This is a genomic window from Cupriavidus sp. IDO, assembly GCF_000812465.1.
In the GTDB taxonomy this organism is placed as follows: domain Bacteria; phylum Pseudomonadota; class Gammaproteobacteria; order Burkholderiales; family Burkholderiaceae; genus Cupriavidus.
On the sequence record NZ_JWMA01000035.1, the window covers coordinates 57,672 to 113,933 of the forward strand.

At 62.6% G+C, this 56,262-nt stretch carries 53 protein-coding genes and 5 pseudogenes (1 of these 58 cut by a window edge); 39 read left to right on the top strand and 19 right to left on the bottom strand.

Translation table 11 applies throughout. From position 1 onward, the window contains the following. Positions 1 to 38 precede the first annotated feature (38 nt). From RM96_RS11945 to RM96_RS11975, 7 genes and pseudogenes are all read left to right on the top strand, one after another. Positions 39 to 860, top strand: a complete 822-nt coding sequence (locus tag RM96_RS11945; RefSeq protein ID WP_039010729.1) for an alpha/beta fold hydrolase — start codon at positions 39 to 41, stop codon at positions 858 to 860. A gap of 4 nt (positions 861 to 864) precedes the next feature. Further along, positions 865 to 2,811 (top strand): amidohydrolase, encoded by a 1,947-nt coding sequence (locus RM96_RS11950; RefSeq protein WP_039010731.1) that lies wholly within the window; start codon positions 865 to 867, stop codon positions 2,809 to 2,811. A gap of 29 nt (positions 2,812 to 2,840) precedes the next feature. Next, positions 2,841 to 3,275, top strand: coding sequence for a DoxX family protein (locus RM96_RS11955; protein ID WP_039010733.1), 435 nt, complete (start codon positions 2,841 to 2,843; stop codon positions 3,273 to 3,275). After that, positions 3,272 to 3,433: pseudogene (locus tag RM96_RS11960) on the top strand (MFS transporter); the annotation flags it as partial. The gene RM96_RS11955 and the pseudogene RM96_RS11960, both read left to right, overlap by 4 nt. 65 nt (positions 3,434 to 3,498) lie before the next feature. Continuing rightward, positions 3,499 to 3,777, top strand: coding sequence for a XapX domain-containing protein (locus RM96_RS11965; protein WP_039010736.1), 279 nt, complete (start codon positions 3,499 to 3,501; stop codon positions 3,775 to 3,777). After that, a complete protein-coding gene (locus RM96_RS11970) occupies positions 3,764 to 4,864 on the top strand; it encodes a porin (RefSeq protein ID WP_152624099.1) in 1,101 nt (366 codons plus the stop codon). Before RM96_RS11965 ends, RM96_RS11970 begins: the two co-directional genes overlap by 14 nt. Before the next feature lie 145 nt (positions 4,865 to 5,009). Continuing rightward, on the top strand, positions 5,010 to 5,384 hold the full coding sequence (locus RM96_RS11975) for a response regulator transcription factor (RefSeq protein WP_082016521.1): 375 nt from the start codon (positions 5,010 to 5,012) through the stop codon (positions 5,382 to 5,384). A gap of 45 nt (positions 5,385 to 5,429) precedes the next feature. Here the strand turns inward: RM96_RS11975 and RM96_RS11980 are convergent, their stop codons facing one another. Further along, positions 5,430 to 7,226: an ATP-binding protein gene (locus tag RM96_RS11980; protein ID WP_082016522.1), complete on the bottom strand. Its 1,797-nt coding sequence runs from the start codon at positions 7,224 to 7,226 to the stop codon at positions 5,430 to 5,432. A 196-nt stretch (positions 7,227 to 7,422) separates the two neighbouring features. After that, a complete protein-coding gene (locus RM96_RS11985; RefSeq protein WP_338011411.1) occupies positions 7,423 to 8,265 on the bottom strand; it encodes an AraC family transcriptional regulator in 843 nt (280 codons plus the stop codon). 506 nt (positions 8,266 to 8,771) lie between these two features. On the opposite strand from RM96_RS11985, the gene RM96_RS11990 reads away from it, so the two are divergent. Further along, entirely contained in the window at positions 8,772 to 9,431 is a 660-nt protein-coding gene (locus RM96_RS11990) for a response regulator transcription factor (RefSeq protein ID WP_039010741.1), read from the top strand. Positions 9,432 to 9,565: 134 nt separating this feature from the next. Here the strand turns inward: RM96_RS11990 and RM96_RS11995 are convergent, their stop codons facing one another. Then, on the bottom strand, positions 9,566 to 9,910 hold the full coding sequence (locus RM96_RS11995; protein WP_039010742.1) for a hypothetical protein: 345 nt from the start codon (positions 9,908 to 9,910) through the stop codon (positions 9,566 to 9,568). A 497-nt stretch (positions 9,911 to 10,407) separates the two neighbouring features. Here RM96_RS11995 and RM96_RS12000 point away from each other — a divergent pair, with 497 nt between their 5' ends. The 7 genes from RM96_RS12000 (at position 10,408) to RM96_RS12030 (ending at position 16,757) form a co-directional block, all read left to right on the top strand. Continuing rightward, complete coding sequence (locus RM96_RS12000; RefSeq protein ID WP_039010744.1) at positions 10,408 to 11,343, top strand: dioxygenase family protein; 936 nt, start codon at positions 10,408 to 10,410, stop codon at positions 11,341 to 11,343. 55 nt (positions 11,344 to 11,398) lie between these two features. Continuing rightward, positions 11,399 to 12,148, top strand: coding sequence for an SDR family NAD(P)-dependent oxidoreductase (locus tag RM96_RS12005; RefSeq protein ID WP_039010745.1), 750 nt, complete (start codon positions 11,399 to 11,401; stop codon positions 12,146 to 12,148). A 63-nt stretch (positions 12,149 to 12,211) separates the two neighbouring features. Further along, complete coding sequence (locus RM96_RS12010) at positions 12,212 to 13,096, top strand: 3-keto-5-aminohexanoate cleavage protein (RefSeq protein ID WP_039010746.1); 885 nt, start codon at positions 12,212 to 12,214, stop codon at positions 13,094 to 13,096. A gap of 41 nt (positions 13,097 to 13,137) precedes the next feature. After that, the gene (locus RM96_RS12015) at positions 13,138 to 14,115 is read left to right on the top strand and encodes a quinone oxidoreductase family protein (protein WP_039010748.1); all 978 of its coding nucleotides are present in this window, start codon (positions 13,138 to 13,140) and stop codon (positions 14,113 to 14,115) included. Beyond that, positions 14,112 to 14,453, top strand: coding sequence for a cupin domain-containing protein (locus tag RM96_RS12020; RefSeq protein ID WP_039010750.1), 342 nt, complete (start codon positions 14,112 to 14,114; stop codon positions 14,451 to 14,453). Before RM96_RS12015 ends, RM96_RS12020 begins: the two co-directional genes overlap by 4 nt. 162 nt (positions 14,454 to 14,615) lie before the next feature. Continuing rightward, the gene (locus RM96_RS12025; RefSeq protein ID WP_039010752.1) at positions 14,616 to 15,599 is read left to right on the top strand and encodes a tripartite tricarboxylate transporter substrate binding protein; all 984 of its coding nucleotides are present in this window, start codon (positions 14,616 to 14,618) and stop codon (positions 15,597 to 15,599) included. A 123-nt stretch (positions 15,600 to 15,722) separates the two neighbouring features. Continuing rightward, positions 15,723 to 16,757, top strand: a complete 1,035-nt coding sequence (locus RM96_RS12030; protein ID WP_052279467.1) for a LacI family DNA-binding transcriptional regulator — start codon at positions 15,723 to 15,725, stop codon at positions 16,755 to 16,757. An 86-nt stretch (positions 16,758 to 16,843) separates the two neighbouring features. Here RM96_RS12030 and RM96_RS12035 read toward each other — a convergent pair whose 3' ends face one another. Both RM96_RS12035 and RM96_RS12040 read right to left on the bottom strand, forming a co-directional pair. Continuing rightward, on the bottom strand, positions 16,844 to 17,209 hold the full coding sequence (locus RM96_RS12035; RefSeq protein ID WP_039010755.1) for a nuclear transport factor 2 family protein: 366 nt from the start codon (positions 17,207 to 17,209) through the stop codon (positions 16,844 to 16,846). A 76-nt stretch (positions 17,210 to 17,285) separates the two neighbouring features. Next, positions 17,286 to 17,735, bottom strand: coding sequence for a DoxX family protein (locus tag RM96_RS12040; RefSeq protein ID WP_039010756.1), 450 nt, complete (start codon positions 17,733 to 17,735; stop codon positions 17,286 to 17,288). A 121-nt stretch (positions 17,736 to 17,856) separates the two neighbouring features. Between RM96_RS12040 and RM96_RS12045 the strand changes: the two genes are divergently transcribed. After that, entirely contained in the window at positions 17,857 to 18,810 is a 954-nt protein-coding gene (locus RM96_RS12045) for a LysR family transcriptional regulator (RefSeq protein WP_052279468.1), read from the top strand. A gap of 178 nt (positions 18,811 to 18,988) precedes the next feature. On the opposite strand, the gene RM96_RS12050 is transcribed toward RM96_RS12045, so the two are convergent. Next, positions 18,989 to 21,145, bottom strand: a complete 2,157-nt coding sequence (locus tag RM96_RS12050; protein ID WP_039010759.1) for an alpha/beta hydrolase fold domain-containing protein — start codon at positions 21,143 to 21,145, stop codon at positions 18,989 to 18,991. Between the two features lie 73 nt (positions 21,146 to 21,218). Here RM96_RS12050 and RM96_RS12055 point away from each other — a divergent pair, with 73 nt between their 5' ends. From RM96_RS12055 to RM96_RS12085, 7 genes are all read left to right on the top strand, one after another. Further along, positions 21,219 to 21,917, top strand: coding sequence for a TetR/AcrR family transcriptional regulator (locus RM96_RS12055; protein ID WP_193752437.1), 699 nt, complete (start codon positions 21,219 to 21,221; stop codon positions 21,915 to 21,917). A 249-nt stretch (positions 21,918 to 22,166) separates the two neighbouring features. Then, the gene (locus RM96_RS12060; protein ID WP_039010760.1) at positions 22,167 to 23,675 is read left to right on the top strand and encodes an aldehyde dehydrogenase family protein; all 1,509 of its coding nucleotides are present in this window, start codon (positions 22,167 to 22,169) and stop codon (positions 23,673 to 23,675) included. A 101-nt stretch (positions 23,676 to 23,776) separates the two neighbouring features. Continuing rightward, positions 23,777 to 25,222, top strand: coding sequence for an amidohydrolase family protein (locus RM96_RS12065; protein ID WP_039010761.1), 1,446 nt, complete (start codon positions 23,777 to 23,779; stop codon positions 25,220 to 25,222). 31 nt (positions 25,223 to 25,253) lie between these two features. Beyond that, positions 25,254 to 25,574, top strand: a complete 321-nt coding sequence (locus tag RM96_RS36285; RefSeq protein WP_152624094.1) for a DoxX family protein — start codon at positions 25,254 to 25,256, stop codon at positions 25,572 to 25,574. Positions 25,575 to 25,796: 222 nt separating this feature from the next. Beyond that, the gene (locus RM96_RS12075; protein ID WP_039010762.1) at positions 25,797 to 27,173 is read left to right on the top strand and encodes an MFS transporter; all 1,377 of its coding nucleotides are present in this window, start codon (positions 25,797 to 25,799) and stop codon (positions 27,171 to 27,173) included. 202 nt (positions 27,174 to 27,375) lie between these two features. Then, positions 27,376 to 28,464 (top strand): porin, encoded by a 1,089-nt coding sequence (locus RM96_RS12080; RefSeq protein WP_039010763.1) that lies wholly within the window; start codon positions 27,376 to 27,378, stop codon positions 28,462 to 28,464. Positions 28,465 to 28,587: 123 nt separating this feature from the next. Then, entirely contained in the window at positions 28,588 to 29,469 is an 882-nt protein-coding gene (locus RM96_RS12085) for an ABC transporter substrate-binding protein (RefSeq protein ID WP_193752438.1), read from the top strand. On the opposite strand, the gene RM96_RS12090 is transcribed toward RM96_RS12085, so the two are convergent. Continuing rightward, positions 29,466 to 30,476: a LacI family DNA-binding transcriptional regulator gene (locus RM96_RS12090; protein ID WP_039010764.1), complete on the bottom strand. Its 1,011-nt coding sequence runs from the start codon at positions 30,474 to 30,476 to the stop codon at positions 29,466 to 29,468. The two genes, RM96_RS12085 and RM96_RS12090, sit on opposite strands and share 4 nt — an antisense overlap. Positions 30,477 to 31,069: 593 nt before the next feature. Between RM96_RS12090 and RM96_RS12095 the strand changes: the two genes are divergently transcribed. The 4 genes and pseudogenes from RM96_RS12095 to RM96_RS12110 all read left to right on the top strand — a co-directional run. Continuing rightward, the gene (locus tag RM96_RS12095) at positions 31,070 to 31,849 is read left to right on the top strand and encodes an acetoacetate decarboxylase (protein ID WP_039010765.1); all 780 of its coding nucleotides are present in this window, start codon (positions 31,070 to 31,072) and stop codon (positions 31,847 to 31,849) included. 17 nt (positions 31,850 to 31,866) lie between these two features. Further along, positions 31,867 to 32,649, top strand: a complete 783-nt coding sequence (locus RM96_RS12100) for a 3-hydroxybutyrate dehydrogenase (RefSeq protein WP_039010767.1) — start codon at positions 31,867 to 31,869, stop codon at positions 32,647 to 32,649. 16 nt (positions 32,650 to 32,665) lie between these two features. After that, the gene (locus RM96_RS12105) at positions 32,666 to 33,955 is read left to right on the top strand and encodes a DUF3734 domain-containing protein (protein WP_052279472.1); all 1,290 of its coding nucleotides are present in this window, start codon (positions 32,666 to 32,668) and stop codon (positions 33,953 to 33,955) included. A 32-nt stretch (positions 33,956 to 33,987) separates the two neighbouring features. Further along, positions 33,988 to 34,224, top strand: a pseudogene (locus RM96_RS12110) (alpha/beta hydrolase); the annotation flags it as partial. Positions 34,225 to 34,381: 157 nt separating this feature from the next. Here the strand turns inward: RM96_RS12110 and RM96_RS12115 are convergent. From RM96_RS12115 to RM96_RS12125, 3 genes and pseudogenes are all read right to left on the bottom strand, one after another. Continuing rightward, entirely contained in the window at positions 34,382 to 34,591 is a 210-nt protein-coding gene (locus RM96_RS12115) for a hypothetical protein (RefSeq protein WP_039010770.1), read from the bottom strand. 145 nt (positions 34,592 to 34,736) lie between these two features. Beyond that, complete coding sequence (locus RM96_RS12120; protein WP_082016524.1) at positions 34,737 to 35,504, bottom strand: MATE family efflux transporter; 768 nt, start codon at positions 35,502 to 35,504, stop codon at positions 34,737 to 34,739. A gap of 193 nt (positions 35,505 to 35,697) precedes the next feature. Further along, a pseudogene (locus RM96_RS12125) lies at positions 35,698 to 36,078 on the bottom strand (amino acid synthesis family protein); the annotation flags it as partial. Positions 36,079 to 36,145: 67 nt separating this feature from the next. Between RM96_RS12125 and RM96_RS12130 the strand changes: the two are divergent. Continuing rightward, a complete protein-coding gene (locus RM96_RS12130; RefSeq protein ID WP_193752440.1) occupies positions 36,146 to 36,919 on the top strand; it encodes a tripartite tricarboxylate transporter substrate binding protein in 774 nt (257 codons plus the stop codon). A 60-nt stretch (positions 36,920 to 36,979) separates the two neighbouring features. After that, a pseudogene (locus RM96_RS12135) lies at positions 36,980 to 38,429 on the top strand (aldehyde dehydrogenase family protein). A gap of 168 nt (positions 38,430 to 38,597) precedes the next feature. On the opposite strand, the gene RM96_RS12140 reads toward RM96_RS12135, so the two are convergent. Together RM96_RS12140 and RM96_RS12145 are read right to left on the bottom strand one after the other, a co-directional pair. Then, positions 38,598 to 39,095, bottom strand: coding sequence for a bacteriohemerythrin (locus tag RM96_RS12140; protein WP_039010773.1), 498 nt, complete (start codon positions 39,093 to 39,095; stop codon positions 38,598 to 38,600). A gap of 38 nt (positions 39,096 to 39,133) precedes the next feature. Beyond that, positions 39,134 to 40,096 carry a PDR/VanB family oxidoreductase gene (locus RM96_RS12145; RefSeq protein WP_039010774.1) on the bottom strand — a complete coding sequence of 321 codons (963 nt, stop codon included), beginning with the start codon at positions 40,094 to 40,096 and terminating at the stop codon, positions 39,134 to 39,136. A 251-nt stretch (positions 40,097 to 40,347) separates the two neighbouring features. On the opposite strand from RM96_RS12145, the gene RM96_RS12150 reads away from it, so the two are divergent. From RM96_RS12150 to nadC, 4 genes are all read left to right on the top strand, one after another. Continuing rightward, entirely contained in the window at positions 40,348 to 41,694 is a 1,347-nt protein-coding gene (locus RM96_RS12150) for an MFS transporter (protein ID WP_039010777.1), read from the top strand. Positions 41,695 to 41,739: 45 nt separating this feature from the next. Further along, the gene (locus RM96_RS12155) at positions 41,740 to 42,732 is read left to right on the top strand and encodes an ABC transporter substrate-binding protein (protein WP_039010779.1); all 993 of its coding nucleotides are present in this window, start codon (positions 41,740 to 41,742) and stop codon (positions 42,730 to 42,732) included. A 199-nt stretch (positions 42,733 to 42,931) separates the two neighbouring features. Beyond that, positions 42,932 to 43,510 carry a MarR family winged helix-turn-helix transcriptional regulator gene (locus RM96_RS12160; protein WP_039010781.1) on the top strand — a complete coding sequence of 193 codons (579 nt, stop codon included), beginning with the start codon at positions 42,932 to 42,934 and terminating at the stop codon, positions 43,508 to 43,510. A gap of 139 nt (positions 43,511 to 43,649) precedes the next feature. After that, positions 43,650 to 44,495, top strand: a complete 846-nt coding sequence (gene nadC / locus RM96_RS12165) for a carboxylating nicotinate-nucleotide diphosphorylase (RefSeq protein ID WP_039010782.1) — start codon at positions 43,650 to 43,652, stop codon at positions 44,493 to 44,495. A 92-nt stretch (positions 44,496 to 44,587) separates the two neighbouring features. On the opposite strand, the gene RM96_RS12170 is transcribed toward nadC, so the two are convergent. From RM96_RS12170 to msrB, 5 genes and pseudogenes are all read right to left on the bottom strand, one after another. Beyond that, positions 44,588 to 45,763, bottom strand: a complete 1,176-nt coding sequence (locus tag RM96_RS12170; RefSeq protein ID WP_039010815.1) for a Gfo/Idh/MocA family protein — start codon at positions 45,761 to 45,763, stop codon at positions 44,588 to 44,590. A 15-nt stretch (positions 45,764 to 45,778) separates the two neighbouring features. Beyond that, positions 45,779 to 47,110 carry a Rieske 2Fe-2S domain-containing protein gene (locus RM96_RS12175; protein ID WP_039010783.1) on the bottom strand — a complete coding sequence of 444 codons (1,332 nt, stop codon included), beginning with the start codon at positions 47,108 to 47,110 and terminating at the stop codon, positions 45,779 to 45,781. A gap of 540 nt (positions 47,111 to 47,650) precedes the next feature. Continuing rightward, on the bottom strand, positions 47,651 to 48,382 hold the full coding sequence (gene msrA, locus RM96_RS12180) for a peptide-methionine (S)-S-oxide reductase MsrA (protein WP_039010784.1): 732 nt from the start codon (positions 48,380 to 48,382) through the stop codon (positions 47,651 to 47,653). Positions 48,383 to 48,409: 27 nt separating this feature from the next. Continuing rightward, a pseudogene (locus RM96_RS40845) lies at positions 48,410 to 48,487 on the bottom strand (hypothetical protein); the annotation flags it as partial. A gap of 83 nt (positions 48,488 to 48,570) precedes the next feature. Continuing rightward, positions 48,571 to 49,101: a peptide-methionine (R)-S-oxide reductase MsrB gene (gene msrB, locus RM96_RS12185; RefSeq protein ID WP_039010785.1), complete on the bottom strand. Its 531-nt coding sequence runs from the start codon at positions 49,099 to 49,101 to the stop codon at positions 48,571 to 48,573. Positions 49,102 to 49,243: 142 nt separating this feature from the next. Between msrB and RM96_RS12190 the strand changes: the two genes are divergently transcribed. Together RM96_RS12190 and RM96_RS12195 are read left to right on the top strand one after the other, a co-directional pair. Beyond that, complete coding sequence (locus tag RM96_RS12190; RefSeq protein WP_039010786.1) at positions 49,244 to 49,987, top strand: response regulator transcription factor; 744 nt, start codon at positions 49,244 to 49,246, stop codon at positions 49,985 to 49,987. Beyond that, complete coding sequence (locus RM96_RS12195) at positions 49,984 to 51,465, top strand: sensor histidine kinase (protein ID WP_039010788.1); 1,482 nt, start codon at positions 49,984 to 49,986, stop codon at positions 51,463 to 51,465. Before RM96_RS12190 ends, RM96_RS12195 begins: the two co-directional genes overlap by 4 nt. A gap of 138 nt (positions 51,466 to 51,603) precedes the next feature. On the opposite strand, the gene RM96_RS12200 is transcribed toward RM96_RS12195, so the two are convergent. Beyond that, on the bottom strand, positions 51,604 to 52,281 hold the full coding sequence (locus tag RM96_RS12200; protein ID WP_238587240.1) for an IclR family transcriptional regulator: 678 nt from the start codon (positions 52,279 to 52,281) through the stop codon (positions 51,604 to 51,606). Positions 52,282 to 52,475: 194 nt separating this feature from the next. On the opposite strand from RM96_RS12200, the gene RM96_RS12205 reads away from it, so the two are divergent. Both RM96_RS12205 and RM96_RS12210 read left to right on the top strand, forming a co-directional pair. Continuing rightward, on the top strand, positions 52,476 to 53,108 hold the full coding sequence (locus RM96_RS12205; RefSeq protein WP_052279474.1) for a hypothetical protein: 633 nt from the start codon (positions 52,476 to 52,478) through the stop codon (positions 53,106 to 53,108). Then, entirely contained in the window at positions 53,105 to 54,193 is a 1,089-nt protein-coding gene (locus RM96_RS12210; RefSeq protein ID WP_052279475.1) for a hypothetical protein, read from the top strand. Before RM96_RS12205 ends, RM96_RS12210 begins: the two co-directional genes overlap by 4 nt. Before the next feature lie 6 nt (positions 54,194 to 54,199). Here the strand turns inward: RM96_RS12210 and RM96_RS37040 are convergent. Further along, a protein-coding gene (locus RM96_RS37040; protein ID WP_152624095.1) for an IS5 family transposase occupies positions 54,200 to 55,011 on the bottom strand; the annotation gives its coding sequence in 2 pieces (ribosomal slippage) (positions 54,200 to 54,663 and positions 54,663 to 55,011; 813 coding nt in all). A 220-nt stretch (positions 55,012 to 55,231) separates the two neighbouring features. Here RM96_RS37040 and RM96_RS12225 point away from each other — a divergent pair. Next, positions 55,232 to 55,681: a hypothetical protein gene (locus RM96_RS12225; RefSeq protein WP_039010791.1), complete on the top strand. Its 450-nt coding sequence runs from the start codon at positions 55,232 to 55,234 to the stop codon at positions 55,679 to 55,681. Positions 55,682 to 55,732: 51 nt separating this feature from the next. Then, positions 55,733 to 56,262: the 5' portion of a DUF6710 family protein gene (locus tag RM96_RS38585; RefSeq protein ID WP_338011412.1), read on the top strand. Its footprint extends 55 nt past the window's final position; the window shows 530 of its 585 coding nt (coding positions 1-530); the start codon lies at positions 55,733 to 55,735; the stop codon falls past the right edge of the window.

The window sequence follows — 56,262 nt, forward strand, 5'->3', positions numbered from 1 at the left end:
ACGCGGGCACGCCTCGCCATTCCGGAGGATCAAAATACATGAACTACATCACCAGCAGGGACGGTACGCAGATCTTCTACAAGGACTGGGGCGCCGGCCCGCCGGTCGTGTTCTCGCACGGCTGGCCGCTCGATGCTGACGCGTGGGATGCCCAGATGCTGTTCCTGGCGGGGAAGGGCTTCCGCGTGATCGCGCACGATCGCCGCGGCCACGGCCGTTCGGGCCAGCCGGCGCAGGGCAACGACATGGACACGTACGCCGACGACCTGGCCGCGCTGCTGGACGCGCTCGACCTGCAGGGCGCCACGCTGGTCGGCCACTCCACCGGCGGCGGCGAGGTGGCGCACTATATCGGCCGCCATGGCACCAAGCGCGTGGCCAGGGCCGTGCTGATCGGCGCCGTGCCGCCGATCATGGCCAAGACCGCGGCCAATCCCAACGGCCTGCCGCTGGACGTGTTCGACGGCATCCGCAAGGGCGTGGCCGACAACCGGTCGCAGTTCTACAAGGACCTGGCCGTGCCGTTCTTCGGCTTCAACCGCCCGGGCGCCAAGGTTTCGCAGGGCACCATCGACACATTCTGGGCACAGGGCATGGCTGGCGGCATTCTGGGCCAGTACGCATGCATCAAGGAATTCTCGGAGGTGGATTACACCGAGGACCTGAAGAAGATCACCGTGCCCACGCTGATCCTGCATGGCGATGACGACCAGATCGTGCCCATCGACAATTCGGGGAGGCTGTCGGCAAAGATCGTCAAGAACGCTACGCTCAAGGTGTACCCGGGCGCGTCGCACGGCATGTGCGTGATCAACGCCGACCAGGTCAACGCCGACCTGCTGGCCTTCCTGAGCGCATAAACGCATGTCAGTCACCCGCCGGCAATTCATCGCCTCGGCTGCCGCCATCGGTGCGGCAGCCTCTCCGGAGCTTTTCGCCATGTCACCGACCCCGACTCCCGATCTCATCCTGATCAACGGCAAGTTCACCACGCTGGACCGCGCCAATCCGCAAGCCGATGCCGTCGCAATCCAGGGCGGCCGTTTCGTCAGCGTGGGCACGCGTCAGGAGATCATGAAACTCGCGGCGAAGCAGACCACGGTGATCGACCTGAATGGCCGGCGGGTCATTCCGGGGCTGATCGACAGCCATATGCACATCATCCGCGGCGGCCTGAACTACAACATGGAGCTGCGCTGGGACGGCGTGCGGTCCCTGGCCGATGCCATGCGCATGCTCAAGGCCCAGGTGGGTCGCACCCCCGCGCCGCAATGGGTGCGTGTTGTCGGCGGCTTTACCGAGCACCAGTTCGCCGAAAAGCGCCTGCCGACCATCGAGGAACTGAACGCGGTGGCGCCGGACACGCCGGTGTTCATCCTGCACCTGTACGACCGCGCGATCCTGAATGGCGCGGCACTGCGCGCGGTCGGCTACAACAAGGACACGCCCAACCCGCCGGGCGGCGAAATTGTGCGTGACGCCAGCGGCAATCCCACCGGCCTGCTGCTGGCCAGGCCCAACGCGACGATCCTGTACGCCACGCTGGCCAAGGGCCCGAAGCTGCCGACCGAGTACCAAAAGAACTCGACGCGCCATTTCATGCGCGAGGTGAATCGCCTTGGCGTCACCGGCGTGATCGATGCCGGCGGAGGCTACCAGAACTACCCCGAGGACTACAGCGTCATCGAGGAACTGCACAAGGAAGGCCACCTCACGGTGCGGCTCGCGTACAACCTGTTCACGCAGAAGCCCAAGGAGGAACTGAGTGACTTCAAGACGTGGACGTCGGCGGTCAAGCCGGGCCAGGGCGACGACATATACCGCCACAACGGCGCCGGGGAAATGCTCGTCTATACGGCCGCCGACTTCGAGGATTTTCGTGTCGAGCGACCGGATATGCCGCCGTCGATGGAAGCGGACCTGGAGCCGGTGATCCGCCTGCTGGCCGAGAAGCGCTGGCCGTGGCGGCTGCATGCCACCTATGACGAGACGATCACGCGCGCGCTCAATGTCTACGAGAAGGTGGCGCGCGATATCCCCTTCAGCGGCCTGAACTGGTTCTTCGATCACGCCGAGACGATCTCCGATCGCAATATCGACCGTATCGCCGCGCTCGGCGGCGGCATCGCCGTGCAGCACCGCATGGCTTACCAGGGCGAGTACTTTGTCGAGCGCTACGGAGCCAAGGCGGCGGAGGCCACGCCGCCGATCCGGAAGATGCTGGAGAAGGGCGTCAAGGTAGGCGCCGGCACCGATGCCACGCGCGTGGCGTCGTACAACCCATGGGTGTCGCTGTACTGGCTGACCACGGGCAAGACGGTGGGCGGGATGTCGATGTATCCACAGGCCAACCTGCTCGACCGCGAGACGGCGTTGCGCCTGTGGACCGAGTCCAATACGTGGTTCTCGTCCGAGGCGGGAAAGAAGGGGCAGATCAAGACGGGCCAGCTCGCCGACCTGGCCGTGCTGTCCGCCGACTACTTCGCGGTGCCCGGCGATGACATCCAGGACATCACGTCGGTGATGACCGTGCTCGGCGGCAAGGTCGTCTACGGCGACAGCGAGTTCGGCAAACACTCGCCCCAGATCCCGCCCGCGATGCCGGACTGGTCGCCTGCCCGCCACGGCAGCCAGTACCAGCCGCGCCCACAGGCCCAGGCCCGCGCTCTGGCGCTGAACACAGCCTGCGGTTGCGCCTCTTCGTGCGGCGTGCACGGCCATGCGCATGCGAAGGCGTGGACCTCGAACGTGCCGGCGTCGGACGAAGGCGCGTTCTGGGGCGCGCTGGGCTGCTCCTGCTGGGCATTCTGAACCCGCGCCAATCCGAACGGAGACAGGTCATGCAACCTTCGAGGTCCTCGCCGGCAACCGCCAGCGACACACCGCTGCACCTGCCGGGCTGGCTGCGCTGGATCGCACTGTTGTTGCTGTGCGCGGCCTACCTCCAGGGCGGCCTGGTCAAGCTGTTTGCCTTCTCCGGCGCGGTGGCCGAGATGCAGCACTTCGGCCTGTCACCGGCGGCGCCGCTGGCCGCGGCAACCATTGCGCTGGAGCTCGGCGCCTCAGCGATGATCCTGCTCGGCCGCTGGCGCTGGCTTGGCGCACTGGCGCTGGCCGCGTTCACGCTGGCGGCCACGTTCATGGCCAACAGCTTCTGGAACGCGCCGCCCGAAGCCCGGTTCATGATGGAAAATGCGTTCTTCGAGCACCTGGGTCTGGTTGGGGGCTTCCTGCTGGTGGCGTGGGACGACCTGCGCGCCCGGGGGCAACCGTGACGCAGCCCGCTGCTCCCACCCTGAGCCAGGCACCGGGCGGCACGTTCGCCCCGCTGGCCCGGCCAACGTTCGCCGTGCTGTGGGTCGCCACGATTCCCGGCAACATCGGCAGCTTTATGCGCGACGTCGCCAGCGCATGGCTGGCCACCGACCTGTCGGGGGTAAGACTGCCCCCGGACAGGCACTGAACCTCCTGTTCACGTTTCCACATTGCGAGGCCTGTATGAAGCTCTACCTTGTCTCCCTTGGCGCCGGCATCCTGGTCGGCATCATCTACGCGCTGATGCAGGTCCGCTCGCCCGCACCGCCGGCCGTGGCGCTGCTCGGCCTGCTCGGCATGCTGATCGGTGAACAGGTGGTGCCGCCGGTCAAGCGCATGATCGCCGGCGAGCCGGTCACCGTGGCATGGTTCCACAAGGAATGCGTGCCGAAGATCACCGGTGTGCCTGGACCGACTCTGACCGCTGAGAACAATAAAAATGGCGAGAATGCTGCGCATTAACCTGCGGTCTTGCATTTGCACGGTGCTTTTCCTGGTGAACACGTCAGCGTTCGGGCAAAGTACCGTGACCATCTATGGCCGCCTGAACACGGCGATCGAGTACTCGCGTGCCAGCACGGCCACCGATGGCACGTCGTTAGGCAGCGTCGTTCGGCAGACCAACTATCGTTCAGTGTGGGGCCTGCGCGGCGAGGAAGGGCTGGGCGGCTCCTTGAAGGCGGTCTGGCAGATCGAAAGCAACCTGTCCCTGGACACGGGTCAAGGCCAGATCGCCGGCCGCAATTCGCGCATCGGCCTGCAAGGCGACTATGGCCTTTTCTTTATGGGGCACTGGCACACGCCGTATACCGAGGCCACGATGGCTTACGACCCATACTACCCGACCACGGCCGGCTACATGGCGTTGATCGGGAACGGTTCCACGTCGAGCTCCGACAACGTGCAGGACACCAGCTCGTTCGACCGCCGCCAGAAAAACATCGTGCAGTACCGGTCACCACAGCTCGCGGGCGCCAGCCTTTGGCTGGGCGTGGGGATGCCAGAGGAAAAACTCACCGTACCACGCAATCCCGCGCTGTATTCAGCGGCGCTCGTCATGGACCGCGGTCCTCTCAATGCGACCGTGGCGTACGAAGTCCACCACAATTACCAGGCCGCCGGCCGCAACGACGATGCCCTGAAATTCGGCCTGGCCTATCAGATTTTCTCCGGCACGCGGATCGCTGCGGTCTACGAACACCTGCACTACCGAACCGACAGCGGCAGCCTGCAGCGCAATGCTTTCTATGCCTCACTGGTGCAGCAACTTGGTACCGGCAGTGCGCGCATCGGCTTCGCTTATGCGGCCAATGGCACCGGTACATCGACGCAGACAATCGGCAATTTCCGCAGCGGACCGGAAACAGGTGCCATTCAGTTCACGATAGGGTACGAATATCCGTTGTCAAAGCGCACGGCACTGTTCACGTACTACAGCCGGATCGAGAACAGAAAGAATGCGATCTATGACTTCGCTATCAATCAGCTGGGCATTCACGCCGGTGCCGATCCGCAGACTTTTGCGCTCGGCATGCGGCACAACTTCTAGGTACGTGGCGTGGGGCGTGGCAATACTTCAGTATTATTTTGCGCCGCGCCGGACGGCATTATGCTGTAAGCGAGCGGTGGACAGGGGCCCGGCGTTTCCCGTCACCGCAATGACCAAGTAAGGATTTTGTGTGACTGCCACTCCCGTGATCGCTATCGTTGACGATGATGCATCTGTCAGGGATGCCATGGGACGGCTGGTGCGCTCTTATGATTTCGCCGCGGAACTGTTCGGGAGCGGACTGGAACTGCTGCAGTTCGTCGCGCTCGACAGAATCGCATGTGTGATCACGGATGTGGTGATGCCCGGCATGAACGGCTTCGTACTCTACGAAACATTGCGCGCGCGCGGCTTCGACAGGCCGGTCATCTTCATGACCGGCTTTGCCGAGGAGGGCTCCGAACAGCGCGCCCTGGCGGCCGGCGCGGCCTGCTTTCTCAGGAAGCCGTTTCAGGATACGGACATCATCCGGTGTATTGAGCACGCCCTGCAGGCTCGCCGGGGCGAGCCGCCGCCTTAGATACGATGGAAGGGCTGGCCTGTTGTGGCAGATCCTCCAGTTCAGTTATTTGTGACAGGTCTGGTTCTGGTGGGGCGGCAGGGCGAACTGGAAGACGGCCCCGAAAGGTGCATTCGCGCTCGCCCACAGCCGGCCCCGGTGCGCCTCGACGATCGATCTGCAGATCGCGAGACCCATGCCCAGGCCTTCGGCCTTCGTTGTGTAGAACGCCTCGAACATCCGTTCCACAGCCTGCGGCTCCAGTCCAATGCCGGTATCCTGGATGGCGACCAGCGCGGCACCGGATGCGTCGCACCGTGACTGGATCAGCAATTCCCGGGGGTGCCCCGCCACCTCTTTCATCGCCTCGATGCCATTTAACATGAGGTTCAGCAGCACCTGCTGCAAATGCACTCGATCGCCCACCACCGACGGGAGGTCAGGCGCCAGATCGGTTCGCACCAGGATCTGATGGCGAATCACCTCCCCGTGGACGAGGGCCTTCGTGTCTTCGATGAGACAGTTCAGGTCCAGCAGCACAGTGACGGCGGTCGTCTTCCGGAACAGCGCGCGCATTCCCCCGATCACCGAGCCGGCCCGATGCCCGGCCTGGACGATGCTCCCCACCGCGTCGCGCACTTCGGCGAGATCGGGCGGCTGGCGGGCGAGCCAGCGCAGGGCCGAGTTGGCGTTGGTGACGATAGTGGCCAGCGGCTGGTTGACCTCGTGGGCGATGGAAGCAGTCAGCGCGCTCAGGGTCGTCACGCGCGTGACATGGGCGAGCTGGGCCTGCGCCTGATGCAGCGCCTCTTCGGCACGCCTGCGCTCGGTCAGGTTGAGCACGAAGGAAACACCCTGGTCCTCACCCTCTTCGAAACTTGCGGACCCGATCAGCACTGGTACGCGGCTGCCATCCTTATGGACGAATTCTTTCTCGAATGGTGAGACGGCCCCGTTCAGCCTGAATTCCTGCGCGAACCTTGCGTCGCGCTCGTGCCACTCCGGGGGCGTCAGGTCCGCCCAGCTCAGGCAAGCCGAGGCGGGATCCGCGCGGTCGTAGCCTAGCATTTGGAGGAATGCATCATTGGCCTCGAGAATGCGGCCATCGAGGCGCCAAATGAAGATCCCGATGAAGTTGGCCCTGACCAGGCGTTGGATCGTAGCCTCGCGTTGTTTCAGATCGCGGTACAGATAGGCATTTTCCAGCGCGATCGCCGCCTGTGAGGCGAGCAGCTTCAGCACCGCGGTCCGTTTCGGAGCGAAGACACGTGGCGCGAGGCTGTTCTCCAGGTAGAGCACCCCAATCAGCCTGGACCGGGTGAGCAATGGCAGGCAAAGCATCGATCCGGCGTGACGCTGCAGGATGTACGGATCGGCGGAAAACGGGCTCTGTGCCGTGGCATTGTCAAGATTGATGTTCTCGCGGGTGCGCAGGACATGGCGGAGCATCGATACCGGCAGCGCAGTCGTCGTCACGCTCTCGTCGCGCAGATGCACTGTGACAGCATCACCACAGGTCATCGCCTCGGCTACGATGCGCTGGTCGGTTCCCCGTGGCAGGATCAGCAACCCCCGCTCCGCGCCGGCCAGCTCAATCGCCGTGCGCATGAGTGTGTCGAGCAGCTTGTCCAGCACGACTTCGCCCGACACGGCCTGCGACACGGCAATCACGGTGGCGAGGTCCAGGTGGTCGACCGGCCCCCCGGTCGTTGTCGTCGGTACGGGCGCTTGCTCTTCCCTGCAACGGGGGGCGAGCGTGGGCCCCGGAGCTTCATCCGGACAGCGCCCGAATGGCTCCGCGTCGAAACCGGCATCGTTGCATGAGCCGAAGACCGGGGTCAGTCCGTGCAGGGTGGCAGTCACGGGAGGCCTTTACATGGGATTCGTCAAAGGCGCAAGTTGTACTGACTCCATGCCGGAATCATGCCGCGCCCGACACCAATGTACGTTCGATGTCAGCCCATTGGCTTGAACGCCTGTGCTCTCCTTTGCTCCATTGTGTGCAGCGCGGAAGCAGGCAATGGCTGACGCGCGAAGGCCAATGGGGAAGCCAGGAGGTCTAGTCCCGTCGCGTGCGCCTGCAGTCACCTGGCGTTAACCCAAGCTTCTTCGAGAAACTGCGCGTCAGATGACTCTGGTCCGCAAAGCCGCAGGAAACAGCAATCCCGGCGATCGGCAAATCCGTGGTGCGCAGCAACCCGACCGCGCGCTCAAGGCGACGCTCCAGCAGCCATTCATGTGGTGTTTTGCCGGTACTCTGCCGAAAGGCCCGCGAAAAATGACTTCGGGACAACTGGCACGCATCAGCGACCTCGGCAATCGACACGGTGCCGTCGTCCAGCCGCGCCGCCAGATAATCCTGCGCCCGCGCCAGTATGCGAGGGGGAAGCCGGCCCGTGCGGCGAATCCGGCCGGGATTGACGCCGCCATAGTGTTCGACCAGGTGCGTGCCGATCGCATGTCCGAGTTGATCGATAAACAGCCTGCTGGCGCTGTCAGGCCGCGCAAGGATCGGCAGTAGTGCCTGGGCGAGGTGGGCCAGCACGGGATCTCGTTGCGCCGCCGCATGGCGCAGCTCGAGACCTGGGGGGCAGCCCAGCTCCAGCGCGGTCCGCTCGATGAAGTGGGGTGGCAGTTCGATCAGTACGAAATCAAACGTGCCGGAGAGGTCGGCCTTGTAGTCATCCTGGAAGTTCCGCACATAGATGGAACCTGCCTCGAATTCATGGGTGTTGGCCTGGTTCGGATGGAAGATGCGGCGGCGATGACCTTCCACCAGAGACACGCCTGCCAGAAACCCTCTTACCGAGGCCGGCGTTACCACCTGACTCACCCGCTCAGTCGCGGAGCCTTTGCGGAAGAAGGACAGGTCGCCGGCGGCAAGCGCCTGGTCGTAGCGCAAGGCCTCCGACACGCAGCCCAATGAGTCGCGCGGCAAGGTCGGCCCGCCAGGCTTGTGGGCAGAAGTAGATGTGGGCAATTGCATGCGGTGGTCGAGGTCGTTGCGCCAAGGCCAGGCGTGACAGGGTGACTGACTTCACTGAAAATGCACTGCCGGCAGATCGAGACGTCGCCAGCCTTCCAGTGGTCAAGCGATGCGCCGGGAAAAATACTATCATCGCCAGGCGCGTCGAGCACTGCTGGTCATTCTAGGCGGTGCGGCACGAAGCTCAACAACGCTTGGTGCTGCGCGAATGGGGCTCGACCGCACAGCCTGACGGCGTAGTGCGGTTACCCAACGGTATAAGTGGCAAGCTGCGGAGGCCTGTGCTAGAAATTCGTGCAGGGAGGAAGAGTGCGGTTCGCCCCGGCGCGCTATTGAACAGTCAACTGCGCTGTATACAATCGCCAAGACACTAGTGAGCCTACGAACGAATCATGCCAGCAAGAGCAAGGGGAGAGCCAGCCGTGACTGCTGCCAGTGGGGAACCTGCCCGGACCAGCACGACCGATGAGCAGATGGTGCTGATCGTCGATGACGATGCCATGCTGCGCAACGGGCTGGGCAACTTGTTCCGTTCGGTGGGCATGCGGGTAGCGCTGTTCGGTTCGGCCGCCGAGCTGCTTGAATTCAAGTTGCCCGACGCACCGTGCTGCCTGGTGCTGGACGTACGGCTGCGTGGCCCGAGCGGGCTCGATTTGCAGACGCGGCTGGCACAGATGGGCATTCACATTCCCATCATCTTCATGACCGGATATGGCGACATCGCCATGAGCGTGGCAGCCATGAAGGCGGGTGCCGAGGATTTCATGGCCAAGCCGTTTCGCGATCAGGATCTGCTTGACGCCGTGTCCGCCGCGCTGGAGAAGGACCGCCTTCGTCGTCAGGCGGTGAGCAAGATCGATGATATTCGCGCCAGCTACGCCACGCTATCGCCGCGTGAATCCGAAGTCATGGGCATGGCGGTGTCCGGCCTGCTGAACAAGCAGATTGCCGGCGAGATCGGCATCAGTGAAGTCACCGTCAAGATCCACCGCGGCCAGGCCATGCGCAAGATGAAGGCGCGGACGTTTGCCGATCTGGTACTGATGGCGCAGCAACTCGGCATCTGCAAGGCCGGCCACTGACTGGCGCCAACTGTCGCGGCGCGGCGATCCAGGACACTTGTCGGGTCCTTCGCGCATATCACCCCTCTATTCCCATAGAACCCCCGGAGGCGCTACGGGCTACGTAGCGCCTTGCTCGCGAAGCGGGGCATCGGTCATGCGCGGGCACCGTCAAGATAGGGGTCGAACGAGCGGGCCGGCTCGGCGGACACGCCGACCTTGTCCAGGCCCGCTACCTTGCCGAAGCCTTCTGCGAGCGGGGCAGGGTTGCCGGCGCGCGCCCCGTCGGTGAAGGCATCGTAGGTGCGGAACTCGTAGCCGTACTTGTCTCCAGGCACGGTCGAACGGAACTGGTAGCCGTACTGATCCGCCGGCACGCCGCTGCGGAAGTCATAGCCGTACTTGTCGGCGGGCAAGGTGCCAGCCTGGGCGGCGCCAAGGGCAGCCAGCGACAGGGCGACGGCGGCAGCGATCTTCTTCAGGGGGGAAGTGTTGGTCATGATTTCTCTCCGCAAGATTGGCTTGATCATTGAGTGTATTTGAACGGTTATGGACACCTGTTTTGCTGCTTGCCCGTCGTCCATGTCCAGAACTATAAGATTGGCATCCGGCGAATGCGCAGAGCACTTCCGGATAAGTTATTCAATTTTTTTGATATTGCGTTCGCGCCGGGAATCCCGTCTGTCACCATCGCATCTGCGCGCGGAAATCCGCCTGCTCGAGCCCGCGGCGTCGGCAATGCGTCGAACACCGCCTGCGCGGCACTGCATGCCGCATGAAGCCTTGGTCACTTCCCGCCTCCGAACCGCGCCATCGCACGCGCTGGCGGCCACCTAGGGTTTCTCCCGAAGGGCCGCCGTATCCATCTGTTTTCATTGCGATTTGGCTCGCACCATGCCTCTTGCGGAGCGGTGCGGCCCAATTTCGGCCTTGACCCTTTCGCAGAAGCGTCGATAATTCGAGCGTTAATGCAAACGTTTGCAAAAGGAGTTGGAGCATGGAAACTTCCATCGAGCGAAAGACGTTGTCAGACCAGCGCCTTTCCCTGATCGAGGACGAGAATTCGGTGACACGCATCGTCGAAGCCGCCATGGCGAATACCGCCAATCCCCGGCTGCGCTTCGTCATGGATGCGCTGGTCCGGCATCTTCATGCCTTCCTGCGCGAGGCACGGCTGTCAGACGAGGAGTTTGAATTTGCCCTGTCGTTCATCGCCGGCCTCGGGCATGCCACCCATGCCAGCCACAACGAGGTTGTCCTGGCCGCCGACGTGCTTGGCTTGTCGACCCTGGTGACAGTGATGAACAACAGCACCAGGGACGGCCGCACCCCGGGCGCGCTGCTGGGGCCGTTCTATCGCGCCAACGCGCCGAAATATGCCTGCGGCGATTGCGTCGTGCAGGACGATGCGCCCGGCTTGCCGCTGTTCGTCAGCGGCACCGTGCGGGGGACCGATGGCACGCCGCTGTCCGGCGCGCTGGTCGAGGTATGGCAGGCGTCGCCGGTGGGGCTGTACGACAACCAGGATCCGACGCAGCCCGACCGCAACCTGCGCGGCTGCTTCCATGCCGATGAGGGCGGCAACTATCACTTCCGCACCGTGCGTCCCGCCGGCTACCCGGTGCCGACCGACGGCCCCGTAGGCGTGCTGCTGGCGGCGCAGAAGCGTCATCCGTACCGGCCGGCGCACATCCATTTCATTGTCGCGGCGCCGGGCTACCGCACGCTGGTCACGCAGGTATTTGCCGATGAGCCGGAACAGCTCGAGTCCGATGTCACGTTCGGCGTGCACCGGCAACTGGTGGGCGATCTCCGCCTGCACGAACACGGCCGCAGCCCATGGGGCGAGGTGCCGGCACCGTTCTACACGCTCGTGTTCGATTTCACGCTGGAGCCTGGCGAGCAGACCTTCCCGAAGCCGCCGATCGACTGATGGCGGGTTCGGCTTCCTGTTCGGCTTTTCTTTTACGCATTCCTATCTCGAAACCATGAGCACTACTTCCCTATCCGGCAAGGTTGCCGTGATCCTCGGCGGCACCGGCGGTATCGGCCTCGCGGCCGGCGCCACGCTGGCTCAGCTTGGCTCCAGCGTCGTGCTGACCGGGCGCGACGCGGACAAGGCGGCCAGTGCCGCCGCGGCGTTGCCGGCCGGCAACCACCTTGCCGCCGTGGCCGAAATCTCTGACAGCGCCTCGCTGCGCGCGCTGGCCGACGAGGTCAGCCACCACTACGGCCGCGTCGATATCCTGGTGAACACGGCCGGATTCACGCGGGCGGTCCCGCATGCCGATCTCGACGCGCTCGACGATGCCCTGATCGACGAACTGTTCGCCATCAACTGGCGCGGCCAGTTCGCCGCCATCCGCGCCTTCGCGCCGCACCTGCGCGCCACCGGCGACGGCCTGGTGGTCAACGTCGGCTCCATCGCCGGCCGGACGGGGCAGGGCAGCAACGTGGCGTACTGCGCGGCCAAGGCCGGGCTTGATGTCATGGCGATGTCCCTGGGGCGCGCGCTGGCACCGCATATCCGCGTGCTCAACGTTTCGCCCGGCGTGGTCGACACCGCCTTCGTACCTGGCCGCGACAGTGGCTTCAATGAACGCGCCGCGAAGACGACCCCGCTGAAACGCATCGGCCAGGCGCAGGACGTGGCCGATGCCATCGCCGCGTGCGCCACCTCGCTCCGCTTTGCCACCGGCACCACCATCGTCGTCGATGGCGGCCGGCAGCTTGGCTAGGCCAGACCCGGATCAGACCTTTTCCCGCGTTCCCAATTTCGCTCCTACTATCGGCTTTCCCTCATGCACGCACGCAAGACCATCATCACCTGCGCGGTGACCGGCAATATCGTCACGCCCGAACAGCATCCCGGCTTGCCGGTCACGCCGGCCCAGATCGCCGACGCGGCACTCGAAGCCGCCGAGGCCGGCGCGGCCGCCGCACATATCCATGTGCGCGATCCTGAAACGGGCCGCCCGTCGATGTCGCTCGACTACTACGCCGATGTCATCGATCGCATCCGCAAGCAAAACCGCTCGCTGATCATCAACCTCACCACCGGGCCCGGCGGCCGCTTCGTGCCGAGCGAGGACGAGCCGCGCGTGGCCGCGCCGGGCACCACGCTGCTGCATCCAGCGAAGCGCGTCGAACACATCGCGGCGCTGCGTCCCGACGTCTGCTCGCTCGACCTGAACACGATGAACTCCGGCGGCGACGTGGTCATCAACACGCCCGCCAACGTGCGCAAGATGGCCGGCGTGATCCGCGCGGCCGGCGTCATGCCCGAACTGGAGATCTTCGATTCCGGCGACCTCAACATGGCGCTCGACTTCATCCGCGAAGGCGTGCTGGACGGCCCCGGACTGTGGACCTTTGTGCTGGGCGTGAAGTACGGCTTTGCGCCGACGCCGGAAACCATCTTCTACGCGCGCAACATGCTGCCCGCCGGCGCCCACTGGTCGGCATTCGGCATCGGCCGCGCGGAATTCCCCATCGTCGCCCAGGCATGGCTCGCGGGCGGACATGTGCGCGTCGGCATGGAAGACAACATCTATCTGGAGAAGGGCGTGCTGGCACCAAGCAATGCGGCGCTGGTCGCCAAGGCGCGCGACATCGTCAGGTCGCTCGGCGGCGAGATTGCCTCGTCGGCCGACGCCCGGCGCACGCTCGGCCTGCGCGAGGCCTGATCCCGGCCATACAGAACGAAAGATTTCAGTAAGGAACCACTATGAACACCATTCGAGTCAGCGAGAAAGCCCCCAATATCGACGCCCTGCAGCTTGAACTGCTCGGCGCGCCACGCCCGGAAGCGGCGGAGGGTCAGGTCATCATCGAAGTGGCCAGTGCCGGCGTGAACCCGAGCGACGTGAAGGCAACGCTCGGCCTGATGCCGCATGCGGTCTGGCCGCGTACGCCGGGCCGCGACTATGCCGGCGTCGTCGTCGATGGACCCTCCGGCCTGCTGGGCCAGCAGGTCTGGGGCAGCGGCGGCGAGCTCGGCATCCGCCGCGATGGCACGCATGGCAAGTACCTGCGCATCCAGGCCAGCGCGGTGCGCGCCAAGCCGGCGTCGGTGTCGCTGCTGGAAGCCGGCGCCGTGGGTGTGCCGTTCATCACCGCTTATGAAGGGCTGCGCCGCGCGGGCATGCCGCAGGCCGGCAGCACCGTGCTGGTGTGCGGCGGCAACGGCAAGGTGGGGCAGGCAACGATCCAGATCGCCACGGCGCTCGGCGCGCGCGTGTTTGCGGTGGAGCGCTCCGCGGAAGCCTATCGCGGCCATGCCAGCGGCGATGTGCGCATGATCGATGCCAGCAGGGAATCCATCGCCGCGGTGGTGCGCGAAGAGACCGACGGACACGGCGCGGACATCGTCTACAACACGGTGGGGAGCCCATACTTCGAACAAGCCAACCAGGCCATGGCGATTGGCGCGGCGCAGATCTTCATCTCGACCATCGAGAAGCCGGTGCCGTTCGATATTTTCGCCTTCTACCGTGGCCAGCACACCTATGTAGGCGTCGACACCCTGGCGCTGGACAGCAACGCCTGCGCGGGCATCCTTGACCAGCTCGCACCGATGTTTGCCTCGGGCGCGCTGCGGCCGTTCCCGGTCCTTTCCGACTACACCTATTCGCTTGCCAATGCCAAGGAGGCTTACCGGGCGGTCCTTCAAGGCGCGACCGAACGCGTGGTGCTCAAGCCATGAACACGACCCGGTTCGCACAGGCGCCGGCCTACTTTCCGGCCAATCATGAAGGCATGCACTGCCTGCGCCTGCAAGGGCATGAAGCGGGACCGTCCGAAGCGTTGTGGATGGGCGTCTCGGTGCTGCTGCCGGGGGGCCATACGACGATGGATGCCTCACCGGTGGAAAAGCACTATGTGGTGCTGGAAGGCGAAGTCTGCATCAGCACGCCCGATGAATCCGTGATGCTGGGCCAGTTCGATTCGGTACGGCTTGCACCCGGCGAGGCGCGGCAGGTGTCGAACCCGCACAACCGGCCGGCGCTGCTGCTGTTGGCCATGCCGTATTCGAAGGCGTAACTTTTTTCTACGGCTTTTTGCAAACGTTTGCTTAGTGTGCCCGCAGGCGGTCCTGCGGCCCGTCCACGAGAAGACACATCACTCATCGGCGACGCGCGGTGCCCGTGGCTGCGCTCGTCCTCGCGTACTTGCGTACTCGTATTACGTAGTAAGGAGACACAGATGATCCGATCCATTCAAGGCACCGTGCTGGCCCTGGCGTCATCGTTGCTGCTGGCGGCGGCGCCCGCCGCCAACGCGCAACCGCAATACCCAAGCAAGCCGATCCGGCTGGTGGTGCCGTTCTCGGCAGGCAGCGCCACCGACATCCTGGCGCGCATCATTGGCAGCAAAATGGGCGAGGGTGGTACGTACCAGGTGATCGTGGACAACCGGCCCGGAGCCGGCGGCACCCTGGGTGCCACTGGCGTGGCCAAGGCGGCGCCGGACGGCTATACGCTGATCCTGGTTTCGGTCGGCCATGCGATCAATGCCACGCTGTACCCCAAGCTCTCTTATGACACGGTCAAGGATTTCGCGCCGGTCTCGCTGGTGGCAACGGTGCCCAATGTGTTGGTGGTCAATGCCGCCAGCAAGTACAAGTCGGTGCGGGACGTGGTCGCGGCTGCCAAGGCCACCCCGGGCGCGCTGAACTTCGACTCGGCGGGATCAGGCAGCTCCACGCACCTCAGCGGCGAGCTTTTCAAGATGCAGGCCGGCATCGACATCGTCCATATCCCATACAAGGGCACGGGTGAGGCGCTCACCGACGTCATGGCCGGCCGCGGCGACATGATGTTCGCGCCCACCGTCTCGGCGATGCCGTTCGTCAGGCAGGGCAAGCTGCGGGCGCTGGCGGTCACCACGGCAAAGCGCGCCAGCACGCTGCCGGACATTCCCACGGTGGCGGAGTCCGGCTTGCCTGGCTACGCCTTCGATTCCTGGTTCGGCGTGCTGGCGCCGGCGGGCACGCCCAAGCCCATCGTCGATGCGCTCAACGCAGAGATCGGCAAGGCACTGGCCGCGCCCGATGTCCGCGAGCGACTGGCGGCGCAGGGTGCGGAACCGAAGCGCTCGTCGCCGCAGGAATTCGCCGCCTATATCCAGGCAGAGATCGGCAAGCTTGCCCCGGTGGTCCGGCAATCCGGCGTGAAGGGTGGCCAGTAGGGCGGCCAGTAGCCGGGACACGGGCGGTGGCAGTGCAGGACAGGACGGGAAAAGGCGGAGCAACGCTGGCTTAGAATGCCGACTATTCCAACCCTCCGGGCTGCCGCCCCGCCAACCGCCGCCATGCCCGAGCGCAAGCGCCTTACCCTGAAAGACCTGGCTGCCGAGATCGACGTTCATTACTCGACCGTCTCGCGAGTGATGAACCCGGCCACGCGGCATCTCGTTGCGGACGAGGTGGCGGCACGCATCCTGCAACTGGCAGAGGCGCGCGGCTTCCGCCCCAACCGCATCGCGGCCGGGCTGCGCACCCAGCGCTCCGGCCTGGTGGGCGTCGTGCTGCCGGATATCGCCAACCCGGTGTTCCCACCCATCCTGGCCGGGATTGAATCCGTGCTGGCGCAGCAGGGCTACGTGCCGATCGTGGTCAACGCCGGTACTGACAAGAGCCGCCAGCGCTTTATCATCGACCAGATGATCGGGCGCCAGGTGGAAGGGCTGGTGCTCGCCACCGCGGAGCGGGAGGACCCGGTCCTCGACTACTGCCTCAAGCAGAATATCCCCGTGGTCACGGTCAACCGGGGCGAAGAAACCGGACGGGTTTCCTGCGTGGTGAGTGACAACCTGCTGGCGATGCGCCTGACGGTCGACCACCTGGTGGAGCTGGGCCACCGCTGCATCGGACATATCGCCGGACCGGCCTCGCTGTCCACCGGCTTCCTGCGGCGCGAGGGTTTCACCCAGGCGGTAAAGCGCCACCGCCTGCGGCGCGGTGAATGGCAGGTGATAGAGGCGGCCAGCTATTCGCGCGAAGCTGGCAGGCTGGCTTGCGAACAGCTCTTCGCGGCGTTCCCGCAGATGACGGCGATCGCCGCCGGCAACGACCTGGTGGCGATGGGTTGCTACGACTTCATGCGCGAGCGCGGGGTGCGCTGCCCCGACGACGTCTCGGTGGTGGGCCACAACGACATGCCTTTCGCCGACGCGCTGACGCCGCCGCTGACCACCGTGCGGATTGCCGTACACGAAATGGGCGAGGAGGCAGCCCGGCTTCTGCTCAGGAAGATCGACAAGCCTGCCTCCGATGCCGTCACGGTGCAGCTGACGCCGCAGCTGATCGTGCGGGGTTCCACGGCGGCGCCGCGCTCGAGCCCGTGAGGCCGGGCCCTGGGCATCCTTGCCACCTATCGACGGTCTCGTGCGCTCATGACGGTGGCCGCCGATCCTGCCATGCGGGAGGCCGGTTATGCGGGATCGGAGTCGAGGAAGACATAGAGCGCTGCGATCTTCTCGCCACGGACGATGATCACATCCAGGCCCGTATACTCGGGCGCTTCGCCGCGCGGGCCGGAAGCCCAGGCCAGACGGCCGGCGTTGTGGAGAGTCTGAGGCTCGCCGTGCGGCGTGTAGGCGAAGTGCGGGTGCGTCGCGCGAAGATCGCCTGCGAATTTGTCGAGAGCGTCGTGCCCAACCAATATACCCGGAGGCACGTAGAGCACGCAGTCCTCGGTATAGAGCTCCTCGATTGCCGCGCGGCGACGCGTTGCATCGCCTTCACCGAAGACCTCCTGGAGGTTGCGATACAGCAGTTGGTGGGTACGGTCATGCATAACACACTCCTTGATCAATGACTGGGGACCTTTGTGGCCGCCCCGGCTGGAGGGCTGTGCCACTCCAGCCGAGGTGTCAGGACCGGCGGCCATCGAGGCTTATACGACCGCCGCCGAATGCCATCACGTGCAGCAGACCGCCAGCCATCGCGATGTTCTTGAAGAAATGGATGAACTGATTCTGGTCGCCGAAATGGTTGTGAAAGAACACGGCGGTCGCAAGCGTGAACAGGAAGAGAACACCCGCGACGATTCGAGTGCGGTAGCCGAGCAGAAGTGCGATCCCGCCGACAACCTCGACAAGCGTGGCGATACCGAGCGCTACCGTCGGAAACGGCAATCCGACTGACTGGATGTAGCCGATCATCGTTGCCGGTGCGGCGAGCTTCGAAAGCCCGGAAAGGATGAAGATGGTGCTGATCATCGCGCGGCCCAAGGCCGGGACAATGGTGGTGACAGCGCTGGTGACAGCGCCGGAAGTTGCCGAGGGGGTGATCCCGGCTTTTGCATAGGTCTGGTTGCTCATGGGAATGTCCTTTGGGTGGATCGCCTGTCACGACGTTGGTGTGGTGCGACCAGACAAATTTATGACGGTGTGCTATTTTTCGAAATAGAAATGAATGCAAACCATTGTTGCAGGAATGTCGATGTCGAGGCTGCCGGATTTCGAAGGGCTCGCGATGTTCGCGAAGGTCGCCGAGGAAGGTTCGTTCGCCGCGGCGGCATCCACCATGGGTGTCTCGGTCGCCACAGTTTCCCGGGCCGTTACCCGCCTTGAAGAACGGCTCGGAGGCCGGCTGTTCAACCGTACCTCCCGACGGCTTGCGCTCACTGACTATGGCCACACGCTTGCCGAGCGAGCGGCGAGAATCTACGCGGAGGCCGAGGAGGCAGAGGATTTTGCACGTGAGACCTCAAGCCGGCCGCGCGGCCTGGTAAAGCTCGCGGCGCCGCTCTCCTTCGGCGCTCGCTGGGTGGCTCCGTTGTTGCCCGAGTTCTTTCAGACCTATCCGGACATTTCCGTCGATCTTCATCTCACGGACGCACATACCGATCTGATCGGCGATGGCTTTGACGCCGCCCTGCGCATCGCCATCATGGAAGACTCGTCACTTGTCGCACGTCTCATTGCACCCGTGCGTCGCTTTATCGTGGCATCTCCCGCCTATCTGTCTCGCCATGGCCGTCCTCGGCACCCGCGTGATCTTGGCGCCCACCAGTGTCTTTCCTACACCCACAGGAGTCAGCGCGACGTCTGGCGCTTTACCCATGACAGTGGCGAGGAATGCACCGTCAGGCCGAGCGGAGCGTTGCGAGGAACCAGCGTGGAGGCACTACTGCCCACGGTCCTCGCCGGGCTTGCCCTCACCGAGCTTCCCGAGTTTGTCGCGACGCAGTATTTCCGGGACCGGCAGCTCGAGCCGGTTTTGACCGATTGGCGCCTGCCTGAAGGTGGTTTGCACTTCGTCACGCCCACTGCCCGCGCACGGCCCGCAAAGGTCAGTGCGTTGGCCGATTTTTTCATCTCCAGACTCACCGCGGCGGAGTGGAGCGCAGAGACGCTGCTGGACTGGAAATCTTCTGGCCCTCGCAGAGGGTGATTCCCAACGTGAAATTTGGAACTGCCCGCACCACATTGGCCGCTCTGAATGATGCGTCAGCCTGGCGATAAGGCCTGAGTATGGAAGTCAAGACGCGCGTCCAGGGACATTTCTCTCCGGGGGCGCGCGTCTTCGCAGGCCAGTTGCGCTGGACTTGACTGTCGAAGGAGTCGGGCGTTTACGCCATGGCTACAAACTGTGCCGAGCGGCCGACGCGCTCGCGACTCCAATCGGCAAACTCGGCCAATGTCCGCCCGGTCTCGGGCAAGAACGGGAACAGCGTGAAGACATGCACCGAATCCTCGATTACGCGCAGGGTCGTGTCTACCCCACTGGCCCGCGCCTTGTCAGCCAACCGCATGGTATCGCTTTGGAGTACCTCGCCCTCTGTGGCGGCAAGGAAGACCGGCGGCAGACCACCAAGGTCCCCATATAGCGGGGATACGAGCGGATCGGTTGGCTCGTGACCCTGGAAATAGGACGCGCCAAGCAGGCTCAGCGAGTCCCGGTGCGCTGCCGGGTCCTCTCCGGAGCGGGCCCGGACCGTCGGATCGCTCAAAGTCAGGTCGGCAAAAGGACAGACCGCAAGGATTCCGGCAGGCGCTGGCAAGCCAGCGCTGCGGATCGCGAGGGCCAGGGCCAGGGCCAGTCCACCGCCAGACGATTCGCCACTGAGGAGGATCTGTCGGGAAGGCATTCCGGTAGCGAGGAGACCACGATAGGCGTCCAGGGCATCGTCGACAGCGGCAGGGTAGGGGTGCTCAGGGGCAAGCCGGTAATCGACCGTGTAGCAGGCGCCGCCAACGGCCGCGGAAAGGCGATGCGCATACTCCAGCGAACTGCGCGCCGAGCCGAGCACGTAGGCGCCGCCATGAAAATGCAGCACGACGGGGTTGTCCGCTGAAGCTTCAGCGGCGTCGACTCTGAGAGCCTGCACGCCGTGGAGTTCGACTTGCTCGATGGACACGTCGCGCGGCACCGGGAAGTGGTTCAGCAGCATACGGTCGTAAGCCTCGCGCATGCCATCGTGGCCGCGGGCCACGTCTTCTGGGGCGAAGGTATTTTTCCAGATGTCGAAGGCGCGCTGGCTCTCGGGCCGCTGCATGCGCTTGCCTTCTCTGGCATTGGCAATGCCCACCACTTCGTCGGGAGGTTGCCGGGCTGCCAGGCGTTCGTCGTGTCCCCATACAAAGGACCAGGAGGACTCGGCAAGCGGATCGATGCGAGCCATCCCTTTCCAGCGACCATTCCGTACGCGCACCCGCTCAGGGTCGGATTCGTGCACCATTTTCACAATGGCGCGGGCACCGGCCTGCACGCGGGTGGTGCGTGGTTGCCGGCGGCGCTCGTACTCGAGCAGTCGTTCGGCAACACTCGCGTTGCTCTCCCTTGCCAGGGTGACCGCCAGGGTCCAGGCGTCCTCGATGGACTGGCATGCGCCCTGCGCCAGGAACGGCACCATGGCGTGAGCCGCGTCGCCCAGCAGTGTGATGCGGCCGGTGCCCCACGTTTCGATCGGATCCCGGTAATACATGCCCGTGATGAAGCCGGTCTCCACCTGATCGAGCAATGCGGTGACCGTCGGCTCGGCGCCCTGGAATGAGCGTCGCAGTTCCTCGACGTCGCCGCTGGTGCTCCAGCTTTCGCGATGCACTTCTCCTGCCGGTACGGACGCGAGAATGCTGTACAGGTCCGGTCGCACCCAATACGAGATCACGGTGCGTCCCGGACCGAACCAGTTGTTGCCTCGCACGGGAAGCGGCAGGCCGGCAAGCTTGTGGGCAGGGATCAGCGCGCGCCACATCAGAATGTTGGCGAACTGCGTCTTTTCCGGCCCCCGGAGCGCTGCACGCACGGCCGAGTGAATGCCATCGGCACCCACCACCACGTCGGCCTCGAGCCGCTCCCCGCCGACAAGATCCACCCACGCCCGGTCGGCGTCCTGGCCGATCCAGGTGACCTTGGCACCGAGCCGGATAGCGCTCGCAGGCAGCCCACGTGCGAGGATATCGATCAGGTCGGCGCGATGAACGTTGTACATCGGCGCGCCATAGCGCCTGGCCGCTTCGGGGCCAAGTGGCGCAAAATACAGTCGGCGGCCGGGGACCAGGTCGCGGTAGTCAAAGCCATCAGGCTGCGTGGCAACGGCAGCAAGGTCTGCCTCGATGCCCAGTTCACGCAACACCAGTGCCCCATTGCTTGCTACCTGTATGCCGGCGCCAACCTCTGTCAGTTTTTCGGCTTGCTCCAGAACCACCGCGTCGATGCCGTGGTGCCGCAGCGCCAGCGCCGCACATAGTCCTCCGATGCCCGCCCCTACAATGATCACTCGCATGTCGCTACGCTCCTTGCCATAAGTAAGTGTTCCGTCTTAATTAATATAATTCGCTTAACTAGAGATGACATCAGTGAAAACCCTGCGGGCTGACGGTTTGGAGACGCGGGCTCGGCTCAAACAGGCGGCACAGCGGCTGTTTGCGCTGCGCGGCGTTGAAGGCGTGACAGTGCAGGAGATCGTGTCGGCCGCGGGCCAGCGGAACAATGCCGCGTTGCACTACCACTTCGGATCCAGGCGCGACCTGCTCAAGGAGCTGGTGCTCGACGGCGCGCGGCTCATCGATGCCCGGCGCCAGGCGATGCTTGACCAGATGGAGGCGGCACAAACGCTGTCGATGCGAGGTTTGCTCGAGGCGCTGGCGTACCCGCTGCTCGAACTTGGCCAGCAGACAGGGCAGTACACCTACATCCGCATGATCGCGAGTGTGCAGCTGACGGATCGCGAGCTGCTGAGGGAAGCGGTGGGCGACACGTGGAACAAGGGTTACCGGCGCTGCCTGGCGCACCTTGGGGAGTTGCTGCCCCATATTCCTCCAGCGATCCTGCACCAGCGCCTCACGCTGGTTGGCATCTATGGCAGTGCAGTCTGGGCGGCGTGGGAAGCCGCGGTGGACTCGCAGGTTGCCAATCGGTTCTGGGAGCCGGCTTTTAGCATATCCAGTGTGCTGGACACGCTGCAGGCCACGTTGGAGGTGACGCCTTCCGCGTCGACGCTCGAGCTGCTTGCGGCGTCACCTGATGGCAGCGCGCAGACGTACACGCCGAAGTAGGGCTGGCGCCATGCACGCGCGGACCGCAAGTGCCCGGTCCTCCTCCGGAGGCGACGTCAGCGGAAGTTAGATTGTCGTTACCGTGGTCGAACTTGCGAGTTCGCCTTGCCTTCTGCAATCGATTGCATTAAATTAAATCCCGAAGCGCCATCACCACCCGAACAACATAGAAGTTGTGCGGGATGACGAGTGATCGCTAATACATTTCCATTCGTTCATTTCTGCAATCGATTGCAAGGAGAGCGCCACATGGCCGAAGCAACGCAAGACCGATCGAACCTGAACCGCCCGTACTGGGGGGCAATCCTTGGTGGCCGGGTCGCCGAGGCGGGCAGTGACCAGGAGTTTTTCATTGTCGAGGAAGCCGCGACGGCGAAGCCAATGGGCCGCGTGGTGTCCGCAGACGAAGCGCTCGTAGGCCGCGTGGTCGCGGATTCGCGGCAAGCGTACGAGAATGACTGGCGCCAGAGATCCCCTCGCGAGCGCGCGCAGTTGCTGCATCAGGTTGCGGCGAAGATTCGCGAGCATGCCGACGAACTCGCCGAACTCGAGGCGCGCGAAGTCGGGAAACCGAAGCGCGATGCACTCCGCTTTGATGTCTCTTACTGTCACGCCTGTTTCGACTACTTCGCAGGCCTGGCCGATACGCTCCATGGCGAAATCCTTGACCAGGGTGCGATCGAGGCGCGTGTACTGTTTGAGCCGTATGGCGTGGTCGCGGCCATCCTGCCGTTCAACTGGCCGCCGATTCACTTTGCGAAGAAGTCCGCGCCGGCACTGGCCGCCGGCAATACCGTCATCGTCAAACCGGGTGAACAGGCGCCGCTCACCGTCCTGCGACTGGTCGAACTGGCCAATCAGATTCTTCCCCCGGGCGTTCTGAACGTCGTTCCCGGCATCAAGGCGGGCCCCGCCCTGGCATCGCATCCCAAGGTTGAACGCATCAGCTTCACGGGTGCAACCGCGACCGGCCGCCGCGTGCTGCAGAGCGCGGCGGAGAACATCACTTACGCAACCATGGAGCTTGGCGGCAAGAATGCTCTGCTCATTCTGGAAGATGCGGACATGGAGGTGGCCCTGAACGTCGCCCTGGAAGGCATGTTCTATAACCAGGGCGAAGCGTGCACGTCGACCGCACGCATTCTCGTACATGAATCCCGGTACGCCGAGTTCGAAACCAGATTTGCCCGCGCCACAGAGAAGCTTGTTGTCGGTAACGGCCTGGATCCGAAAACGGATATCGGTCCGATGGTCGACGGCAGGCAGCGCGACCGCGTGATGGGATACATCGACATTGCCCTGCGCGAAGGCGCACGGCTGGTGACGCAAGGCACGTTGCCGACCGACACGCAATACGAGCACGGCTACTGGGTTCCGCCCACCGTACTTGGCGATGTCGTGCCGACGATGACGGTTGCCCAGGAAGAGATCTTCGGGCCGGTAGCCTGCCTGATGCGTTTCAAGACCGAGGATGAAGCCGTCGAGATCGCAAATGGCACGGCCTATGGGCTGACCGCGGCGATTGTCACGACAGACGAGAATCGTGCGTGGAAGCTCGCCCCTCGCCTCGAAGCCGGGATGATCTTCGTGAACAACTACATGCGCAGGGCTTTCCTCGGCTCGCCGTTCGGCGGTGTCAAAGGCAGCGGGTTCGGTCGTGAAAACGCGACCGAAACGCTCAAGGAATTCGTACGCTCGAAGAATGTCCGCTTCCCATCCGGAAAGACGCCGATCCCGACTTGGCCGCCGAAAGACTAGGCAGTAGGCCATCGGAGTACTGCCAGTACGGAATGCCGGTGTCGTCCATGGAGACCAAGACGACTCCGGTGTTCAGGTCAATCCACCAAGGAACCCACACAATGAAGAAGACCCTCATCAAGAACGGTTATGTCGTCACCGTCAACGGAGCGCGCGACGTGTTCGAGCGCGGCGCCGTCGCGGTCGAAGGCAAGCGCATCACCGGCGTCTATGCGCATGAAGATACCCCGACCGATGGTTTTGACGAAACCATCGACGCCAGCGGCTGCCTGGTCATTCCCGGCCTGATCAATCTGCATCAGCATCCGTGGTATTCGATGTTCAAGGGCATCGCGGACGGCATGCTGCTCGAGGACTGGATCGACAACCTGGTCTTTCCTCTCGTCCGGCATCTGTCGAACGACGCGATGCGGCTCAGTGGCTATCAATGCGCCCTCGAGATGCTCGCAACCGGTACGACGACCTCGTTCAACCACTCCGTGTCGGTCAGCGACGAAGCGATCGTGAAATCGAGCGTCGAGTCTCAGGCCGAAGTGGGTATCCGTCAATTCTTCGGCAAAGAGCTGCGCTGCCGCAACAGCCGCTTCCTTGACCATCCGCTTTCCCTGGACGAGTCACTGGCAGCCGCCGAAGAGGATATCCGTCGCTGGGACGGAAAACAGGATGGCCTGATCCGCATGGGAATGGTCATCGAAGCCAACGCGCATTGGACTTCATCCGGCATGAGCACGGAAGCACTGATCATCCGGGGTACGGAACTGGCGCGCAAGCTCAATGTTCGCATCAGCAGCCACATCGCAGCGGGTACGTTCTCCACGGAAAGAGGGTTCCTGAGGCACCTCCGCGAGACCGGCCGCACGGACGTGCGGTATCTCATGCAGCTCGGCGTCCTGGATGAACAATGGATGCTGATCCATGGCATCCACTGCACTGAGCTGGATCTTGAACAGATGGCGCGCGTTGGTGCCGGCCTGGTGTACACGCCCACCAGCGAAGCCATGCGCGGTGGCGGTATCGCCCCCGCGGCAAATGCCCTGCGCACGGGCGTGCCGACGGCGCTCGGCACCGACGGCGCCATGGTCGACTACACCAACGACATGCTCGAGCAAGTCAAGGCATGCGTGCTGTTTCAACACCAACGCCATCTGGATCCGACACGCATGCCGTTCGAGCGGGCACTGGAAATGGCGACCATCAATGGCGCCCACGTTCTCGGCGTTGCCGACGAACTGGGTTCGCTTGAGGCAGGAAAGCTGGCCGATATCGCGGTCTTCGACATGCGAGGCCCTCATGTCGGGTCACTGCAACGACCGCTGTCCGCTTTCCTCGGCGCCGGCAAGGGAACGGATGCGAAATATGTCATGGTCAACGGCGATATCGTGTTCCGCGAAGGGGAGTTCACCAAGTTCAGGGAGCGCAAGCAAGTCCTCGGCAACGTTGAAAAGCTCGCGGCAGAGATCATTTCGAAGGCCGGACTTGCATCCAGGCTGGAGGTGACGTGGAAAGAGAAGTGTCCCCCGCTTTCCGTTCCGCGTGCCCCGGCTTGACCGGGTTCGTCATTTCAACCATTTCAGTGCCATGGCATACGTGAATCTCATCATCGCCTTCGCTTTTCTCTCGGCAGCCATCGTCAACCTCGCAGGTCCGCAGGTGATCCGCGCCGAGTTTGCAAAGTGGGGCTACCCCGACTGGCTCAGGGTGACCGTCTCAGCCGTCGAACTCGGTGGGGCGATTCTGTTGTGCATCGCCGGAACGCAATGGCTGGGGGCTCTGATGCTGCTGGTCGTCACGCTGGGAATCCTGGTGTCGTTCACCAGATCGAAGGAATGGATGCGAATGCAATATCCCTTCGTATTGTTCCTGCTTCTGGCGGCCATTCTCCGGCAGCCCCATGCTTGACGGCGTCGAATGCCATGGCGACCTCCCCGGGTCGTCATGGCGGCGCATGACCAGGTCCTTTTCCAGGTAACCGAAGGGTAGAGTCTCTGGCGTCCCTGTCATGGCGGCGCTGACGGTGGCTAACCCTCATTATCCAATACAATCGATTGCAGTCATATCATTCATCGGCTCCCCGGTAGATACATTGCTGCCTGAAACACGCCGCTGCGACAGGAATATACGATGCTTTCCCGCCCCATGAACGTCAGAACAATGATCAACGAGCGACCGATGTCGCGGTTTCAGATCCGGACACTAATTCTGTGTTTCCTCGTCCTGGTGACCGACGGATACGACACTGTCGTTCTCGGATTCATTGGCCCCTCACTTAAGTCCCACTTTGGCGCAAGTCCGGCGCAACTCGCCCCCTTGTTTGGCGCCGGCTTCTTTGGTCTGGCTGTCGGGTCATTCCTGTTCGGGCCCCTGGCCGACCGCTTCGGAAGAAAGACGGTGCTGATGATCACCGTCGTGTTGTTCGGGATTCTGAGCCTGGTCTCGGCGTGGGCGCCTTCGCTCGAGATTCTGATTGTCCTTCGATTCCTCACCGGGTTGGGACTCGGAGGCGCGATGCCCAACGCCTACACACTGGCCGTCGAGTATTGCCCCGACCGTCTTCGAGCGACGCTCGTGGCGCCATTGGGCTGTGGCATCTCGGCGGGCGGCGTTCTGGGTGGCCTGATTGCGCCGCATATGATCAGCACCTCTGGCTGGCAGTCCATGCTGGTCCTCGGCGGTGCATTGCCCATGCTCGTTGCCCTCATCCTGTGGTGGTGGTTGCCGGAATCCGTGCGTTATCTCGTCGCGAAAGGCCGCCAGGAAGAAGCCCGTTCAATTGTCAAACGTATCGATCCGGACTTTCCGAAAGAAGCGGCGCTCGCGCTCGACGAGGAGGCCGCCAGGGGTTTCCCGGTTTCCCTGCTGCTTCGACCTGGCCTTCGGGGCGGAACGCTATTGCTCTGGGTCACCGCGTTCATGGCATTGCTCGTTGTCTACTTCCTGGGCAACTGGATGACGATGCTCGTGCAGGAGACGGGTGTTCCGTTCAGTCAGGCGTCGCGGATGACCGCGCTTTATCTGACGGGCAACGCGCTTGGCGCCGTGCTGCTGGGCTTCCTGATGGACCGCATGAACCCGCAGTATGTTGTGGCAGGAGCGTTCCTGTGCGCCGCCATCAGCCTCGCTTCGCTCGGTCATCTGACCAGCGTGCCGGCAATTGCCGTGGTCGCGCTGCTTATCACCGGCATAGGCACCGGTGGCGCGATGACCGGCACCAGCATCCTGTCCGCGGGCTTTTATCCCACCGTGTCGCGAGCGACCGGCGTGGCGTGGACATTGGGCATGGGACGCGTCGGCTCGATTATTGGTTCGATGGTGGGTGGTGCAATGCTGGCAGCCCATTGGGCGCCAGCGGTCATGTTTGCTGTCGTGGCGATTCCGATTGCGGTGGCGGCACTGAGCGTATATTGCCTGGCGATTTTTCGTCGTCGCCATCGCCAGGAATCCATGCCGCTATCGCCGCGAGAGGTAGCTTCAGGCAGCAAGACGGCGTCCGGAGCTTGAGAACCCCGCTTCCGCCGCCTTTCCAGGACGTCACGTCGGGTGCCCGATCGGGCACGACCAACCCGCCTGTTGCAGTTCGATCGATAGGGCCGCCCCAGGATGCAAACGATTGCATTCAACAGGCAATCTTTTGTAGAAAGAGCTTTCAATACACCGAAGCAGGAGAACCATGCAGCCAATGAGCTGGTGGAGGAGAAATCAAATGCAAAATGGCAAATGGCTGGTCGGCGCGCTGGCGGCGGTCCCGGTCGTCGCGGCCGCGCAGTCGGTCACGCTGTACGGCGTGTTGGATACGGGCGTGGAATACGTCAATCGTATCGGCGCGGCTGGCCACGACGTCGTGCGCATGCCGAATCTGACTGCCACCGTACCGTCGCGCTGGGGCCTGCGCGGCACCGAGGACCTCGGTGGCGGACTAAAGAGTGTCTTCGTGCTCGAATCCGGCTTCGCACCCGATTCGGGTACTTCGGGGCAGGGTGGCCGTCTGTTTGGCCGCCAGGCATTCGTCGGCCTGAGCGATGATCGCTGGGGGCAGATCACCTTTGGTCGGCAATTTACGATGCAGTTCTGGTCGACCCTTGACTCCGATATCCTGACTTCCAACGTGTATGGCGGAAACGCGCTGGATAGCTTTCGCGCCAATCCGCGTGCTGACAACGCTATCGGCTACAAAGGGAAGTTCGGGGGCGTGACGATCGGCGGCACCTATAGCCTTGGCCGTGACTCAGTCAACGTGCCCGCCGGGGCCAACTGCGCCGGCGAAAATCCTGCCGACAAGTCCGCTTGCCGCGACTGGTCGGCGATGCTGGCATATGACACGAACTGGTGGGGGGTATCCACGGCCTACGAGTCGATGCGCGGCGGCGCAGGTGCCGCCGGCGGCCTGACCAGTAGCAGCAAGAAGGACGATCGCTGGATCTTTGGCGGCTACATGCAGCTGTCGAGCGTGAAGCTCGGTGTCGGCGGTACGCTTCGCAATAACGAAGGCAGTGCGACTCCACATAGCCAGCTTTACTACGGTGGTGTCTCCTACGACATCACGCCGGCCTTCAATCTGGCCGGAGAGGTGTATTACCTGCACTTCAATAACAGTCCCAACAAGGCATGGCTCGAGGCGATCCGCGGAACCTACTCATTCTCCAAGCGCACCGCGGTGTACGTGACGGCCGGCTTTATCGATAATCGTGGCAATCTCGCGTTGTCGGTCAGCAGTGGAGACACAACCAGTGCCGCGCCGAAGCCGGGAGGCAACCAGTTCGGCACGATGGTGGGCGTGAAACACACCTTCTGACGCGTTTGCTTCTTTACGCGCTCTGGAAACCTTGCCCGAGCGGGTAAAGCATGTCTCACGGAGCAAGAAATGCATGTTCTAACTGTCCTCGGTTTCGAAGGTGCCTTCAACCTTCCGATCTGGGTGGCTCAGCAGCAGCGGTTCTTCGAAAAGCACGAGCTGGACGTCGGCCTCGAGTACGTCAAGGGATCGGTCGACATGGTCAATCGCCTGACTTCCGGCACGGCGCAGATCGCGTTGACCAGCGTGGACAATGTCCTCGCGTACCGGAGCGGGCAGGGTGAGACGGCAAGCGGCAGCGCCCCGGACCTGGTGGCATTCATGGGAGGCGATCATGGCTTCCTGTCGCTGATGTCGCAGCCAGAGATCACCTCTGTTTCACAGCTGCGAGGCAAGACGCTTTCGGTCGACGCGCTGACCACCGGCTTTGCTTTCGTGCTGCGTGAAATCCTGATCGCGAACCGTATCGCGGTGGCGGATGTGGCATTTGATGCGGCGGGCGGCACGGGAAACCGGTATCGCGCGCTGATTGCCGGCAAGCACGATGGCACACTGGTGCGCTCACCCTTCGAGCGCCTGGCGGAACGCCAGGGATGTCACGTACTGGTGAGTGGCAAGTCCCTGTTTGCAGACTACCTGGGAACGGTGGGCGCGGTCATGCAGTCCTGGGCATCGCACAACCCGGCACAAGTGGTCGGATTCATTCTGGCGTACCGGGAGGCCTTGAACTGGATCTTCGATGCGAACAACATCGAAGCGATCGTCGAAATTCTGCGCGCTGAGTTCGCCCAGCTCATGTACGAGGATGCACGCGCCGTTCTCGAGGACCTGGTGGACCCGGCATACGGGCTCATTCGGGATATGGAAATCCCGGACGCGGGTCTGGAGCTGGTCTCGCGCATTCGTGACGTCCATGCGTCGGTGCCGACCAGTCGGCCGCTTGGGGATTGTGTGGACCGGCACTATCTCAGGCTGGCACAGGACTCGACCGGCTGGGCGCGCTAGCCGCCCTTGCGAGGAGAAGCGGTCGAGCCCCTTACGATCAGCTTGGGCGGGAGCACGATGTTGCGTACCGGTTGATCCCGAACGTCAATGGCCTGCTGAAGAAGATCGGCCACCTGGCGTCCCATCTCCTGATGACTGATACGGATGGTCGTCAGAGGCGGGGCGACCATGTCGACAAGCGGCATGTCGTTATGCCCAACCACCGACAAGTCGCGGGGGCATTGCAGTCCGAGTTCGTGCAACGCGTCGTACACGCCGAGCGCAAGCGAATCGTTGGCAGCAACGATCGCTGACACGTCCTTGTGTTTGCTCAACAACCGGGTCGTTGCTTCCTTCCCGTGTTCGCGCGAATAGGCCTGGGCCACCTCGTAAGGCGCACCCTTGCCATCCAGACCGTGCGACGCCAGTGCCTGCACGAAGCCTTTGCGCCTGAGAAACCCCGTTGAATAGTCCGGAGGACCGCCAATATGGCCGATCCTTGCATGACCCAATTCAACCAGATGGTCGACGGCCAGCTGGGCGCCAAGGATCTCGTCAGACACGACAGCCGACAATCTCGCGTCGTCTTCCGTTCGGTTGACCAGCACCGTGGGCACGCCCTTCTCGAGGCAAAACGATACCAGTGGATCGTGACGCGTCACCGTGGCGAGGATAAGTCCGTCGACTCGCCGTGCGATGAGGCCGTGTGCAAATTCCAGTTGTGCTTCGCAGTCAGTACCTACGTAGGCGACGATCGCGAAGTATCCGTGCGCGGCCAGGCGTTCGGTCGCTCCAGCCAGGATCGGGGTGAAAACACTGGTTGCGATCTGGGGAACCAGAATGCCGACAAGTTTCGAGCGCCCGGTCCGCAAACTTGCCGCTACCGGATCCAGCCGGTAACCGAGCTTGCTGGCGGCCTTCATGACTCTCGCCACGGCTTCGGGCAAGACAACAGAACGCGTGGCAGGATTCAATGCGCGCGAAACCGTCGACACATGGACGCCAGCGAGTTCGGCGACCTGTTTCATGGTGATTGCACGCTGACCGGCAGATTGAGCTGTTTTTCCCTTCACGACAGGCCTGCCCTGGTTCAGTTTGAAATATGGCCGGGCCATCCGATGCGTGGACAAACGACCGAAACGGGGGCGTGGCAGCGGCTATGGTCGTCGTGCGCATGCCCGGATAGGTCCCCCGACGTAGTGACAATCGATTGTATCAATCCGATCCGAAATCGCAAACACGCCGCGCTTCAGAGATGACGGAGGGCACCGGTCAGTATCGATACGGTTCGTCGGTCGGTGTTGGCAAGATGCAATCGGTTGCAGATCACGATGAATTGACTGTCCCTTCGGTGTTTCCCTGGCGCACACCACCTTTGTCCTCCAGGCGAAACAATCTATTTCGGGTTTGCCGGCTATTGCTGCCAAGGGAAAACCCGTAGGATAGTGCCGCTGATGCTGCGCTGCGACAAATCCGCCACATTCCTCAGGGCAATGTCGCCACGCACAGCCGGGCAAGGCATGCCAGCAAGCAACTCCTGACACAGGAATCGGTCTACGTCTTGCCCGAGGCACTCAAATCGTCGAATTGTGCTGATTTCACAACTCACAGGACCTCTGCCGTGAAGATAGATGACATTCGCAAGAACGCGTTCGCAATGCCGCTGCACAGCCCCTCGTATCCGCGTCCGCCTTTCCGCTTCCTCAATCGCGAATACTTCATCATTACCTACGAAACCGACCTGGATGCCCTGCGAGCTGTCGTTCCCGAGCCCCTGACGGTCGATTCGGCCCTGGTCCACTACGAGTTCATCCGCATGCCGGATTCATCCGGATTCGGTGACTACACCGAGAGCGGCCAGGTGATCTCCGTCATTGATGAATCGGGCCGGAAGGGCAACTACACGCATGCGATGTATCTGGATGATGAAGGACCGATCGCCGGCGGCCGTGAAATCTGGGGGTTTCCGAAGAAGCTCGCCTCGCCGCGCCTGGCCATTGATGGCAACGATACGTTGCTCGGCACCCTCGACTATGGGACGCAGCGGATCGCGACCGGCACGATGGGCTATAAATTCCGCCCGCTCGATATCGAGGCCGAACGCCGCAAGCTGGCGGATACGCCGAACTACCTGCTGAAGGTCATCCCGCACGTCGATGGCTCGCCGCGGATCTGCGAGCTGGTCCGCTTCTATCTGCAGGATGTGTCCGTGCTCGGCGCCTGGGAAGGACCCGCCGCGCTGGAACTCCATCCGCACGCGCTGGCGCCCGTTGCCGAGCTGCCGGTCAGGAAGATCGTGGGCGCGAGGCATGTCATTGCCAATCTCACCCTCGATATCGGCGAAGTCGCCTTTGATTACCTCGCGCCTGCACAGGCCCCGAGGCTTGTCGTCAACCAGTAAGCCCACAAGGAGCAATCATGTCATTGCAAGGAAAAGTCGCGCTCGTAACCGGCGCAGCAAGTGGTATTGGTGAACAATGCGCACGCCAGCTGGCTCAGGATGGCGCCGCCGTCGTCATCGCCGACCTGAATCTGCAGAATGCGCAGAAAGTCGCGGATGCGATCGTCGCCGAGGGCGGCAAGGCGATTGCCGTGTCGATGGACGTGACGAGCGAAGCGGCGGTCAACGCCGGCATCGAAGAAGCGGTCAGCAAGCTCGGCAGCATCGATGTGCTGGTGTCGAATGCCGGCATCCAGATTGTCAATCCGATTGAAGACTACGAATTCTCGGACTGGAAGAAGATGCTGGCCATTCACCTGGACGGCGCCTTCCTGACAACGAAAGCCGCCATCCGGCATATGTATGCGGCAGGCAAGGGCGGTTCCATCATTTACATGGGTTCGGTTCACTCGCACGAGGCATCGAAGCTGAAGTCGGCCTATGTGACAGCCAAGCACGGGCTGCTCGGCCTTGCCCGTGTCGTCGCCAAGGAAGGCGGCTCGCGCGGCGTGCGTGCCAACGTGGTATGTCCGGGCTTTGTCCGCACGCCGCTGGTCGACAAGCAGATTCCGGAGCAGGCCAAGGCCCTCGGCATTTCGGAAGCGGATGTGGTCAAGAACGTGATGCTGAAGGAAACCGTGGACGGCGAATTCACGACCGTCGCAGACGTGGCCCGGACGGTTGCGTTCCTGGCCGGATTCGAATCGGCGGCGTTGACCGGACAGTCGGTCGTAGTGAGCCACGGCTGGTTCATGCAATAAATACAAGGAGTCAGACGTGCGCCGCAGCGGAACCAGCAGGATCAATCGCGACCATCACCTGGAGTTGCCCCCCTATGACGAAATCGGATTGGTCCTTCAGGGAGGCGGCGCGCTCGGCTCCTACCAGGCAGGCGTTTATGAAGGTCTGGCGGAAGCCGGCATCAGGCCTACCTGGATCTCGGGAATTTCGATCGGTGCACTGAACACGGCCATCATCGCAGGCAACGCGCCTGCAGACGGCGCAGAAGCATTGCGCGGTTTCTGGAACACCATTTGCCAGCCTGCGGACCTGATCGGTCACGTGGGCGCCTGGTGGCCGGCGACGTTGGGTTTCAAGGACGTAGCGCGCAAGTGGTCGAGCATGTGGGCCGCCAGCCGCGCGCTGACAGAAGGCCAGAAAGGGTTCTTTGCACCGCGCTCGCCCTTGCATGCCGCCGGGCTGTCACCTAAGGATCCAAGCCAGGTAAGCTTTTACGATACGGCCGCCCTGCGCGCCACGCTGCTCAAGTACGCCGATTTCGATCGCATCAACGACGGCGATATTCGGGTGTCCGTGGGGGCAGTCAATGTCCGCACGGGGAACCTGATCTATTTCGACAATACGAAGATGCGCCTGAAGCCGGAGCACTTCATGGCATCGGGCGCGCTACCACCCGGTTTCCCCGCGGTGGAAATCGATGGCGAATACTATTGGGACGGCGGCCTCGTCTCCAACACCCCGCTCACCGAAATTGTCAGGGAATCCCAGCACAAGGACACACTGATATTCCAGGTGGATCTGTGGAGCTCGCGTGGCAGGCTGCCGGGCAACTTCCTTGATATCTCGGAGCGGACCAAGGATATCCAGTACTCGAGCCGGACCCGGGCGATTACCACCTTTCTCGAGGCAGAGCAGCAGCATGCCTGTCTCATCAAGCAGCTACTGGAACACGTTCCCGAGGAAGTGCGCCAGAGCCACCCACTCATGCGCAAGGCGCAGGAAGTCGCGGGTGGCCGTGCGGTCAATGTGGTCCACCTGATCTACAAGAACAAGGCCTTCGAGGGACACTACAAGGACTACGAGTTCAGCACCGACACGCTGGGCGAGCATTGGGAGGGCGGCCTGGAGGACATCCGCCGCTCGCTCGGCAATCCTGACTGGCTTGCCATTCCCAGCCGGGACATCGGCTTCGTGACACACGACATACATCGCCAGGCAGCGCCGACGGCCGATGCGTTCAATGATGTGGTCGACCCCGCAAGGCTCACGACGATCGAGAGTTTCCCCGTCGACCAGGAAGACGATCTGAGCGTCGGCGCCAGGTAACCCCGGTCGGGGCCGCGGAACTGAATGTCTGCGAGCCGCAATACGACGGCCTGGAAAAGCATCTCGCTGCGGCGCCGGTCATCACCGTGCCGACGATTACCCTGGAAGGTGACGCGAATGGTGCGCCTCATCCCGAGCCGGAAACGTATGCGACGAAGTTCTCCGGCAAATACGTGCACCGGACGATCAAAGGCGTAATCGGCCACAATCTGCCGCAGGAAGCGCCCAGGGCCTTTGCGGATGCAGTGGTCGAGATCACCAGCTACTAGTTGCCCCCGGGTGATGCGGCAGCGAGGCGTTCCTTGAGTACGGCGCGATGGCATGGGGCGTTCATCCGATGGCTGGGCTGTCGAGCTTGCGCAGCGACGACTCCTGGGCGGACCGGGCTGTTCTATGGTCACGAATGACCAGTCTCCAGACTCGCCCTCAGACGCGATACCCGTAGAGTGTGCCGCCGGCTTCGCGCGCGTTGTCCAGCGGGTCGCCCGCAATTTCGCTGCGGGCATTGCCGTTCGGCTGAACTGTGCCGACAGGTAGCCGGCCCGCGTAGTCATTGACCGTGACCAAGGGAAGGCTGGCGGCAGCGGCGAAAGCGGCGGCTGCAATCGCCGGGATTAGCATGCGTGTGCGAATCATCTGGAATTCCCTGTTTGAGTGGAAAACTTGCCAAACTCAAGATTCATGAGCAGTTGGCCAGCCGGCTGCACGAATAGGTGCGGGCGCCGGTCGACGTCCTCGGGTATGCGCGGCCAGTTGAGCGGGCTGGCCGTTGCCCTGGTGTCTAACGGTCCCAGCGGATCCGCAGAAATCCAGCCAGACTGATGGCTGCTGCCACGGCAATGCTGACGGCCACCAGTACGAAAGCAGTATGCAAGCTCGCGTAGCCTTGCAGGACCAGCGCCATGGCAGCCAGCGCAAATACGCAGCGCACCACGCTTGCGGCCATCGGCCAGAGGATGCGTCGTGCCCCCTGGCCTGCAAAGTAGAGTTCGAAAATCACGCCAATCACCGCATAGAAGGGCGCTACCACGTGCAGGTATTGCGCGCCGACCGCCATCACGGCGCTATCGCTGGTAAACAGGCCCATCCAGAGTTGCGGGAAGAGCGAGACGAGCAGTCCGACCAGGCCAACCACGCCGGCAACGAACAGCACGTTCACGATCGCGACGCGCCGGGCACGCACCACGTTGCCTGCACCGAGGTTCGTGCCCACCAGCGTGATCGCGGCGGTTCCGAACCCGAACATCACCGGCACCAGCAGCATGTCGAGGCGGGAGGCAATGCCGTAGCCGGCGATGGCGGCGACGCTCACGGCACCGGCCGCAGCGGTCAGCGCGGTGACTGACATGGCCTCCATGACGGCGTTGATCGCCGACAGCAAGCCGACGCCGAGGATCGCACTGAAATGCTTGCGCTGCAGCGGATGGCGGCGCAGGCGCAGCGTCGACGAGGGCGAACGCATGTAGGCGACCACCACGCCCAGCGCGGCGATATTGCACAGCACCTGGGCGACGCCGGCGCCCGCCACACCCATGCGGTGTCGGCCCATGTCTTTTGTGAAGCCAATCCGCAAAGTGCCAGCGCTACGGCGGATAGCGCGATCACAAAGCGTCGACGGGCAGTTTCAGAAGAGTGCAATTGCATTAGTTGCGACATTCCCCAACAAGCCGCTGCGCATCGTCGTGCCTTTCGCCGCGGGTAGTGGTGCGGATATCTTTGCCCGCTATTTCTGTTCTCGTTACTCATGGGTACGGGTGGCAGAATCCACGAACGCTTGGGCGGGCTACGCAAAGAATCTCCTTGGGACGCGGAGCGTCTTGCATGCCAACCTCCATGCTCGTGAAATGACTGCGTACATAGGCGGCATGCATATAGTGCAGCGGCACCATGATGCGGTATCCGGTCGCCGCCACGGCCTTGGCCGCGGGGACCATCGCCTTGGGTTCGCCCAATACGGCGCGCATGGCCCAGCCACCTGCCTCATGCCAGACCGCACCGTGTTCAAGTTCACCATCCACGCCCACGATGGCCGCTTTGCTGAAGACCTCCACATTGTCACGGCCCAGCGTTTCCACCAGTTCTTCGGCCAGGAGCGTTCCCAGGGAACGCAATTCTGCCATGAAGATTTAGGCAAAGAATTAGCCATCATCCTCAAGCAAGCGGTCAGCCATCATCCTCAAGCAAGCGGTCGTGGTCGATAATCGACCGGGTGCCGAAGGTGCCATTGCCGTGAGGAATATGGAAAACGAACCGGCGGATGGCTACACTATTCTGATGGGCACCAATACCCCGATGGCAGCCAACGTCGCGACCATGAAGAGTCTGCCATATGACGCGGTCAAGGATCTGGTTCCGATCTTTGGCATTACACGCACCATGGCAGTCCTGGTGGTACCCGAAGGCTCTCAAATCAAATCGCTGAAAGATCTGGAAGCGCGTTCTGCCAAGTCATCGTTGAGCATGGGCGTCTATTCGGTCAGCTATCAGCTGGCGGCAGTGCCGCTGAGCCCCCATCTGGGTCACCCGATTCAAATGGTCAATTACAAGGGACTGTCGCAGACGGCGACTGATCTGATTGGAGACCGTCTGGATCTGGCATTCATCGATTCACCTGGCGCAGTTCCGCTCGTAAAAGACGGAAAAGCCCGTGCCCTGGCGGTAACAGGGGAGTCGCGCCACCCTGCGCTTCCCGACGTACCGACTTTGGCGGAAAGCGGTTATGCCGACGCGGTGCATTACGGCTGGACGGCGCTCTGGGTCGCGGCGAAAACACCAAGCGACCGCGTCGCGGTATTGGAAAAGGCGATGCGGACGGCGATGAGCGAACCCGAAACGAGGGAGTTCATCAAGTTCAATGCTGCCGAACCCATGCCTTACGACGCGGCACGAATGAGGAAATTCCAGACCGACGAAATCGCCCGCTTCAGTCGCGCAGTACGGACTAGCCACTACGAGTTGCGATAGGCTCGCGTGGGTACCTTTGTGGTCACGCCGACGGTGGTCGAAGCGGAAAAGGATGTAGTCATGGAAATTGCAGCGGTGCATCGAAACCTCATCGGAGGCGAATGGTGTGAGGCGGGAGACGTCACGCAGAACATCAATCCGTCGGACACGCGGGAGATTGTCGGCCTCTACGCGCGAGGCGGTGCCGCCGACGCGGAGCAGGCGGTAGCCGCGGCGCGTGCGGCCTTTCTCGCGTGGGCTGACAGCTCCCCTCAGCTGCGCCACGACATCCTCGCGCGAGCTGCGCAGGAATTGCTTGCCCGCAAGGAGGAACTGGGGCGTCTGCTTTCCAGCGAAGAGGGCAAGACGCTGCCGGAAGGCATCGGCGAAGTGGCGCGCGCGGCGAGCGTACTGGGTTTCATGGCCGGAGAGGCGCTGCGGATTCGCGGCGATCGTCTCCCCGGCCTGCAACCGGGAAGCGAAACCGAAGTCACCCGCGAACCCCTTGGCGTGGTGGGGGTCATTGCACCGTGGAATTTCCCGATCGCGATCCCTGCCTGGAAAATTGCGCCTGCGCTTGCCTATGGCAACACCGTGGTGTTCAAGCCAGCCGAATTGGTGCCTGGATCGGCGTGGGCACTCGTGGACATCCTGCATCGCGCGGGATTGCCGGATGGCGTGCTTAATCTGGTGATGGGCTCCGGGAGCGAAGTGGGAGGTGTGCTGTGTTCCCATCCTCATGTCGACGCGATCAGCTTCACGGGTTCGGTCCCCACGGGGCGCCGCATCGCCGCCGATTGCGTGAGTGGCCCGGTCATGAAGCGCATGCAACTGGAGATGGGGGGCAAGAACCCGCTAGTGATTCTGGATGATGCGGATCTGGATGTGGCAGTGGAGTGCGCGGTGCAAGGTGCGTTCTTCAGCACGGGCCTGCGGTGCACGGCGTCGTCTCGTTTCATTGTGACCGAGGCCGTTCATGACCGCTTCGTACAGGCCGTCACCAAACGACTCGACACAGTGAAGATCGGCCACGCATTGCGGGCCGACTCGCATATCGGCCCGGTGGTGGATGAAAAGCAGCTCGACGTCAATCTGTCTTACATCGACATCGGAAAGAAAGAAGGCGCCCATCTTGCATGGGGCGGACAGGCATTGGAGCAGGACACGCCGGGGTTCTATCTGCAGCCGGCATTGTTCACCGAGGTCAGCGGCCATGCGGATCGCGCGAGAAGAGATCTTCGGGCCGGTGGCATCGATCACGCGGGTTCGTGATTTCGATGAGGCGTTGCAAGTTTCCAATGACACGGAGTTCGGCTTGGCAGCGGGCATCTGCACCACCAGTCTACGCCACGCCTCACATTTCAAGCGACACGCGCAGGCCGGCATTGTCAAGGTGAATCAGGCGACCAGCGGCCTTGACTATCACTTGCCGTTCGGTGGTCGCAAGACTTCCTCCTATGGGCCGCGTGAGCAAGGCCAGTATGCGGTTGATTTCTATACGGTTATCAAGACGGCATACACGTCCGCGTAACTTCGTTTCCCACGCGGTGTACGCGCCATGCGCAAGTTGCCAAGCATGAAGGCGATCAGTCGCGGCAGGGTGAGCTTGCGCTGACGGGTGAAGGCGGCGGGGTTCGGGATGGCGGGCAAGATCGTGAAAGACCTTGGTGTGCAGATGTTCGGTAAGTGTGGCGAACATTCAGTCAAGCGTCCGACGCAACACGATGGGCTTTCCACCCATGTTCTGTTTGGTCATCCAGGCTGCCAGCGCGGAATCCAGGTAGTCGGCATGACCCGGGAACCAGTCAAAGAGGGCCATCCCGATGTTTCGAACCAGTTCGGCGCCGGCCTTCCCTTGTGCGACGGCTTGCTTGACTTCACCGATCGACTTCAGCACTGCCGCATGCTCGTCGACGTGGCAGTCCCGCGGGGGGAAGTTGGTGGAACGCATCCATTCGTCTTCCTGCCCGAAATGGCTGATCGCGTGCTGTTCGAATTGTTCGATCGCTTCCGCGGCGCTCGCATCCGAGCAGGTCACCAGTTTCAGTGCAAGCGCGTAGAACTCTTTATGCACGTCGTCCATGGGCGTGAACCCGAGCAGACGCGCATCGGACCAGGCGAGACTGCTGTCGCTAGCCGGCGTCGGCGCACTGGTATCCCGGGTTGATGGGGCGCGGGAGGAAGTCTGGTCGTTCATGTTCAAGGTCTCGTGTTGTGCCTGTGTGATGCGCTGGCTCAGAGGTCCAGTATCAGCTCGCCCGATTTTGCGCGCGACACGCAGACCATGATCTGCGTTGCTTTCTCGTCGTCGCGCAGCACTAGGTCTCGATGATCCACCTCTCCCGAGCACAGCCCGGTACGACAGGAACCGCAGGTACCGCTTTCGCATGAGCTTGCAACGTGCACGTTTGCGGCGCGCAGCACGTCAAGGATCGAGCGATCAGCCGGGACGTCCAGCGACGTGCCGGTGCGCTTGAGCTGAACCATGAACGGCGTGTTCACCTGCGCGTTCGCGTTGTTTGCGCCGAAGCTCTCAAAGTGAACCGTGCCAGACGGCCAGTGACCCGTCATGTCGCGTACCGTGTCCATCAGCACCTGCGGGCCGCAGCAGTAGATGTGCGCTGCCTTGGGCCGCTCGAACAGAGTCCAGAAGTCGAATGATTTGGCGGGGTCGCCGAAATCGTGGTGAATCTTCACCGTCGAGCGCCACTCGTCGCTGCCGAGTTCGTCCAGGAACGCCGTACCTTCCGGGTCGCGGGCCAGGTAGTACAGCTTGAAATCCCGCAAGCCTTCCGCCTTCAGTTGGCGCGCCATCGAGAGCATCGGCGTGATACCAATGCCACCCGCGACAAGAATGAACGACTTCGCACGCTCGTCGAGCGGGAATTCGTTTCGCGGCAGGGACACGTCAATCAGATCACCTGCGGACGTGTTGTCGATCAGGCTCATGGATCCGCCGCGACCGTTGCTGTCGCGCTTGACCGCGATGACGTAGCGGTGACTTTCCTGCGAATCGTTGCAGAGGGAATAGCTGCGGCGCATGCCATTGGGCACCACAACGGTCAAATTCGATCCGGCTTCGAACGGCGGAAGAGGCGCGCCCTGCGGATCGGTCAGCTCAAAGCGCCAGATGTCGCGTGCAATCTTTTCCTTCTCGGCAATCTTCAGCCGCAGAAAGCCGCTTTCCTGGGTAGTCATGTCTGTCTCCCTCTATTCGATTCATTTCACTTCAGTCGGAGTATCATATTACTAGAGATCTAATTAAGCAAGCGACGTAATAGACGGGTGGAATTCTGGGTTAGGTATAAACCCTCCCTTGTCAGGGACACCAGGGTCTCGTAGTCTCATAACTAGACATCTAATTAAATGGTTGGCAACGAGAGATCACCACCGTCCAGCGCGGGGGTTTGACCGATCGAGTCGACCAAACGCCCCCAAGAGACAACGAAATGAAAGATTCCACGTTGAGCTACGCGGATGCGCCTCCGCATCTGAGCACCGATTCCGTAGCCGTCGAGGCGACCTATCGCCTGATCACATTCAGGCTGATGAGCTTCTTGTTCTTCTGCTGGGTGCTGAACTATCTCGATCGCGTCAATATCAGCTTTGCGCAGTTGCAGTTGAAGCAGGACCTGGGACTCAGCGATGCCGCATACGGGCTCGGTGTGAGCCTGTTCTTCATCGGCTACATCCTGCTCGAAGTGCCGAGCACGTTGCTGCTCAGGCGCATCGGCGCACGCAAGACCGTGACGCGGATCATGCTGTTGTGGGGCGCCATTTCCACCGCCATGGCTTTCATGAATGCGCCCTGGCAGTTCTACCTCGCCCGGACGCTGCTTGGTGCGGCGGAGGCGGGCTTCTGGCCGGGGATCATTCTCTATCTCTCGTTCTGGTATCCCGCGAAGCGTCGCGCACGTATCACGTCGCGATTCCTGCTGGCGATTGCCGTGGCCGGCATCATCGGCGGTCCGCTTTCAGGCCTGATTCTGCAGAATTTCACGGATGTCTGGGGCTTCCGCAACTGGCAGTGGCTGCTGTTCCTTGAGGGCCTGCCGGCTGTGCTTGCAGGGGTGTTTGCCTGGTTCTACCTGGTCGACAAACCGCAGGATGCGGCGTGGCTGACTGCCGCGCAAAAGCACATCGTCGTGGCCGCCCTGGAGGAAGAACACCGCGCGAAACCGGACAGCGCACCGAGCCGCCTGATGGTTGCGCTGCGCGACCCGCGCGTCTATGTGATTGCAGCAGGCTGGGCCACGGTACCCATTTGCGGCACGATCCTGAACTATTGGACGCCAACAATCATCAAGCAGACGGGCATCTCCAACATGCTGGAGATCGGCTTCCTGTCTGCGTTGCCGTACATCGTTGGCGCCATTGCCATGCTGCTGATTGCACGCAGCTCCGATATGCGGCTTGAGCGTCGCTGGCACTTCTTTCTGTCTACAACGGCGGGTGCCGCGGGAGCAACGCTCTTGACGATGCTGACCCACAACCCGGCCGCTGCGATCGTGTGCCTGAGCCTCGTTTCGGTGAGCTATTTCGCCGCCGCGGCCATCATCTGGACCATTCCGCCGAACTACCTCAAGGGCGAGGCGGCCGCGGGCGGGATCGGCGTCATCAGCAGTCTCGGCCAGGTCGGCGCCTTCTTCGCCCCGATCGTGCTCGGCTGGGTGAAGACCGTGACGGGAAGTTTCTCGGCGGGCATCTTGCTGGTTGCCGTGCTGGTCTTCGCTGGCGGTATTGCGGTCCTCTTCGGCGTGCCACGTCAGCAACAGGCGCCGAAATCCGTTGCCTGAGAGCGCACGCAACGGGTCGATTTCGATTGTTAGAAAGGAACATAAATGAGCAAGCTTCAACTCTCCATCGGCGTGGGCAACTATGACCGGATGCGTCCGCTGATCGACGGCGACGTCCAGATCGACGGCGTGGATCCCGTGTTCATGTTGCAGGACCCGGAAGAAATCTTCTTCCGGGCTTTCCGCCACGCAGACTACGACATTTGCGAGCTTTCGCTCAGCAGCTATTCGGTCAAGACGGCCGCAGGTACCTCGCCGTACATCGCCGTGCCGGTGTTCCCGTCGCGCGCATTCCGGCACAGCTCGATCTACGTGCGTGCTGATCGCGGCATTAACTGGCCGGAAGACCTGAAGGGCAAGCGGATCGGCGTGCCCGAATACCAACTCACGGCCAACGTGTGGGTCCGCATGTTCCTCGAAGAGGAGTATGGCGTGAAGGCATCGGACATCCACTGGGTGCGCGGCGGTTACGAAGACCCGACGCGCGTGGAGAAGATCTCGCTGAAGCTGCCGGAAGGCGTCATGCTTGAGAACGCACCGGAGGGGAAGACGATTTCGAATCTGCTGGCCGAGGGGGAGATCGACGGCGTGATCGGGCCGCGTGCACCGTCGTGCTTCGACCGTCGGCACCCGCAGATCAAGTACCTTTTCGACGACCCGCAGAAGAGCGCCGCGGAATGGTACGAGCGCCGCAAACTGTTCCCGATCATGCACACGCTTGGCATCCGAAAGACACTGGCCGAGCAGCATCCGTGGCTGCCTGGCGCCATCGTGAAGGCCTTCGAGCATTCGAAGGAAGTGGCGCTCGCGCGTTTGAGCGATACGTCGGCCACCAAGGTCACGCTTCCGTTCATCGAAGACCAGCTGCGCAACGCGCGACGCCTGATGGGTCACGATTTCTGGTCGTACGGATTCGCCAACAATGAAAACGTGATCGACCGCTTCCTTGCGCAGCACCACGCCGAGGGGCTGTCGAGCCGTCGCCTTCAACCGGCTGAGTTGTTCCACCCAGCCAGCCTGGAAAGCTTCAAGATCTGATTCCCGCAGCGGGCGTTGATGCCGTCGCGCGTCTGGCAGGAGCCAGATGCGCGGGGAATACCAGGGGGCGGGACAGCGGTCGGTACTCGTCATCCCTTCTGAATTTGCAGGGCATCGGTGCGCGGCCAGCAGGCGGCACGCGCACCGATGAACGCGCTATGATGTGAGCCATATTGGATACAGTCACGGCGAGGAAAGCATGGTTGCAACACGTTCTTCCGGCAAGGAAAAGTCTTCCCGAGAGGATCCCATCCTGCGGCATTGGCGCGAGGCCGTGCCGGACGATCGTCTTGCCCACCTGGTCAAGGATGCGGCCCGCGCGATGGTGCGTGGGCTGCAAATGCGCCTGGCGCAGCATGAGGTCTCGTTTGGCCACTGGGCGTTCCTGCGCATCCTGTGGGTCACCGATGGGCTGACGCAGAAGGAACTCAGCGACGAGGCCGGCACCACCACACCGACCACTTTCAGCGCGGTGTCCGCGATGGAAAAGCTCGGATACGTCGAGCGTCACTACGCTCCGGGCAATCGCAAGAACACGCACGTGTATCTCACGGCCCGCGGCCGTAGCCTGAAAAACAAGCTCGTTCCACTGGCTGAAGAAGTCAACGAGATCAGTGTCAGGGGCCTGAAGGCCACGGAGATCAACATTGCGCGCAAGGTGCTCCTGACGATCATCGAAAACATGGCGCGCGACGAAGCCGAGACGGATGATCCGGCGCTGCGGATCCCTTCCACGCGGGAAATGGGCAGTCTGATCGCCGCGCGCGGCGAGGAGTAGAAAGGTATCCGATGCGGGCGGATCGCATCGGTCGTTCCAGGTTTCCCTTCTTCACATATTCAATGGATTGGCGGCGGCGCATCAGTGCGGCCGCTGTCGATCTCATGCAGTTTTTCCGCTCAATATACGGACCTTGCAAATGGATGTAGCAACCCGCGCGGCGATGACGCGCAATGTCTGCGAAGCGCTCGCGGAAGATGTTGGCAATATCGACTGGACGTCCCAGCTCGTTGACCCTGCCACCGCGGCCGAGGCCGTCCTCACGGTGCGTGAAGCTGCGCTGCTGTGCGGCAGGCCATGGTTTGAGGAGACCCTGCGGCAGTGCGAGCCGGGCATCACGACCAAATGGTTTGTTGGTGAAGGCGAATGGATGCGCGAAGGGCAGGCGGTGTGTCAGATCGCCGGGCCGGCGCGCGGCATTCTGACCGCGGAGCGCACGGCGCTCAATTTCATCCAATTGCTGTCGGGCGTGGCCACGGCGACGCACGCCTTGGTGCAGATCGTCAAGGGCACAAGGGCGCGGATTCTAGACACCCGAAAGACCCTGCCCGGACTGCGCCTGGCGCAAAAATATGCTGTGCGCATCGGTGGTGGCGAGAACCATCGCCGAGGACTGTATGACGGGATCCTGATCAAGGAGAACCATGTCGCAGCGGGTGGCGGGATTGCGCCGACGGTGCGCGCTGCACAGGAACTTGGTGCGGGCGTGCCGGTGCAGGTCGAGGTCGAGACGCTGGATGAACTGGCGCAAGCGCTCTCTGCAGACGCCGGGGCAATCCTGCTCGATAATTTCTCGCTGGAACAAATGCGGGAGGCGGTGCGCATCAACAACGGGCGCGCGAGCCTGGAGGTGTCAGGCGGCGTGACGAAGGAAACGCTGCGTGCGATTGCGGAAACGGGCGTGGACCGCATTTCCGTTGGCGGGCTCACAAAGCACGTCAGGGCGGTCGATTTCTCGCTTCGGGTTGACGCGCCAGGCGCGTAGTGTTGGCCGGGGGCAGTCCTCGTCGGCTGCCCGCCGAGCCGCACAAAGAACAAAGCCCTCGCTGTGCGAGGGCTTTGGTTTTCTGGCGAGGATCAGAGCGACACGTCTTTACCCGTTTCGCTCGATTCCAGTATGGCGATGCAAATCTCAAGCGTGCCTTTTGCCCACTCACCATCATGAAGAGGCGCCTGCCCCGCGATGACGGCCTCGTAGAGTTCGTCGATCACTTCACCGCGCGGCACGGTGGGGCGGGAAAGCGGCAGCGTCTCCCGTTGCTGGTCGCCGTACACGATGATGGAATCGGGCAGGGGGCGCAGGTCGGCGTGTTCGCACGCGACGATCACCGGGCCGAAATGCTGATGACAGCGTGTCGGCTCGTCTGCCGCGGTGGAGGGCGGCTTGTATGCGGCGCCGCCATACGTGCCGGCGGCCTTGAGTTGCGCTTCATCATTCGAGGAGGAGAGGGTCGCAAGGCGCCTCTGGGCGCCACCGTGGGCATCGGGATTTGCGTGATCACCCATCTCGCCGATCCAGCCCATCCACTCGTCGCTGTTGAAGTGGCCATACCCACTATACAAGAGGGAGGCATAGGCGCCATTCTCGAACCAGATCAGCGCCGAGTACGCGCCTTCGGTCGGACGCTTCGAGTCCCACCGGCCGACACTTGCGCGCAGGCGCGTCGCGCGCGAGCCCGCGAGCATCCGCACGATATCGACCTGGTGCGCAGCCTGGCTGAATACGGCACCGCCACCTTCTGCCGTCATGAGTTCCTCCGGGCGGCGCGGCCGGTATAGATAGTCGGTGTAGTTGAAGGCCTGGATCATCTTCACCGCACCGAAATCGCCCGAACGGATCAGCTCGCGCGTACGCAGGTACGGCGTATCGAAGCTGTGGCAATGTCCGACGATCAGATGCACGTTTGCAGCCCAGCACGCGGCGACCATGCGATCGCAGTCGGCCGCGTTGAGCGCCATCGGCTTCTCGACCAGCACGTGCTTGCCGTTGGCTGCGGCAATTTCGGTGTGCTGCGCGTGAAACTGATGGGGGCTGGCCACGTAGATGACTTCCACATCGGGGTCGCCGGCCAGGTCCAGCACGTCTGCGTAGGTCCGTGCGCCGAAATCGGCGGCGAACTGCTGCCGTGCTTCCTCGCGCGGGTCGCACGCAGCGACGAGTTGAACCCTCGGGTCTTGCAGGAAGGTGGGCAACATCAGCGAAAACGCTCGCCCCAGTCCTGCCACCCCGATGCGCAAACGGCGCTGTTCCATGGCCGGACTCATCGCTTATTGCCTGACCTGATAGTCGGTGGCGATCGCTGCGGGCTCGTCATCCGGCAGGGCATGTTTCGCGCTGACATAACGGGCGGCGTACGCACGCCAGTCGGTTTCCTTCGGCACCACTGCCTGATACGAACAGACCGTCTGCGGGATCGCCTTTGCGCCGGTACCGATGGCTTCGGCGTCCTGCTCGAATTCTGCGATGGCATCGAGCATGCGGCGACGGAATTCGACAATGGCGAGATCGCTCGCGCCCAGACGCTCGTCCGAACGATTGGCGATCGGACCCATCGTGACCCACATGGCGATGTCCTGGTTCGGGAAGCCCGTGATGCCGGTGAAATTGCCGGCCTTCATGGCTTGGCGGTCTTGCCAGAAGCGGTTCTCGTGGTTGCGCAGCGGACGGTAGCGCTCGTCCAGATCGGGGCCGATCTGTTGACGGAGGAACTGGCGCCAGGTTTCGGTTTCCGGCGTCGTCGCGGGATCGCCCCATGCGATGAAGTAGAACGCCGTATTCGTGTCGTCCATCGGCACGTTGATGTTGGCGACGTTATACAGGTTGTTGGGCGGGATCAGCACGGTGCCGGGTGCAACGAACACCGTCGAGCGCACGTAGTCATGCGTGTTGGCGTTGAAGATCGGGCGGCGCAGCGCAGCGTAGCGGAAGCCATATTCGGTGCGCTCGACCTGCAGGCGCGGTGCCTTGTCGGTGGACGGGCGCAGCCAGTTCTTCGACGTTGCCTCGGCGCCGCCGACGCGTGCCGGCACGAAGTCGGACGAGTGCAGGCTTGAGCTGTGTGCGGAATCAATCGCGCCCTCAAGGATCTGTGCCCAGTTGCACGGCAGCAGCGCCTTCGCGATGCTTACGCGGGTGTCAGCGGTCGGTGCCCAGGCGGGTGCGACGAATTCGGGAATGGCGTCCTGCGGACCCATGTACGCCCAGACCATGCCGCCCCATTCCTTCGAAGGATAGGCCTTGTGCTTGACCTTCTCGGTCATGCCGCTGGCGGCCGGCTCGGACACCATTTCCAGCACATTGCCCAGCACGTCGAACTTCCAGCCGTGGTACAGGCAGCGCAGGCCGCCGTCTTCGTTACGGCCGTAAACCAGCGATACGCGGCGGTGCGGGCAATACTCGTCCATCACACCGACGCGGCCTTCGTTGTCGCGGAACACGACCAGGTCTTCGCCGAAGACGCGGGCCTTGACCGGCGCGCCATCCGGTTCGCTGACTTCTTCAATCAGGCAGACTGGGGTCCAGTGCTGGCGCATCAGCTTGCCCATCGGGGCATCGCCTTCTACGCGGCACAACAGTTCATTCTCTTCATGGGTCAGCATATTTGTCTCCAGGCGGTCATAGCCTTCTTCAACTGGTGTTGGTGCATTCTATTAGATATCTAGTTAAACTGGCAAGAAAATTTGATAAGGGCCAACCCCGCCATGTCGGCAAGTGACTGATTTGATTGGGGTTTCAGGCGGGCGTCGGCCGGAAGCCCGCATGGGTGCTAGGGCTGGCCACCCCGGTAAACTGCACGGGAATCAAAGGGACCCCCGCTCGAGCGCCCGTCGACCAGATTGGTCAGGCGCTGCAGGCGGCTGGTGATCAGCGACTGCTGCGCGGCATACAGACCGGTTTGCACGGTCAGCGTAGCACCAGGCAAGCCTGGGCGCCGAGCCCATGCAAAGCACGGCCGAGGCATTTGACGGCTTGTACAAGGCCGATCGCGAGCGCTGGCGTCAGGTCATCCAGGCCAACCATCTGAAGATCGAGTAAGCCGGCATCCGCGGTCCGTCGAGGGGGTGTCGGCTACCGAAGCGCCTGACACGGGCGCAGAGCGCCTGGCTGACCTTGCACTATGCCCACCGCCACCACACGTGTCAGCCCCCCTTCGACACCAGTACCGCATCATTCCGATACACCTCCGGGAACATCACCTTCAGATTGCCGATCTTTGGCAGGTCGTTGATCACGATGTATGGATAGCCCGGATTCTTGACGAGAAAGTCCTGGTGGTAGTCCTCTGCAGGATAGAAGCCCTTGTAATCCTCGATGCGTGTCACGATCGCCGCCCGATACGACTTCGCCGAGCCAAGCTGCGTGATATACGCCTGCGCAATCGACCGCTGCTCTGGCGTGAGCGGGAAGATCGCCGACCGATACTGCGTACCGTGGTCCGGACCCTGGTAGTTCAGTTGCGTGGGATTGTGCACGACCGAAAAGAAGATCTGCAGCAGCTTGCCATAGCTGATCTGCGTGGGGTCATAGCGGACCTCGACCGATTCAGCATGGCCGGTCAAGCCGGTGCCAACCTTTTCGTACTGCGCGGTACTTGCTGCGCCACCGGCATAGCCGGACGTGACGCGCGTGACGCCGCGCACATGCTCGAACACGCCTTGCACGCCCCAGAAGCAGCCACCGGCGAATACCGCGGTCTCGCTGTGGCTGGTGCCCGGCTTTTCGTCGACGCTCGGGGCGGGGATCTTCACCGCATCCTCAGCCGAAAGCGCGGGCAGTTGCCACGTGGCGGCCACGGCCGTCAGCATGGCGAGGCCCGCGAGCCTGAGTGTGGTGGTGCGCGTCCAGCGTTGCATTGTTGCGATGACTTTCATGGTCAGGTCCCCTGAAAAGATGGCCGATCAGCCAAAAGTAAAGGCGTAGGCTTGCACGCCGGGGTCGAGGAATTCGATCGCGAACGTGCGGTCGCGGATGTCGCCGATACGGGCAGGATGCACGGGCTCAGGATCGTGCATCCTGCCAAGGTAGGCAAGAATCAGAAGTAACATGGTGATTCAACCCTTCACGCAACGGTGCGGAACGTCATGGCCACGCCGTTCATGCAGTAGCGCAGGCCGGTCGGCTTCGGGCCATCGTCAAATACATGGCCCAGGTGGCCACCGCAGCGGCTGCAATGCACCGCGGTGCGCCGCATGCCGAACGAGCGGTCGTCCGTGGTGCCCACGGCATTGGCCAGTGGCGCCCAGAAGCTCGGCCAGCCGGTGCCGCTGTCGAACTTCGTATCCGACGAGAACAGGTCGAGCTGACAACCGGCACACGAAAAGATGCCCTTGCGATGCTCGTCGTTGAGCGGGCTGCTGAACGGCGGTTCGGTGCCTTCGTGGCGCAGCACCGCATACTGGGCCGAGGTCAGTTTCTTGCGCCATTCGGCGTCCGTCAGCGTGACTTCGAAGGTTCCGGGAGCTTTGGACATGGCTTTGCCGCTTTCGCGCGCCTGCGCAGTGTTGGTGGCCAGCAGTCGCCAGCCGCCCATGGCGGCGAGCGCCCCGGTCACCATGCCACCCGACAGAAAGAAGCGTCTGGTAATGCACATGATGGACTCCGATCCGATGGCTGATGACAGCATGGTACGTGGCGGAACGTGTCGAAATCCTCGCCAAACCTTAAACAAATCGTGATAACTGGCCCGCCGGATTTCTGCAAAATAGAGCCAATCTCCGGGTCATGACACCGCCATGGAACAACCCAAACGCATCTTGCTGGTGGAGGACGACGTCGGCATTGCCAACGTCCTGGTCATGCATCTGCGCGATGAGCGCTTTGAGGTCGTGCACAGCGCGGACGGGGCCGAAGGATTGCGGCTGCTCGAGCAGGGCGGTTGGGATGCCCTGGTGCTGGACCTGATGCTGCCAGGCGTCGACGGCCTGGAGATCTGCCGCCGTGCGCGCGCGATGACGCGCTACACGCCCATTATCATCACCAGCGCTCGTTCCAGCGAGGTCCATCGCATCCTCGGACTCGAGCTCGGGGCGGACGACTACCTGGCCAAGCCGTTTTCGGTCCTGGAGCTGGTGGCACGCGTCAAGGCACTGCTGCGCCGCGTCGAGGCGACGGCGCGCGACGTGCGCGCGGATGCCGGCAGCCTCGATCTGGCAGGCCTGACCATTGATCCGCTAGCGCGCGAGGCAACGGTCGACGGCAAGCGGCTTGACCTCACGCCGCGCGAGTTCGATCTGCTGTATTTCTTTGCACGCCACGCCGGCAAGGTGTTCTCGCGCATGGACCTGCTCAATGCGGTCTGGGGCTACCAGCACGAAGGCTATGAGCACACGGTGAACACCCATATCAACCGGCTGCGCGCCAAGATCGAGGCCAATCCCGCGCAGCCCAGGCGCATCCTGACCGTCTGGCGCCGCGGCTATCGCTTCGTCGCGGATCCCCAGTCCGGCGAGGCTGACGACATGGGAGCGACATCGTGAATCTCTCGCTGACCCAGCGGCTGGCTGCCGTCTTTGCCGTGTTGCTGCTGGCGTGCTGCGGCGCATCGGCGTGGTTGCAGGTGCGCGCCAATGCGATGCACGAGAAAGAGGTCATCCAGGATCTCTCGCGCGGGCTGGCCGCGTACATCGCACGCAATGCCTTGGCCGAGGATCAGAGTGCGCTCGAGCCCCAGGTGCTGCGCAGGCTATTCGGCCAGTTGATGGTGGTGAACCCGAGTGTCGAGGTCTATCTGCTGGACGATCAGGGGCGCATCCGTGGCCATGACGCACCGGCCGGGCACCTCATGCGTGAGCGTGTCAATCTGGCGCCCGTGAAGAAGCTGATCGCTGGCGGGGCGTTGCCGATCCTTGGTGACGATCCGCGCAGCGCCTCGGGCCGCAAGGTGTTCAGCGCCGCGCCGTTGCGGCAGGGTGGCTACATCTACGTGGTGCTGCAGGGCGAGACGCTTGACAGGCTGGCCGCGCAGGCCACGCGGGATTCGGTCCTGCATACCACGCTATGGTCGATGGCACTGGTTGCCACGCTCGGCCTGATCGCCGGACTGTTCGCGTTTGCCTTGATCACGCGGCCGCTGCGGCGCCTGACGCTGCAGATAGGGCAGTTCGATTCGGGCGATGTGAGCAATGATAGTTCCGAGAAACCGCCGGAGCCATCGTCACGCGACGAGATTGCCGCGCTGGAATCCGCGTTCCGCCAGATGGCCGAGCGCATCGAGACGCAGTGGCGCGCGCTCAAGCGGCAGGACCAGGAACGGCGCGAGATGGTGGCCAATATCTCGCACGATCTGCGCACGCCGCTGACCTCACTGCATGGCTATCTGGAAACGCTGTCGCTGAAATCCGACAAGCTCAGCGCCGAGGAACGCCAGCGCTATCTGGCCATCGCGCTCGCGCAGAGCGCGAAGGTCGGCGGCCTTGCGCAATCACTGTTCGAACTTGCGCGCCTCGAACATGGCATGGTGCAGGCGATGCCGGAGGATTTCTCAATCGTCGACCTGACGCAGGACGTACTCGAGAAGTTCGCGCTACCGGCCGAGGCCAAGCATCTGCAATTGCGTGCTGGCGTGCCGCCGGCCTTGCCCGCGGTCAGCGCCGATCTCGGCATGATCGAGCGCGTGCTGACTAATCTGCTCGACAACGCGATCCGCCATACACCGGCCGGCGGTACGGTTGAAGTCGACCTGTCCACCGTGGACGGGAAGGTGGCGGTGACGGTTAGCGATACCGGCCCCGGCATCCCACCGGCCCTGCGCGAATCGCTCTTTCAGCGTCCGTTCCCCTCAGGTGGCGCGCACCGTGGCGGCGGGCTCGGGCTGCTGATCGTGCAGCGCATGCTGCAACTCAACGGCAGTCAGGTGCGCCTGGTGGACAGCCCGGCGGGGACTACGCTTTGCTTCGCCTTGCCAGCCGCCGGACGGGTAAAGCGGCAGGCGGCATCCGTGGTCAAGGCAGTGTGAAGCGTTCATGGCTTGTCCTGACGCAAGCCATCGGCCCGCCGGCCAGGAACACTGACGCTCGCTGAGATCACGCGCCATTGGCCACGCTGGCCACGCGATGGCGCCCGCCGCAGGTGTGGCTGGGGTGCCCCAGGTGAATCACTGCCCGAGGGCTTTCGACAGCGTCGCCGCCTCTGCCACCAGCAAGCGGGTGAACTCGGACACCCTGTCTTCCGACATGCGCACCCCCGGGCCGAAGATGCATATCGAGCCCGCGACGCGATCCGCGCCGTTGAAGAACGGCGCCGCCAATGCAACCGCACCTTCGATCAGTTCATTGCGGCTGACCGCGTAACCTCGCTGGCGAATGGCGGCCAGTTCGGCGGGATCGACCGGGGCATCGAGTGCATCCACAGCACCACCGTCCATATGCGCGAGGATTGCGCGCCCGCTGGCGCCCAGGGCCAGCTTCTCCCGATACCCCAGGCCGCGACGGAAGCTCAGGGGCTGCACGCTCTCGATCTCTGCCACGCACACGCGGTACGCGCCCTCCGGTACGAAAAGGGCCACGGTTTCTCCCGTCGCCTCCCACAGGCGACGCAGCGGGGCCTGCGCGATATCGGCAATGCGATGGCTCGCCGCCCACACGTAGGTCAATCGCGCCACGGAACTCCCCAGCCGGAAGCGCTGCGGCTCCCCGAACGACACCAGAAAGCCGTTGTGCTCGAGCGTATTGAGCAGGCGGTACAGGGTCGGCCGGCTCAGGTCGACCCGCTTGAGCAGGTCCGCCACCGTCAGGGCGTCGTCACCCGGGCGGAATGCGAGAAGGATGTCCAACGAGAACCAGGCCAGTTGTGGATCTCGCCGAAGTGCTGCCCGGCCTGCCGACGTGGTGGGTTCCCGAATCGCTTGCCGGTTACGGCTTTGCACTGTGCTGCGGGCTTATTGGTGTGTGGGCGATTCACACGGGCCGTATGTATCATCGCCTGCTGGGACATTGATTCCTGTGCTGGCAGAGAGGAGGCGCTGTTTTGCATCAGAAGCACGAGTATTCGATGATTGGGCACAGCCGGGCCGTCATTGGGCGATGGCTTGGCGTCTTCGCTGGCGTGGCCGCCGGTGCGGTCACGAGCATTGCGGGGTCCGCCCTCGTCGCGCAGGTCATGGGATGGGCGGGTCTTCGTGAACATCCCATTTCCATACCGCTGACTGCCACCACGTTCTACGTACTGGGGCACTTTTTCTTCGACCGCTGGATATGGAAGATTTCGTGGGTGCACAAGGTTCTCGGCATCCCGGACCTCAACGGCACGTGGCAATGCGCGGGAAAGACGCTTGACCCGGCTACGAGCGAGCCAACTTATGACTGGTCTGCAAAGGTCGTCATCACCCAGACTTGGGAAAAGATCAAGGTTCATCTGGAAACGGATAACTCACGCTCGCACAGCGTCGCCGCTTCGATTGTGAAAAACGATGGCGTAGGGTTCATCCTTATGTATAGCTACCGGAATGAACCCAAGTTAGGTGACCCAGAGCTGAAGGGACACATCGGATACTGTGAACTCCATATCGAGACCTCGCAGTCGAGCGCGGAAGGCATGTACTTCAATAACCAAGGCCGCCTCACGTACGGCCGCATGAAACTAACAAAGGAAGCAGCGTGAGCAAGAAAGACTACAAATCGCGTATCACCAAACTGCGAGACCGCCGGCAGGGAAGCCCTTCCTTCACCTTTGATTCAGCGGCAGGTGCGGCGCCGATCGTCGAATCATATGAGCAGCGCACCCGTTCCGAAAGCTTGAAATACGGGCTGGGGGCGATGCAGGAGGTTGACGCCACCTACACCCACATCAGTGGCAAGACCGGAGAGCGTGTGAAGAATCAACTCGTCGCTGGTTTGGAGCGAAGAGGCGAAGTAGCAGATATTCGTTTCCAGGGCTCGTTGCCGCTCAACATTCATATTCGGCGGTACAGCGATGTTGACCTCCTCGTGCTGCCCGGGTCATTCCTAATCTACGACTGTATCGGACCGCTGGCGACGACCTATTGTCCGAGTCCGTTGGACCGGGTAGAGGTCGTTAAGAAGCTGCGGGGCGACTGCTACGACATCCTGTCGAGCGCGTTTCGCGAAGTGAATATCGACAATTCCGGGGCAAAGTGCATTGCACTGTCTGGGGGCTCGTTGGCCAGGAAAGTCGATGTCGTTCCTGCCCTGTGGTATGACACCGTGGAGTATCAGCGAACGCGCGCCATTGAGGACCGACGCGTTGAGATTCTAGACTTGCCCAAGGGGATCCTGGACGGCAACTTCCCGTTCAGGTACATGGCCAGGATTGAGCAAAAGGACCGCGATACGATTGGGGGCGCAAGGAAGGCCATTCGCTTGCTCAAGACCCTCAAGTACGATGCTGAGACGCCGGTCGAGTTGTCGAGCTTCGATATTGCGTCAATCGTATGGAACATGCCTGACGTTTCCCTGCGCTATCCGGGGTATCTCGAGACCGCGATCATTGTTGGCGCTCTTAACTACCTCTCCCTCCTGGTCGCAGACCGAACGCTGGCTGAGTCGCTGTATGTAGCAGATGGCACGCGCAAGATTATCCGCTCCACTAAGGATTTCGAGGGGCTGAAGGCGCTTCGCGATGAACTCGTCGACCTGACGGAGTCGATAGCCAGCGAGCTCAAGCCGCTCGACCACAACGCTGTCCAGAATTCCAAGCAGATCCTCGTGGAAAGCCAGATCTACTAAGAGGGCCTAACAAAATGACTTCCTGAGGTGACGCCAGCAGATGATGCAACAGGCGATTTTCAGGAAGGCTTCGTGGATGGTGGCGAGGCGCTCGAAGCGCACGCGCAATCTCTTGAAGTTGTGCAGCCAAGCAATTGTTCGTTCTACAACCCAACGGGTTTTGCCAAGACCACTGCCATGCGGTTCACCGCGACGGGCGATCTCGGTGGCGATGCCGGCGGCGTGAAGGGGCTTGCGATACTTGTCGTGGTCGTACCCGCGATCACCCTGGACGATGCAGGGCTTGGACAATGGACGGCCGCGTTTGCCGCGGATAGGCGGAATCGCCTCCACCAGCGGCAGCAGTTGGGTGACGTCGTTGCGATTGGCGCCGGTCAGTATCAGCGCCAGCGGAATGCCTTGGGCCTCCGTCAGGAGGTGATGCTTTGAACCGGGTCGCGCGCGATCGGTGGGGTTGGGTCCTGTTTTTGACCCGACCCCACAGCACGAATGGAAGAGGAATCGACGATGACACGTGACCAATCGATGCGGTCGGCCGCCCGCAGCTTGGCCAACAGCACCTCGTGCAGGCGATCCCAAACACCGGCCTTCTGCCAGGCGTGCAGTCGTCGCCAGCAACTCATCCCGGAGCCGCAGCCCATTTCCTTGGGCAGCATCTCCCAAGGAATGCCGGACTGCAGGACGAAGAGAATGCCGGTGAGCACGGCCCGATCGTCCAGCGGCTTGCGCCCGGGATAGCGCGCGCGCCGAGCTTTTGGTGGCGGCAGTAGTGGCTGGATGAGTGCCCACAGTTCGTCGTCGAGTATTAGTTTGGCCATGTCCTTTGCGCTGACGAAACAACGCAAAGGTTAACAAAGATCACTTGAAGTTAACAGCCCTGTAGATTCATTTTGTTAGGGCTTCTAAGGCCATTCATGTCGGAACGCGGGAGTGGCCATGCGGCCTTTGCCAAGGCCGGGGTCTCGACCTGTTTGTCGGGGAAGAACCGGACCGACGGGGCGGCCATATTGTTTCGATACACCTTTGATGGAGAACAGAATGACAGCTAACAAGTGGCCGCGCAACTTGTACACAGGAGTAGGAGGCGGCATGTACACGGGCGTCGGGGGCGGTCTTTACACTGGCGTTCGGGGAGGTGCGTACACGGGAGTCGGCGGTGGTCTCTACACAGGTGTTGGTGGTGGTGTTTACACCGGCGTCGGCGGTGGTCTCTACACGGGTGTCGGTGGTGGTCTTTACACCGGTGTGGGCGGCGGCCTCTACACCGGCGTTGGGGGAGGGCTCTATACCGGAGTTGGCGGCGGGCTCTACACTGGTCCTGGCGGTGGGATGTATACCGGCCCGGATGCTCAACCGTACATAAGCAACATTCCGCCATGGCCACACTTTGTTATGGAGCTGGAGCGCAGAGGGCTGGTGGCCCAGGCTCAATTGATTCGGCGCCATCTGCCGCGGCAGTATTGGCCGGAGAACTTCTTCGTCAGGTGAGACAAAAAACTCGGACTCGCGCGTGAGATTGCGCAGGTCAACCCTCGAGCGCTGCATGACCTGATTCGCGCTGTTCTTCGACTAATTCAATCCGAGTACTTGCTGGATGTCGCAGAGTTGGGTCGCGATCCTTATCCATCAATCGACGTTGACAAGTTCTTCTCGCCCATTGTCAGTCATCGCTTGTATCTGCCAGATGGGTCCACTTGGCGCGGCAAGGAGGTCGAGACTGACCGCATCCGCTTGGGTCTGGCCCGGGATATCGTCCTTCTCTGCGCGTGGAATATGCAACGTTACGTCGGCGCTTTAGCCTGCATCGGTAAAGAAAAGTTTGATGACAGGGATACGACATGGCGCCAAGACTATAACCACGGAGTTACGCTCTGGTTGCCATGGGGCATCGGCTTTGTTACCGGCGGCAATCATTCCATCACGGCCGGCATCCTGGCAGGAGAGGGCGAGAAGCAGGGCAGCCAGGGCAGCTGTCCTCCTGGTTGCCCCGGCTTGCGGCCGGCCCGGGAGGACCTTTGGGTGCGTGAATCTGAGTCCCGTGAGCTTCGACGGCTTGATGTCGTACTTGC

Bases quoted from the DNA above. Each gene is read 5' to 3' on its own strand.
- RM96_RS11945 (WP_039010729.1), top strand. From the start codon at position 39: ATGAACTACATCACCAGCAGGGACGGTACGCAGATCTTCTACAAGGAC.
- RM96_RS11950 (WP_039010731.1), top strand. From the start codon at position 865: ATGTCAGTCACCCGCCGGCAATTCATCGCCTCGGCTGCCGCCATCGGT.
- RM96_RS11955 (WP_039010733.1), top strand. From the start codon at position 2,841: ATGCAACCTTCGAGGTCCTCGCCGGCAACCGCCAGCGACACACCGCTG.
- RM96_RS11965 (WP_039010736.1), top strand. From the start codon at position 3,499: ATGAAGCTCTACCTTGTCTCCCTTGGCGCCGGCATCCTGGTCGGCATC.
- RM96_RS11970 (WP_152624099.1), top strand. From the start codon at position 3,764: ATGCTGCGCATTAACCTGCGGTCTTGCATTTGCACGGTGCTTTTCCTG.
- RM96_RS11995 (WP_039010742.1), bottom strand. From the start codon at position 9,910: ATGACCAACACTTCCCCCCTGAAGAAGATCGCTGCCGCCGTCGCCCTG.
- RM96_RS12000 (WP_039010744.1), top strand. From the start codon at position 10,408: ATGGAAACTTCCATCGAGCGAAAGACGTTGTCAGACCAGCGCCTTTCC.
- RM96_RS12005 (WP_039010745.1), top strand. From the start codon at position 11,399: ATGAGCACTACTTCCCTATCCGGCAAGGTTGCCGTGATCCTCGGCGGC.
- RM96_RS12010 (WP_039010746.1), top strand. From the start codon at position 12,212: ATGCACGCACGCAAGACCATCATCACCTGCGCGGTGACCGGCAATATC.
- RM96_RS12015 (WP_039010748.1), top strand. From the start codon at position 13,138: ATGAACACCATTCGAGTCAGCGAGAAAGCCCCCAATATCGACGCCCTG.
- RM96_RS12020 (WP_039010750.1), top strand. From the start codon at position 14,112: ATGAACACGACCCGGTTCGCACAGGCGCCGGCCTACTTTCCGGCCAAT.
- RM96_RS12025 (WP_039010752.1), top strand. From the start codon at position 14,616: ATGATCCGATCCATTCAAGGCACCGTGCTGGCCCTGGCGTCATCGTTG.
- RM96_RS12030 (WP_052279467.1), top strand. From the start codon at position 15,723: ATGCCCGAGCGCAAGCGCCTTACCCTGAAAGACCTGGCTGCCGAGATC.
- RM96_RS12035 (WP_039010755.1), bottom strand. From the start codon at position 17,209: ATGCATGACCGTACCCACCAACTGCTGTATCGCAACCTCCAGGAGGTC.
- RM96_RS12040 (WP_039010756.1), bottom strand. From the start codon at position 17,735: ATGAGCAACCAGACCTATGCAAAAGCCGGGATCACCCCCTCGGCAACT.
- RM96_RS12045 (WP_052279468.1), top strand. From the start codon at position 17,857: ATGTCGAGGCTGCCGGATTTCGAAGGGCTCGCGATGTTCGCGAAGGTC.
- RM96_RS12050 (WP_039010759.1), bottom strand. From the start codon at position 21,145: ATGCGAGTGATCATTGTAGGGGCGGGCATCGGAGGACTATGTGCGGCG.
- RM96_RS12060 (WP_039010760.1), top strand. From the start codon at position 22,167: ATGGCCGAAGCAACGCAAGACCGATCGAACCTGAACCGCCCGTACTGG.
- RM96_RS12065 (WP_039010761.1), top strand. From the start codon at position 23,777: ATGAAGAAGACCCTCATCAAGAACGGTTATGTCGTCACCGTCAACGGA.
- RM96_RS36285 (WP_152624094.1), top strand. From the start codon at position 25,254: ATGGCATACGTGAATCTCATCATCGCCTTCGCTTTTCTCTCGGCAGCC.
- RM96_RS12075 (WP_039010762.1), top strand. From the start codon at position 25,797: ATGCTTTCCCGCCCCATGAACGTCAGAACAATGATCAACGAGCGACCG.
- RM96_RS12080 (WP_039010763.1), top strand. From the start codon at position 27,376: ATGCAAAATGGCAAATGGCTGGTCGGCGCGCTGGCGGCGGTCCCGGTC.
- RM96_RS12090 (WP_039010764.1), bottom strand. From the start codon at position 30,476: ATGAAACAGGTCGCCGAACTCGCTGGCGTCCATGTGTCGACGGTTTCG.
- RM96_RS12100 (WP_039010767.1), top strand. From the start codon at position 31,867: ATGTCATTGCAAGGAAAAGTCGCGCTCGTAACCGGCGCAGCAAGTGGT.
- RM96_RS12115 (WP_039010770.1), bottom strand. From the start codon at position 34,591: ATGATTCGCACACGCATGCTAATCCCGGCGATTGCAGCCGCCGCTTTC.
- RM96_RS12120 (WP_082016524.1), bottom strand. From the start codon at position 35,504: ATGGGCCGACACCGCATGGGTGTGGCGGGCGCCGGCGTCGCCCAGGTG.
- RM96_RS12140 (WP_039010773.1), bottom strand. From the start codon at position 39,095: ATGAACGACCAGACTTCCTCCCGCGCCCCATCAACCCGGGATACCAGT.
- RM96_RS12145 (WP_039010774.1), bottom strand. From the start codon at position 40,096: ATGACTACCCAGGAAAGCGGCTTTCTGCGGCTGAAGATTGCCGAGAAG.
- RM96_RS12150 (WP_039010777.1), top strand. From the start codon at position 40,348: ATGAAAGATTCCACGTTGAGCTACGCGGATGCGCCTCCGCATCTGAGC.
- RM96_RS12155 (WP_039010779.1), top strand. From the start codon at position 41,740: ATGAGCAAGCTTCAACTCTCCATCGGCGTGGGCAACTATGACCGGATG.
- RM96_RS12160 (WP_039010781.1), top strand. From the start codon at position 42,932: ATGGTTGCAACACGTTCTTCCGGCAAGGAAAAGTCTTCCCGAGAGGAT.
- nadC (WP_039010782.1), top strand. From the start codon at position 43,650: ATGGATGTAGCAACCCGCGCGGCGATGACGCGCAATGTCTGCGAAGCG.
- RM96_RS12170 (WP_039010815.1), bottom strand. From the start codon at position 45,763: ATGGAACAGCGCCGTTTGCGCATCGGGGTGGCAGGACTGGGGCGAGCG.
- RM96_RS12175 (WP_039010783.1), bottom strand. From the start codon at position 47,110: ATGCTGACCCATGAAGAGAATGAACTGTTGTGCCGCGTAGAAGGCGAT.
- msrA (WP_039010784.1), bottom strand. From the start codon at position 48,382: ATGAAAGTCATCGCAACAATGCAACGCTGGACGCGCACCACCACACTC.
- msrB (WP_039010785.1), bottom strand. From the start codon at position 49,101: ATGTGCATTACCAGACGCTTCTTTCTGTCGGGTGGCATGGTGACCGGG.
- RM96_RS12190 (WP_039010786.1), top strand. From the start codon at position 49,244: ATGGAACAACCCAAACGCATCTTGCTGGTGGAGGACGACGTCGGCATT.
- RM96_RS12225 (WP_039010791.1), top strand. From the start codon at position 55,232: ATGACAGCTAACAAGTGGCCGCGCAACTTGTACACAGGAGTAGGAGGC.